The 42,693-nt window shown below is 64.1% G+C and carries 34 protein-coding genes; 22 read left to right on the top strand and 12 right to left on the bottom strand.

The features are described 5' to 3' along the window. Positions 1–190 precede the first annotated feature (190 nt). Positions 191–3,898 (bottom strand): methionine synthase, encoded by a 3,708-nt coding sequence (gene metH, locus ACI2KK_RS25275; protein WP_404671101.1) that lies wholly within the window; start codon positions 3,896–3,898, stop codon positions 191–193. Positions 3,899–4,074: 176 nt separating this feature from the next. On the opposite strand from metH, the gene ACI2KK_RS25280 reads away from it, so the two are divergent. From ACI2KK_RS25280 to ACI2KK_RS25300, 5 genes are all read left to right on the top strand, one after another. Next, positions 4,075–6,375 (top strand): fatty acid cis/trans isomerase, encoded by a 2,301-nt coding sequence (locus ACI2KK_RS25280; RefSeq protein ID WP_404671102.1) that lies wholly within the window; start codon positions 4,075–4,077, stop codon positions 6,373–6,375. Positions 6,376–6,547: 172 nt separating this feature from the next. Next, on the top strand, positions 6,548–7,582 hold the full coding sequence (locus tag ACI2KK_RS25285) for an acyltransferase (protein WP_217839030.1): 1,035 nt from the start codon (positions 6,548–6,550) through the stop codon (positions 7,580–7,582). A 57-nt stretch (positions 7,583–7,639) separates the two neighbouring features. Next, the gene (nfuA, locus tag ACI2KK_RS25290; RefSeq protein ID WP_110996563.1) at positions 7,640–8,224 is read left to right on the top strand and encodes a Fe-S biogenesis protein NfuA; all 585 of its coding nucleotides are present in this window, start codon (positions 7,640–7,642) and stop codon (positions 8,222–8,224) included. Between the two features lie 279 nt (positions 8,225–8,503). Further along, positions 8,504–9,112 (top strand): SCO family protein, encoded by a 609-nt coding sequence (locus ACI2KK_RS25295; protein WP_217839029.1) that lies wholly within the window; start codon positions 8,504–8,506, stop codon positions 9,110–9,112. Continuing rightward, positions 9,113–9,580: a copper chaperone PCu(A)C gene (locus ACI2KK_RS25300; RefSeq protein ID WP_404671103.1), complete on the top strand. Its 468-nt coding sequence runs from the start codon at positions 9,113–9,115 to the stop codon at positions 9,578–9,580. Between the two features lie 163 nt (positions 9,581–9,743). Here the strand turns inward: ACI2KK_RS25300 and ACI2KK_RS25305 are convergent, their stop codons facing one another. After that, positions 9,744–10,724, bottom strand: coding sequence for an AraC family transcriptional regulator (locus tag ACI2KK_RS25305; protein WP_404671104.1), 981 nt, complete (start codon positions 10,722–10,724; stop codon positions 9,744–9,746). Positions 10,725–10,934: 210 nt separating this feature from the next. Between ACI2KK_RS25305 and ACI2KK_RS25310 the strand changes: the two genes are divergently transcribed. Both ACI2KK_RS25310 and ACI2KK_RS25315 read left to right on the top strand, forming a co-directional pair. Next, positions 10,935–11,723, top strand: coding sequence for an EAL domain-containing protein (locus ACI2KK_RS25310; RefSeq protein ID WP_404671105.1), 789 nt, complete (start codon positions 10,935–10,937; stop codon positions 11,721–11,723). Between the two features lie 476 nt (positions 11,724–12,199). Then, positions 12,200–13,147: an IS110 family transposase gene (locus ACI2KK_RS25315; protein ID WP_404671106.1), complete on the top strand. Its 948-nt coding sequence runs from the start codon at positions 12,200–12,202 to the stop codon at positions 13,145–13,147. A 259-nt stretch (positions 13,148–13,406) separates the two neighbouring features. On the opposite strand, the gene ACI2KK_RS25320 is transcribed toward ACI2KK_RS25315, so the two are convergent. Further along, positions 13,407–13,631 (bottom strand): hypothetical protein, encoded by a 225-nt coding sequence (locus ACI2KK_RS25320; RefSeq protein ID WP_217884723.1) that lies wholly within the window; start codon positions 13,629–13,631, stop codon positions 13,407–13,409. Positions 13,632–14,096: 465 nt separating this feature from the next. Between ACI2KK_RS25320 and speD the strand changes: the two genes are divergently transcribed. Genes speD through dinB form a run of 5 tightly spaced genes read left to right on the top strand, consistent with a single transcriptional unit; the run spans position 14,097 to position 20,162 of the window. Then, complete coding sequence (gene speD / locus ACI2KK_RS25325) at positions 14,097–14,486, top strand: adenosylmethionine decarboxylase (RefSeq protein ID WP_404671107.1); 390 nt, start codon at positions 14,097–14,099, stop codon at positions 14,484–14,486. After that, complete coding sequence (locus tag ACI2KK_RS25330; protein ID WP_404671108.1) at positions 14,458–15,876, top strand: coproporphyrinogen-III oxidase family protein; 1,419 nt, start codon at positions 14,458–14,460, stop codon at positions 15,874–15,876. Before speD ends, ACI2KK_RS25330 begins: the two co-directional genes overlap by 29 nt. Before the next feature lie 15 nt (positions 15,877–15,891). Next, positions 15,892–17,109, top strand: coding sequence for an MFS transporter (locus tag ACI2KK_RS25335; protein WP_404671109.1), 1,218 nt, complete (start codon positions 15,892–15,894; stop codon positions 17,107–17,109). Continuing rightward, positions 17,087–19,081 (top strand): ornithine decarboxylase, encoded by a 1,995-nt coding sequence (locus ACI2KK_RS25340; protein WP_404671110.1) that lies wholly within the window; start codon positions 17,087–17,089, stop codon positions 19,079–19,081. Before ACI2KK_RS25335 ends, ACI2KK_RS25340 begins: the two co-directional genes overlap by 23 nt. Before the next feature lie 13 nt (positions 19,082–19,094). Next, positions 19,095–20,162: a DNA polymerase IV gene (dinB, locus tag ACI2KK_RS25345; RefSeq protein WP_404671128.1), complete on the top strand. Its 1,068-nt coding sequence runs from the start codon at positions 19,095–19,097 to the stop codon at positions 20,160–20,162. On the opposite strand, the gene ACI2KK_RS25350 is transcribed toward dinB, so the two are convergent. The 7 genes from ACI2KK_RS25350 to ACI2KK_RS25380 all read right to left on the bottom strand — a co-directional run bounded on the left by ACI2KK_RS25350 (position 20,116) and on the right by ACI2KK_RS25380 (position 25,434). Beyond that, positions 20,116–20,988: a helix-turn-helix domain-containing protein gene (locus ACI2KK_RS25350; RefSeq protein ID WP_404671111.1), complete on the bottom strand. Its 873-nt coding sequence runs from the start codon at positions 20,986–20,988 to the stop codon at positions 20,116–20,118. The genes dinB and ACI2KK_RS25350 overlap by 47 nt on opposite strands. Beyond that, a complete protein-coding gene (locus tag ACI2KK_RS25355) occupies positions 20,985–21,299 on the bottom strand; it encodes an AzlD domain-containing protein (protein WP_217839022.1) in 315 nt (104 codons plus the stop codon). Before ACI2KK_RS25355 ends, ACI2KK_RS25350 begins: the two co-directional genes overlap by 4 nt. Continuing rightward, positions 21,296–21,994: an AzlC family ABC transporter permease gene (locus ACI2KK_RS25360; RefSeq protein WP_369986923.1), complete on the bottom strand. Its 699-nt coding sequence runs from the start codon at positions 21,992–21,994 to the stop codon at positions 21,296–21,298. Before ACI2KK_RS25360 ends, ACI2KK_RS25355 begins: the two co-directional genes overlap by 4 nt. Positions 21,995–22,066: 72 nt before the next feature. Then, positions 22,067–22,783 (bottom strand): sel1 repeat family protein, encoded by a 717-nt coding sequence (locus tag ACI2KK_RS25365; RefSeq protein WP_404671112.1) that lies wholly within the window; start codon positions 22,781–22,783, stop codon positions 22,067–22,069. A gap of 106 nt (positions 22,784–22,889) precedes the next feature. Continuing rightward, entirely contained in the window at positions 22,890–23,987 is a 1,098-nt protein-coding gene (locus tag ACI2KK_RS25370; protein WP_404671113.1) for a hypothetical protein, read from the bottom strand. Positions 23,988–24,025: 38 nt separating this feature from the next. Then, on the bottom strand, positions 24,026–24,655 hold the full coding sequence (locus ACI2KK_RS25375) for a LysE family translocator (protein WP_404671114.1): 630 nt from the start codon (positions 24,653–24,655) through the stop codon (positions 24,026–24,028). Positions 24,656–24,657: 2 nt separating this feature from the next. Further along, positions 24,658–25,434: a YqcI/YcgG family protein gene (locus tag ACI2KK_RS25380; RefSeq protein WP_404671115.1), complete on the bottom strand. Its 777-nt coding sequence runs from the start codon at positions 25,432–25,434 to the stop codon at positions 24,658–24,660. 172 nt (positions 25,435–25,606) lie between these two features. Between ACI2KK_RS25380 and ACI2KK_RS25385 the strand changes: the two genes are divergently transcribed. Further along, a complete protein-coding gene (locus ACI2KK_RS25385; RefSeq protein ID WP_404671116.1) occupies positions 25,607–26,527 on the top strand; it encodes a LysR substrate-binding domain-containing protein in 921 nt (306 codons plus the stop codon). Here the strand turns inward: ACI2KK_RS25385 and ACI2KK_RS25390 are convergent. Beyond that, positions 26,508–27,419, bottom strand: a complete 912-nt coding sequence (locus tag ACI2KK_RS25390) for a LysR family transcriptional regulator (RefSeq protein ID WP_404671117.1) — start codon at positions 27,417–27,419, stop codon at positions 26,508–26,510. The two genes, ACI2KK_RS25385 and ACI2KK_RS25390, sit on opposite strands and share 20 nt — an antisense overlap. Before the next feature lie 116 nt (positions 27,420–27,535). Here ACI2KK_RS25390 and ACI2KK_RS25395 point away from each other — a divergent pair, with 116 nt between their 5' ends. The 7 genes from ACI2KK_RS25395 to ACI2KK_RS25425 all read left to right on the top strand — a co-directional run bounded on the left by ACI2KK_RS25395 (position 27,536) and on the right by ACI2KK_RS25425 (position 39,141). Further along, positions 27,536–28,732 carry an MFS transporter gene (locus tag ACI2KK_RS25395; protein ID WP_404671118.1) on the top strand — a complete coding sequence of 399 codons (1,197 nt, stop codon included), beginning with the start codon at positions 27,536–27,538 and terminating at the stop codon, positions 28,730–28,732. A 230-nt stretch (positions 28,733–28,962) separates the two neighbouring features. Next, positions 28,963–31,323 carry a DNA polymerase II gene (locus ACI2KK_RS25400; protein WP_404671119.1) on the top strand — a complete coding sequence of 787 codons (2,361 nt, stop codon included), beginning with the start codon at positions 28,963–28,965 and terminating at the stop codon, positions 31,321–31,323. Between the two features lie 76 nt (positions 31,324–31,399). Continuing rightward, on the top strand, positions 31,400–35,869 hold the full coding sequence (locus tag ACI2KK_RS25405; protein WP_404671120.1) for an NEL-type E3 ubiquitin ligase domain-containing protein: 4,470 nt from the start codon (positions 31,400–31,402) through the stop codon (positions 35,867–35,869). Positions 35,870–36,303: 434 nt separating this feature from the next. Then, entirely contained in the window at positions 36,304–36,858 is a 555-nt protein-coding gene (locus ACI2KK_RS25410; RefSeq protein WP_404671121.1) for a DUF4174 domain-containing protein, read from the top strand. 169 nt (positions 36,859–37,027) lie between these two features. Beyond that, on the top strand, positions 37,028–37,513 hold the full coding sequence (locus ACI2KK_RS25415) for an EF-hand domain-containing protein (protein WP_404671122.1): 486 nt from the start codon (positions 37,028–37,030) through the stop codon (positions 37,511–37,513). Positions 37,514–37,601: 88 nt separating this feature from the next. Continuing rightward, a complete protein-coding gene (locus tag ACI2KK_RS25420) occupies positions 37,602–38,435 on the top strand; it encodes a DUF692 domain-containing protein (protein ID WP_404671123.1) in 834 nt (277 codons plus the stop codon). Continuing rightward, entirely contained in the window at positions 38,428–39,141 is a 714-nt protein-coding gene (locus ACI2KK_RS25425) for a DUF2063 domain-containing protein (RefSeq protein WP_404671124.1), read from the top strand. Before ACI2KK_RS25420 ends, ACI2KK_RS25425 begins: the two co-directional genes overlap by 8 nt. A gap of 98 nt (positions 39,142–39,239) precedes the next feature. Here the strand turns inward: ACI2KK_RS25425 and ACI2KK_RS25430 are convergent, their stop codons facing one another. Then, on the bottom strand, positions 39,240–40,196 hold the full coding sequence (locus tag ACI2KK_RS25430) for a DMT family transporter (protein ID WP_404671125.1): 957 nt from the start codon (positions 40,194–40,196) through the stop codon (positions 39,240–39,242). Positions 40,197–40,301: 105 nt separating this feature from the next. On the opposite strand from ACI2KK_RS25430, the gene ACI2KK_RS25435 reads away from it, so the two are divergent. Beyond that, entirely contained in the window at positions 40,302–41,186 is an 885-nt protein-coding gene (locus tag ACI2KK_RS25435; protein WP_404671126.1) for a LysR substrate-binding domain-containing protein, read from the top strand. A gap of 171 nt (positions 41,187–41,357) precedes the next feature. Further along, the gene (locus tag ACI2KK_RS25440) at positions 41,358–42,518 is read left to right on the top strand and encodes a diguanylate cyclase domain-containing protein (RefSeq protein ID WP_404671127.1); all 1,161 of its coding nucleotides are present in this window, start codon (positions 41,358–41,360) and stop codon (positions 42,516–42,518) included. Positions 42,519–42,693 lie beyond the last annotated feature (175 nt).

A 42,693-nucleotide genomic window follows, 5' to 3' on the forward strand; every position in this document is an offset into this window, starting at 1 on the left:
GCTTTGGTTACTTTGGCCGCGACCAAAGTAACCCGCCGTAAGGGCGGAAAGGTGACGAAAAGCGCTTATCGTCAATGAATGCGCATACATCTCCACGCGCAGTCACCATAAGCCCCGAGCCCGAGCCCGAGCCCGAGCCCGAGCCCGAGCCCGAGCCCGAGCCCGAGCCCGAGCCCGCAAAGCAAACCAATCAGCTCTCATACCCAAGATTAGGCGCCAACCATCGCTCGCTAACCCCAACCTCCTGCCCCTTGCGCAAGCTGTACTGCTCGATCTGGTCCTTGTCCACCTTGCCCACCGCAAAGTACTGCGCCTGCGGGTGCGCAAAGTACCACCCACTGACCGCCGCCGCCGGGAACATGGCAAAGTGCTCGGTCAAGAACACCCCGCTAGGTCCCGTCTCGCCGATGGCACTGCCATCGAGCAGGCGGAACAGCGTTTCCTTCTCGGTGTGGTCCGGGCAGGCCGGGTAGCCCGGGGCAGGGCGGATACCGCTGTACTGCTCCTTGATCAGCGCCTCGTTGTCCAGGTGCTCGTCCTTGGCATAACCCCAGTGCTCCTTGCGCACCCGCTCGTGCAGCCACTCGGCGCAGGCCTCGGCCAGGCGGTCGGCCAGGGCCTTGACCATGATCGAGCTGTAGTCGTCGCCCTTGTCCTGGTAAGCCTTGGCCACTTCCTCGGCGCCGATACCGGCGGTGGTGATGAAACCACCCACGTAGTCGGTCACGCCGCTGTCCTTGGGCGCCACGAAGTCGGCCAGCGACCAGTTCGGTTTGCCGTCCGGCTTGATGGTCTGTTGGCGCAGGTGGTGCAGGGTGGCCAGGGTGTCACCGCTGCTGGCGTAGACTTCGATGTCGTCATGCTTGACCTGGTTGGCCGGCCAGAAGCCGAACACCGCACGGGCGCTGATCAGCTTCTCGTCGATCAGCTTGTCGAGCATCTCGCGGGCGTCCTTGTACAGCGCCGTGGCTGCCTCGCCGACCACTTCGTCGGTGAGGATGCGCGGGAACTTGCCGGCCAGGTCCCAGGAGATGAAGAACGGCGTCCAGTCGATGTACTCGGCCAGTTCGCGCAGGTCGATGTTGTCCAGCACCTTCACGCCAGTGAAGGAGGGCACTGCCGGCTGGTAACCGGCCCAATCGTACTTGGGCTTGGCGGCGATGGCCTGGCTGTAGCTCAGGCGCTCGGTACGGGCGCTGCGGTTGGCGGTGCGCTCGCGCACCTCGACGTATTCGCTGCGGGTGCGCTCGACAAAGCCTGCTTTGAGCTCCTTGGACAGCAACTGCGTGGCCACACCCACCGCGCGCGAGGCGTCGGTGACGTAGACCACGGCATCGTTGGAGTACTTGGGCTCGATCTTCACCGCCGTGTGGGCCTTGGAGGTGGTGGCGCCACCGATCATCAGCGGCAGGTTGAAGCCCTGGCGCTGCATCTCGCGGGCCACGTGGACCATTTCGTCCAGCGACGGGGTGATCAGGCCGGACAAGCCGATGATGTCGCACTTCTGCTCGCGGGCGGTCTGCAAGATCTTCTCGGCCGGCACCATCACGCCCAGGTCGACGATGTCGTAGCCGTTGCAGCCCAGCACTACGCCGACGATGTTCTTGCCGATGTCGTGCACGTCGCCCTTGACCGTGGCCATGAGGATCTTGCCCTTGGCCTCGGGCTTGTCGCCTTTTTCCAGCTCGATGAACGGGATCAGGTGGGCCACCGCCTGCTTCATCACCCGCGCCGACTTGACCACTTGCGGCAGGAACATCTTGCCGGCACCGAACAGGTCGCCGACCACGTTCATGCCGTTCATCAGCGGGCCTTCGATGACCTCGATCGGGCGCGCGCACTGTTGCCGGCACTCCTCGGTGTCTTCGACGATGAACGCGGTGATGCCCTTGACCAGGGCGTGCTCAAGGCGTTTTTCCACCGGCAGCGAGCGCCACTCTTCGTTCTCGACTTCCTTGGTGGCGCCGCCGCCCTTGTAGTCGTCGGCGATGGCCAGCAGGGCGTCGGTGCCGTGCGGGGTGCGGTTGAGCACTACGTCCTCGACCTTCTCGCGCAGCGCGGCCGGGATCTCGTCGTAGATCTCCAGCTGGCCGGCGTTGACGATACCCATGGTCAGGCCATTGCGGATGGCGTGGTAGAGGAACACCGAGTGGATCGCCTCGCGCACCGGGTTGTTGCCACGGAACGAGAACGACACGTTGGACACGCCGCCCGAGCTCAGGGCGTGGGGCAGGTGGTCGCGGATGAAGGCACAGGCCTCGATGAAGTCGACGGCGTAGTTGTTGTGCTCCTCGATACCGGTGGCCACGGCGAAGATGTTCGGGTCGAAGATGATGTCTTCCGGCGGGAAGCCCACTTCGTTGACCAGAATGTCGTAGCTGCGCTGGCAGATTTCTTTTTTACGCGCGGCGGTGTCGGCCTGGCCGACCTCGTCGAAGGCCATCACCACCACGGCGGCGCCATAGCGCTTGCACAGGCGGGCGTGGTGCTTGAACTGCTCGACGCCCTCTTTCATCGAGATCGAGTTGACGATGCCCTTGCCCTGGATGCACTTGAGGCCCGCCTCGATCACCTCCCACTTGGAGGAGTCGATCATGATCGGCACACGGGAGATGTCCGGCTCGCCGGCGATCAGGTTGAGGAAGCGCACCATGGCCGCCTGGGAGTCGAGCATCCCTTCGTCCATGTTGATGTCGATCACCTGGGCACCGGCCTCGACCTGCTGCAGGGCGACTTCCAGGGCCTCGGTGTAGTTCTCTTCACGGATCAGCCGGGCGAACTTGGCGGAACCTGTGATGTTGGTGCGCTCGCCGACGTTGACGAACAGCGACTGGCGATCGATGGTGAACGGCTCCAGGCCCGACAGGCGGCAGGCCTTGGGGATGTCCGGGATCGCCCGCGGCTGGTACTTGGCCACGGCCTCGGCGATGGCCTGGATGTGGCCCGGGGTGGTACCGCAGCAGCCGCCGATGATGTTGAGAAAGCCGCTGGCGGCGAATTCTTCGACCACCGCAGCCATTTCGGCCGGGGTCTCGTCATACTCGCCGAAGGCGTTGGGCAGGCCGGCGTTGGGGTGGGCGGACACATGGGTGTCGGCCTTGCCGGACAGCTCCTCGAGGTACGGGCGCAGGTCCTTGGCGCCCAAGGCGCAGTTCAGGCCGATGGAGATCGGCTTGGCGTGGCGCACCGAGTTCCAGAACGCCTCGGTGGTTTGCCCGGACAAGGTGCGCCCGGAGGCGTCGGTGATGGTGCCGGAGATCATGATCGGCAGCTCGACCGCGTCTTCCTCGAACACCTGCTGCACGGCGAAGATCGCCGCCTTGGCGTTGAGGGTGTCGAAGATGGTTTCGATCAGCAGCAGGTCGGCGCCGCCCTCGATCAACCCGCGGGTGGCCTCGACGTAGTTTTCCACCAGCTCGTCGAAGGTGACGTTGCGGTAGCCGGGGTCATTGACGTCGGGGGAAATCGAGCAGGTGCGGCTGGTCGGGCCGAGCACGCCGGCGACGAAGCGTGGGCGGTCCGGGGTTTCCAGGGTCTTGGCGTCGGCCACCTGGCGGGCAACCCGCGCGCCCTCGACGTTGAGCTCGTACACCAGCGCTTCCATGCCGTAGTCGGCCTGGGAAATCTGCGTGGCGTTGAAGGTGTTGGTTTCAAGAATATCGGCGCCCGCATCGAGGTAGGCCTTCTCGATGGCGGCGATCACATCGGGGCGGCTGAGCAGCAGCAGGTCGTTGTTGCCCTTCACATCGCTTGGCCAATCGGCAAAGCGCGTGCCACGATAGTCGTGTTCCTCGAGGCGGTAGCTCTGGATCATAGTACCCATGCCGCCGTCGAGGATCAGGATGCGCTCTTTGAGTGCTTTCTGGAGTGCTTTTAAACGAGCGCTGCGGTCGGACATAGGACTACCTGGTCGGGCGAATATCAGAAGGTGCCAAATAATAACAAACCTGCACGGTTTTTCGACGCATCGCCGGTTTGCATGAATTTCCTTCATGTTGGCGGCGCGCGTACTGCACAGCACCCATTACCCGGCCAGGCATCGTGATGGCTTTCAAGAACCAGGACATTCGGCACATGCTGCTTCGCATACTTGCCAGCGCCCTCGCACTGTTGATCAGTGGCGCGGCGCTCGCGCAGGCCCCCCAAGCCAGCCCGGCGGTTTCTTACACCCGGGATATCCAACCGATCTTCACCGAGAAGTGCGTGGCCTGCCACGCCTGCAACGACGCGGCCTGCCAGCTCAACCTGGGCAGCGCCGAAGGCGCCGAGCGCGGTGCTTCCAAGGTGCCGGTGTACCAGGGCGAGCGCAGCCAGGCGGTGCCCACCACGCGGCTGTTCTACGACGCCCGTGACGAAGCGGGCTGGCGCAAGCAGGGCTTCTATTCGGTGCTCGACAAGCAGGGCAGCCAGGCGGCGCTGATGGCGCGCATGCTCGAGCTGGGCCACAGCGCGCCGTTGACGCCCAACGCCAAGTTGCCAGACGAAATCGTGCTGGGCCTGAACCGCAACAACATGTGCCCCTTGCCCCATGAGTTCGACGCCTACGCCGGCGCGCACCCGAAAGAGGGCATGCCGCTGGCGGTCACCGGCCTGACCGACCAGGAATACCAGACCCTGCAGCGCTGGCTGGCAGCCGGGGCGCCGGTTGAGAAGAGCCCGATCAAGCCCAGCGCCAGCGAGGCGCAGCAGATCGCCGAATGGGAAGAGCTGCTCAACCGCCCTGGCTCCACCGAGGCGTTGGTAGCCCGTTGGTTGTACGAGCACCTGTTCCTGGCGCACATCCATTTTGTCGGCGGCGAGCAGGGCCACTTCTTCCAGTGGGTGCGCTCACGCACGCCCAGCGGGCAGCCGGCCGACCTGATCGCCACCCGTCGCCCCAACGACCCGCCCGGTACCGATTTTTACTACCGGTTGATCCCGGTGCAGGGTGTGATCGTGCACAAGACCCACATCACCTACCCGATGGGCCCGCAGAAGCTCAAGCGGGTCAAGCAGCTGTTCTACAGCGGCGACTGGCACGCCAGCGCCTTGCCCGGCTACGGCCCGCGCCACCGCGCCAACCCCTTCGAAACCTTCGAGGCAATCCCGGCGGTGGCCCGCTACCAGTTCATGCTGGATAACGCCGAGTACTTCGTGCGCACCTTCATTCGCGGCCCGGTGTGCCGTGGGCAGATCGCCACCGACGTGATCCGCGACAACTTCTGGGCGCTGTTCCAGGAGCCGGCCCACGACCTCTACATCACCGATGCCCAGTACCGGGGCGAAGCCACGCCGCTGCTGGCCATGCCCGGGCAGATCGACGATGTGGGCAGCGTGCTGAGCCTGTGGCATGCCTACCGCGACAAGCGCAACGAGTACGAGAAGCTGCGCCGCGACGCCTACGCCGAGCAACCCGCTCCCAGCTGGTCGACCCTGTGGGCGGGCAACGACAACGCGCTGCTGAGCATCTTCCGCCACTTTGACAGCGCCTCGGTGACCAAGGGCCTGATCGGTGACGTGCCGCTGACTATGTGGCTGTTCGACTACCCGCTGTTCGAGCGCACCTACTACCAACTGGCAGTGAACTTCGACGTGTTCGGCAACGTGTCGCACCAGTTGCAGACGCGCTTGTACTTCGACCTGATCCGCAACGGCGCCGAGGTCAACTTCCTGCGCCTGATGCCGGCCGGGCAGCGCGGGCACATTCTTAGCGACTGGTACCAGAACAGCGGCAAGGTGAAGATGTGGATGGACTACGAGGACATCGACACCGACACCCCCAGCGCGCTGAAGCTGGACCCGCGCGACCCCAAGCGTGACTTTGGCCTGAAGCTGATACAGCGCACCGGCAGCCTGAATGCAGCCCCCGACCCGATCAACCGCTGCCAGGGTGCGTACTGCTCACGGCCGCAGATGAGCGAGGAGTTCCGCGATGTCGAGCAGTCCCTCAGCCGCCTGGTATCGCGCCCGGCCGCAGGGCTGAAGGTGATCGGCCAGTTGCCCGAGGCGACCATGCTGCGCATCGAGGGCACGGGCGGCCAGCGCCAGGTGTACAGCCTGCTGCGCAACCGCGCCCACAGTAATGTGGCGTTTTTGCTGGGCGAGGCGTACCGCTACCAGCCGGGGCTGGACACCCTGACCCTGTACCCGGGCGTGCTCAGCAGCTACCCCAACTTCATCTTCAACATCCCGGCGGCCGATGTGCCGGAGTTCGTCGAGGACATGGAGGCGGCTCGGGACGATGCCGGCAAGTTCGAGCGCATTGTCATGCGCTGGGGTGTGCGCCGCAGCCACCCTGAGTTCTGGCGCTATTTCCATGACCTGAACCGGTACATTCAGGAGACCGATCCGGTGGAGGCCGGGGTGCTGGACATGAACCGCTACGAGAACCTCTGATCGGTTGGACTGATCTTTGCCGGCGAGCTGCGGTCGGAATCGGTGAATGGGCCTTTGGGGCTGCTTTGCAGCCCATCGCGGGCAAGCCCGCTCCTACAGGGATCGCGGTACCTGCGAACGAGTGCGAAGCGCTCGCCTGGGCCTCAATGCACCGGCAATCGCAGGGTATTTCATGCTGTATTCGCTCCAGGCTCTTCGGGCATTCGCCGCCTGGGTGGTGGTCTGCCACCACTTCATGCAGATCTTCTTCGACTTCAAAGCCAGCGGCCCCATCGGCCAACTGCTCGCCGACCGCGGTGCGGTAGGGGTGGACATCTTCTTCGTGATCAGCGGGATGGTGATTTACCTGTCCACCCGCGACAAGGCCATTGCCCCCGGCGCCTTCCTGCTCAACCGGGCATTGCGCATCGTCCCTGCCTACTGGTTCTACACCTTGCTGATGGCGGTGCTGATGCTGATCGCCAGCCGCTGGATGCCGCACCAGGTGTTCGAATGGCAGCACCTGCTGTTGTCGCTGTTGTTCATTCCGGCGGAAAACCCCGGCGGCTACGGGCTGTACCCAACGCTTAACGTGGGCTGGACGCTGAACTTCGAGATGTTCTTCTACCTGTTGTTCGGCCTGGCCTTCCTGGTGCGCCAGCGCCACCACCTGCTGCTGGTGACGGCGGCGTTGCTGCTGGTGAGCGAAGTGCTGGGGCGCCTGGGCGTGCTCAGCCGCTTCTACAACAACGACATCGTCTATGAGTTTTTGCTGGGTATTGGCCTGGGCGTGCTGTACCGCCGCGGGCTGATCCGCGAGGGGCTGTGGTTGCCGCTGGGCCTGCTGGGGCTGGCGGGCTTTGCCCTGTACCACCTGGACGCCTCGCTGCGCCTGCTGCACTGGGGCCTGCCCAGCGCGCTGGTGGTGCTGGCGTTCGTCGCCCTGGAGCCGTACTTCAAGGGCAACCGCGTGCTCAAGGCGCTGGGCGATTGCTCGTATTCGGTGTACCTGGTGCACGTGCTGGTGCTGTACGGCGGGTTGTTCGTCAGCGAGCGCCTGCGCCTGAACCCCTACCTGGTGTTCGCCCTGTGCGTGCCGTCAATCGGACTAATGTCGTGGCTCAGCTACCACTGGCTGGAGCGTGGCCTGTACTGGCGGCTCAAGGCGGTTTTCGCGGCCCGCGCGCCCGGCGAACCCGCGCTGGCGCTATCCCGAGTCAAATACTAGGACTTTGTTCGTGGCACGGGTTGGCGTACACTGCCGGCAAGTCTGTGAGGAACTTCCATGAGCGCTATAACCATTACCGACGCCGCCCATGATTACCTGGCCGATCTGCTCTCCAAGCAGAACACGCCTGGCATCGGCATCCGTATTTTCATCACCCAGCCGGGCACCCAGTACGCCGAGACCTGCATCGCCTACTGCAAGCCCGGCGAAGAGAAACCCGACGACGAGCCGGTGGGCCTGAAGAGCTTCACCGCCTACCTGGACGCCGTCAGCGTGCCGTTCCTCGAGGACGCACTGGTTGACTACGCCACCGACCGTATGGGCGGCCAGTTGACCATCAAGGCACCCAACGCGAAGGTGCCGATGGTCAACGAAGACAGCCCGATCAACGAGCGGATCAACTACTACCTGCAGACCGAGATCAACCCCGGCCTTGCCAGCCACGGCGGCGCCGTGAGCCTGGTGGACGTGGTCGATGACGGTATCGCGGTGCTGCAGTTCGGTGGCGGCTGCCAGGGCTGCGGCCAGGCAGACGTTACGCTGAAGGAAGGCATCGAGCGCACCCTGCTCGAGCGCATTCCCGAGCTCAAGGGCGTGCGTGACGTGACTGACCACAGCCAGAAAGAGAACGCCTACTACTAAGTACGGTGTTTCTCCAATCGCGGGGCAAGCAATCTCCCACGCCGTGATGTGGGAGCGGGCTTGCCCCGCGATGCTTTTGGACGATGCCTGCATTGATCCCTAGCAACAAACTGTTACGGATTCAACCCCTGCGACAACCGGTCGCGCCCCGTATTCAAAGGGTTGCAGCCCGATCCGACCTCAGTCGGGTAGCTGGTACCGGGGTGTCATGCCAGAATGCGCGCGTTTTCTGGCCGGCCCACCCCAAGGGCCGGCACCTTCCCTGTAAAGGATGGTTCCATGACTGATCTGTTGACCCGGCGCGCGGTAGTCGCCGGGATGGGCGTTCTGGGGCTGGGCCTGCTGGCCGGTTGCAACCCGGCGCGTGGCCTGGACTTCAAGTACGGCAAGAACATGAGCAACGAGATCCTCGGGCGCAAGTTCAAGCTCAAGGACACCCAAGGCAATGAACGCAGCCTGTCGAGCTTCTACGGCAGCATGCCGATGATCTTCTTCGGCTTCACCCAATGCCCGGCGGTGTGCCCGACCACCCTGGCGCGTGCGGCGCAGATCCGCGGCATGCTCAGGGGCCGCGACCGCGACCTGTTCCAGGTGGTGTTCATCACCCTGGACCCGGAGCGCGACACCCCTGAAGTGCTGGATGCCTACGTCAAGGCCTTCGACCCAAGCTTCGTCGCGCTGACCGGTACCCCGGAAGAAATCGCCGAGGTGGCCCGCGAGTTCAAGGTGTTCTACGAAAAGGTTCCGGCCGGCGACACCTACACCATCTCGCACTCGTCCACCAGCTACGTCTACGATACCCGTGGCACCCTGCGCCTGAGCCTGGGCCATTCCCTGAACGCCAAGGAATGCACCGAGGACCTGCTCACCCTGATGGAGATCTGCTGAATGTCGATGCAACCGATCAAACGCACCCTGGCCGCCCTGGGCCTGCTCGGCCTGGCCCTGCCAGCCTTCGCCCAGACCGTCGTGAGTGACGCCTGGGTGCGTGCCAGCGTGCCGCACCAGCAGTCCACCGGCGCCTTCATGACCATTACCTCCAGCAGCGACAGCAAGCTGGTGGGCGTAGCTTCGCCGGTGGCCAAGACCGTGCAGGTACACGAGATGACCATGAATGGCGACGTGATGGGCATGCGTGAGGTGAAGGCCGTCGAACTGCCGGCCGGCAAGCCGGTCAAGCTCGACCCGAACGGCTACCACGTGATGCTGATGGGCCTGCACCAGCAGGTGAAGGAAGGCGAGCAGGTGCCGCTGAGCCTGACCATCGAAGACGCCAAGGGCGGCAAAGAAACCCTTGAAGTGCAGGCTCAGGTCCGACCGCTGACCGAAGCAGTTGGCCACGATCACGCCCACTGATACACCTCTGCAGGAGCCGGCTTGCCGGCGATAGGGCCGTTTCCAATGGGGCTGCTGTGCAGCTCTTCGCGGGCAAGCCCGCTCCCACAGGTACAGCGCCAGCTTGAGGCTTTGCGCGGTCCTGTAGGAGCGGGCTTGCCCGCGAAGGGCCGCACAGCGGCCCCTACAACCGCGGCAACCTGCGGTACTCCCCCGGCGGCATTCCGAACCAGCGCAAACACGCCTTGTGAAAGCTGCTGGGGTCGCGAAAGCCCAGCGTGGCGCCGATGTACTTGATGCTGCGCACCGAATCGCACAGCAAGCTGTGGGCCTGGGTCAGCCGGGCTTCATCCAGCAGCGCACTGAAACTCACCCCCTCACGCTCCAGCGCGTTCTGCAGGCTGCGCCGGCTCAGGCGCAGATGCCCGGCCAGGTTTTCCAGGGCAATGGGCTGGCCCATGGTCAGCAACTCGGTGAGGGCGCGCCGTACCCGTGCAGCCGCCGAGCCTTCGATCCGTTCTTCCAGCCGGGCCGCGGCGTACTCGCCGTGCAGGCGGTCGAGGGTGGGGGAGGCGGTGGGCAGCGGCAGGCGGCACACCTCTGCCGACAAGCGCACGCTGTTGTAAGGCCTGCCAAACACCAACCGCTCACCGAACAGGCCGCGCAGTGCCGTGGTGTCCTGTGGCTGCGGATAGGCCAGCTCGACCTCCAGCGGCATGAACTGGCAGGCTGGGGTCAGCCAGCGCAACAGCCCCAGGGTCATGGCGGCGCCGGCATCGATGAACGAGCGTGGCGCGGGCGGCCCCACTTCGAAGCCGATCAGGCGCATGTCACCCTCGTGCTGCTCCAGGCGCAGGATCGAGCCATTGGTGGTGAGCGGGTGAAAGGCTGCCAAACGCTGCAAGGCGTCACCCAAGGTGGCGCAGGACATGACCGCGTAGCCCAGCTGGCCGAGCATTGCCGGGTGCGCATGGGCGTGCACCCGTACACCGATATCCACATCGCCCGTGCGTTCAACCACCCCCTCCAGCCAGTCGTACACCCGCACCAGGCGGATATGCCGGCCGCTCTCGGCCAGGATCGGGTCATGCGGGTCGACCTGCGCGCCAGCCCGAATCAGGGCCTGGGCGAGGGCGGTGAAATAGCTGCGGGAAACGGTATGCATGACGCTGTCCTGAAACGCGGGAGGGCGATGAAGTGTGAGTGCCGGTTCAGACGCCGGCCTGGCGCAGAGGGTCAGGCGCCTGGGCGAGGGGACAACCGAAGGGGGCCTGGGAACACTGTTCGCAGCCCTGCACGGGTGGGACCATGCGCGCCGCCATGGAGGGCGTGTTCGCCGGCAGGACGCTGGCTGATCGTTGGAGCGAACCGATTGATGAACGACCCCCTGGAGGCAGGCCCCGCACAAGACCGGGAAGACCTGCGCCATGCCCGCCTGGTATACCGACAACTTGCCCAGCGCCACTTCCTGCTGGCCTTCCAGCCTGTCATCGACGGGCATCAACCAAGCCGCGTGCTGTACCACGAAAGCCTGCTGCGCCACGATGGGCCGGACCTGGGGTTCAACCCCATCGCCGCACTGGAGCGGCGCAATGCCATGGGCCTGCTGGACCGCAGCGTGCTGACGAGTGTCATCACCACCCTTGAGCAGCACCCGCACCTGCACTTGGGTTGCAACCTGTCGGCACAAAGTGCCAGCGACGGCCCCGCCTGGCAGCCGCTGTGGGCGCGCTTGCGCCAGCGCCCGGAGCTGGCCGCGCGGCTGGTGCTGGAAATCACCGAGAGCGCAGCACCGGCGGACCCGGCGCGGACGCTGGCTTTCATCGCCCAGGCCCAGGCACTGGGTTGCCGCCTGGCGATCGATGACTTTGGCGCAGGCTTTGCCAGCCTGGCGTTCGTGCGCCAGGCGCGCCCGGACATTCTCAAGGTGGATCGTGGCTACCTGCACAGGGCGCGTGAATCGCGGTCCGAGGGCCAGGTGTTCCATCATCTGGTCAGGCTGTGTCAGGGATTGGCTCCGCAGGTGGTGGTGGAGGGGGTCGAGGACGAGCAGGACCACGAGCGCGCCTTGGCGAGCGGTGCTGTGTGGATGCAGGGTTTCTACTTTGCCCGCCCGTCGTTGCAATCACCTGTTGCAGGCTGCCGTGTGTTGCTTGAGGGCTGATGGCGGGGGGATACAAAATGATGGCGCAATGCCATTATCAGATGAATTGCGTTTTGTAACAATGGCTGTAATGGTGCCGAAGGCAATGCACGGTAAACGTGGCAGGGCGGCCAGGTGTTCGCCGGCAGCCTTGCTGCAGCCATGAGAGCCTGCTCAGCCCCGTGGCTGAGCTGTCGTGCAGAGAACTAATTTTTTTTGCGGACGCTCACGTCCCCTGTGGGAGCAACTGTCTTGTGCTGCCTGTACCGGCCTCATCGCCGGCAAGCCGGCTTGTATGGTAGGACTTGAAGGGAGGAGGAGGGACAAAGTCGGCTTCTGACTGTTAGCAGCAGTACAGACCGTAGGAGATTTCACCCCTCCTCCTTTCACCCAAGCGCCGATAAAGAATGCTTCTGGCTCGCAACCGACGATAGAAACAAGCCTGCGCCTCTGGGTGGCCCTTCAAGTCCTGAAACCTTATACGGGGAGGAAGCCCAATGGCAATGCCAGTTACTGTCTCGCTACCGATCATCGGCGTGGATGTCGCCAAGGATGAGCTGGTGATCTATCACGCTGATTCCGATCAGCTGGAGACCATCCCCAACAACAAAACAGCCATCAAGAAATGGCTCAGAGCGTTGCCGGGAAAAGTAGCTGTCGCCATCGAAGCCACGAATATCTATCACTTGGTGTTTGCAGACCTCGCCTACGAGTTCGACTGCATCATCTACATGGTGGGTGGCTACGAACTTAGCCACTACCGCAAGGGCGTCAAAATCCGAGCCAAGACCGACGCGCTAGATGCCAAGTTGCTCGCTCGATACCTCAAGAACGAGGGCCAAGAGTTACGCCCCTGGAGTCCTCCAAGCGGTCTCTACCGCCGTCTTATCAGCCTTTTTCGCCGCCGTGCTGCTGTGGTTCAAGCCCGAGTGAGTTTGAAGCAGAGCTGGGCTAACGAGCCGCTGCTCAAGTCAGCAATAACCAAGCATCTGAAGGCCATGGCGCGATTGGAAGCACTTGTCGAAAAGACCATTTGTGACCAGTTACAAGCAGCCGGGCTAAAAGATCAGCTGAAGCGATGCATGCAGGTGGAGGGCATCGGACTGTTGACTGGCGCTCGCCTGATTACTGCTTTTCAACGAGGGGACTTCCGAAACTCGGATGCCTTCATCGCGTTTCTGGGTTTGGATCTTTGGGTATCGAAATCAGGCCAGAAAGATAACCGCCGCAGTTTGTCCAAACGAGGGGACCCCGAAGCACGACGTTTACTGCACAACGCAGCGATGTCTGCTCGCCGTACCGCAATCTGGAAGGATGTCTACGAGGGCTACATAGACAAAGGGCTACGTACTACCCAGGTGCTGGTCATAATCGCTCGTAAGCTTGCCCGCGTAGTATTCGCCCTGCTGAAGGGGCAGGACGAATATCAACCCAAAGTCAGCTAATGGGCTTCCCTGAAACCATAGAATCTCCTACAGGTACGGCACTGGCCTGAAGCCTATGCAGTCCCTGTGGGAGCGGCTTTAGCCGCGAAGCAGGCGCCGCGCTTGATGGCACCGGCTTCGCCGGTGTTCGCGGCTAAAGCCGCTCCCACAGAATCTTCGTTAAATCAACGAAGGTGATCTGTTCCATAGGAGCGTTGGCTACGCGCACTGCGCACGATGTTAAAGGCGCTGCAAGGTACTCTGGGTGCAGATGCCAGTTTCAGCGAAACCGCGGCAGTGGCCGGTCGATGGTCAGCGAGGTGAGGGTCCTGCGCACCTTGGCTTCATCCGCTTCCAGCGCCTTGAGGCTTTCGCGGATCTTGCCGGCGGCGGGTATGTCGCCCTGACGGTCGATCCAGTCGGCGATCTCCTTGCAGGCGCTGCCCAGGCAGGCCTGGCGCTGGTTCATCAGCGACAGGAGGGTGGTGATTTCTCGTTCGGACATGATGGGGTCCTCCGTTCGACCACATCAGTGTAGCAGTGCCTGGCAAGGGCCATTGGCCACGGTTGCGCGTTTTTTTATAAAACAGCTAATCCATTCATTTGGGTGCAAAAAATAATTGTAAATACTCGAAAAATTTAAATTTATTTAGAAAGTTTCTATGGTGGTGGAGCTCCTTGAGTTAAAGTATTTGTGAAGTTGTTGCTAGGTTTGTATTTATTCAGGGAAATACTTGTTTACAGTTCGTGCGTTGGCTCACTTTGTGAGGTTGACTAGGATTCGTTCGTCCCGGAAAGAAAGGGGCTACAACTTAAAGTCAATAAGGGGATTTACTATGAGGTCTGCAATTGAGCTGTTTAAAACCGACGTTACCGGTATCAACACACAGGGCGTCTGCATGTGGTGATGCCTGGGGGTAGCCAGTAAGGCTACCCCTTTTCTTTTCTCCTGGAAGAGGGAGCCTTGCCCATGGATGATCGGGGATATCACACGATTTGGGACATTACCGGTGCCAGTGCCCAGTTGCTACGCAACGACAATGCTTTGCACCGTTTCTTTTTGACGACCTTGCGCGGCGCAGGCTTCACTGTGATCAGCGATATGGTGCATAAATTTTCGGCTGGCGGCGAAGGTGTGACAGGATTGTTTCTGCTGTCTGAGTCGCATCTTTCTTATCATACCTACCCGGAAAGCGGCTATATAAGCATCGATGTCTATACGTGCGGAAAACATAATAGCTCGATAAACGATGGTATTGCTGCGTTCTTTGGTGATGATGTCGAAATCAATCGCCGGACTCTGTTGCGCGGCAGCGCCCTGAACACCATGCGTGGGGTGGAATATGCAGCTTGTCAATAAGGGTGTCGTCAAGTTTGACTATCAATTCCCGCTCTATAACTTCTTCTTTCCGTCGCAGTCGTTCAATACCTTCGTACCCAATGAAACGGAGCTTTCGCAGATTCTCGCTGGCGCCAATGCCCAGGCGCGCTCGCGGGCCTTGTACTTCCATGTGCCGTTCTGTGAAGCCATCTGTACGTTCTGCCCGTTCACGCGTGGCTTGTACAAGGACGAACAGGACATCGACCGCTATACCCAGGCGCTGATCGGTGAGATCGAGTACAAGGCACGCCTGGTGGACCTCAAGGCCGTGCCCGTGCGCGCGGTGTTCTTCGGTGGGGGGACCCCCTCGTTGTTGTCGGCGCAAAACATCCGTGACATCGGCAAAACGCTGCACCGGTACTTCGATATGGCCACGGTCGAGGAGTTTTCTTTCGAGTTCAACATCACCAGCGTCACCGAGGACCGGGTCAAGGCGCTGGCCGAAATCGGCGTGACGCACGCGCGTTTCGGCCTGCAGACTGTCGATCCGCAATGGCGTGAACTGTTCAACCTCGACCCCGACATCGGTAGGATCGAGCGGGCTGCCGCGTTGTTGCGCGAGCATTTCGACCATGTGCTGTGCGACATCATGTACGGCATGAACGGTAGCAGTGAACGGCAAACGCTGGCCGATATCGACAAAGCCGTTGAACTGGGGCTGAGCAACATCGATATCTACCCGATCAACAATGCCGCCACCTCGGTCAAGTTGCACAAGCAGATCAGGGCGCGTTTTGCAGAGGTCATGCCGGCCATGCGCAAACTGAATATGAAATTCATGATCAATGCGCACCTGCGCCAGCAGGGTTACGTGCCTTACAACGGTCATGGCTATGTGCGCCGGCACGGGGCATCGGCGGCCTTGATTACCGACGACTATTCGTTCATCTACCATGAGCATGTCTATGGCTACGCCGACCATGACCTGCTGGGCTTTGGCGTCGGGGCGATTTCGTCGGTGGCCGGCCATGTGATCACCAATACGCCATTACGCGAGAAGTACATCAAGACGATGGGCGCCGGCCAGTGCCTGTGTCAGGTGAGCCAGCACGACCCGGTGTTAGATGCGGTCAAGCCGCTGGTGTTGCGCTTGGCCTACCACGGCAGTGTCGACAAGCGTCTGATCGACATGCAAAGCATGCCCAAGGGCCTGATGGCGCGGGTTCAGGCACTGATCGACGCTGACCTTGTGATAGAGCAGGGGCACCACTACCGGCTAACCCGGCTCGGCTGGCTGTGGTACAGCAACATCATGTTTTACCTGATACCCGAAAGTGAGCAGAACATCCTGAGGCAACTGGTCTTCGAACGGCTCGACACGCCGGGGCGGGACATCACCGAGGATGAACTGATCTATGCGGCCGGCTGAGGGTGACGGGCAGACATGCAAGCATTGACCATCAACCGCAGTACCCGGGCGCTTTCAGTGGGCTACAGCTTTTCCAAGTGCGGCGAGTTCGCTTTCGAAACGGCATTTGCGGTGGCCATCGTGTCGATGACCGAGGCCAACCTGCTGCTGATCGGGCTGGTGTACTTTTTGCGCTATCTGCCCAGCGCGGTGTTTTCCCCGATCGGTGGCTGGCTGGCGGACAACTGCCAGAAACGCCGTACGCTGTTGGCGGTCGAGTTAGGCAAGGGGCTGCTGGCGCTGGCGTTCTTCGCTCTGTTTGGCATGGCAACCCCGGCGCTGTGGCAGGTAACTCTGCTGGCCATGCTGATGACCGCACTGGATTGCCTTTACGTGCCGACATTTCGGGCGTACTTCCCAGGCATCGTGACACAGGAACAGCTGCCGTCGGTAAACAGTGGCGTGCAGGTGCTTGAGGACCTTGCATCGATACTCGGCCCGCTGGTGTTCTCGGCGTTCGCGCTGTCCCTGGGGGGCAACCTGACCTTCCTGTTTTTTTCCGCATGCCTGGTGTTGTCAGCGGCCAGCGTCAGTCTGCTGCCTGCGTTGGGGGCTGGTGCTTCGACGGCATTCGACGGGCGAGCAGTGATCCGCGATGCGGCTAGCAGCGTGAGGCAGTTGCGGGTGAGCAACGCACCACTGTTCGCGGTGATCTGTTGCACCACGCTGTGCGCGATGTTCGCAACTTCGGTGATTCGCTTCATCCTGCCGGCATCGGTGCTCGAGCACTTCGGTTCGGAGGCGGCGGTGGGCTACGTGTTCTCGCTCCTGGCCTGCGGGACTGTACTTGGTGGGCTGTTGTACACCCGCTTCAACCCGCGAACCAGCGCACGCCTGGTGTTGCGCTATTGGGCGCTGTACGGCGCGCTGTTCCTCGCCGCCGCGGTGGTGCTGCAGTTCAGTAACCCGGCTTTTCTGGTGCTGTTGTTCGTGGTCGGCTTCGTCGGCGCCTTCGTTGATATTGCCATCGTCACCAACATCCAATGCCTATCCGATGAGCGACAGGTCGGCAGGAACTTTTCCCTCTACTACTTCACGGCGGTCATCGGCGATGCGGTTTCTGGCCTGATCGCCAGCATGGTATTCGTGCTGGCCGGGCCCGCAACTTTCATCTGGATGACATTGCTGCTGTTTATCGCGCCTTTGCGCTGGAACATCAAAGGAAATACGGATGATGCCGACGATCGTGCTTAGTGCCGACCTGGCCAAGGATGACTGGGATGGTGTGGAAACGCTTGAATTCAGCTCTCTCGACAATTTCGCGCAGGCCTCGGCCTTGCTGCTGGCTCCAGATGACGCACAAGACCCGAGTGTGCAACTGGCAGTTGCGCGTTGGGGGCTGCCACTGTTCATAAGCGGCAAGAACACCCCAAGCAAGGCTGCGGTGATTGCCGCTGCAGTGGCTTATGAGCGCCGTGTTCTGCCGCCTTTTACCCGCGCTGTCAGCGCCTTCGTGGCACAGCAGCGGCCGACTTATGCCTGCCCGGGGCACCAAGGGGGAGGGTGCCTTGAGCGACACCCGGCAGGCTGGCGCTTTCGGCAGTTGTTGGGACCGGGAGTTTTTAAGGTGGACGTGCCCCATGCCGCGCCGGAACTGGGGGATGTACTCAGTCATGAGGGCCCTGTGCGCGAAGCCGAGCAACTGGCAGCCAAGGTGTTCGGTGCGGATGACACCTGGTTCGTGCTCAATGGCACCTCAACCGCCAACAAGGTCGTCGCCAGTGCCTTGCTGGCGGCCGGTGACCTGGTGCTGATGGATCGTAACAACCACAAGTCGGTGTTTCTGGGCGCGTTGGTACAGTGCGGTGCGCTTGCGGTGTACCTCGAGAGCGTACGTGACGGGCGCGGTATCCTGGGAGGCTATCGATCGGGTGCGCTCGATGAGGGGCGTCTGCGCGAGAGGGCCGCACGGCTTTGCCCGCAGCGGGCCAGGCAACCCAGACCGTTTCGTCTGGCGGTGGTGCAACAGGCTACCTGCGATGGTGTGCTGGTGGATGCGTCGGCATTGCTGGCGCGTATAGGGCACCTGTGCGATTACGTTCTGTTCGACGGTGCCTGGGCTGGGTATGAGCCTTTCGTGCCGGCATTGGCGTCCCTGTCGCCTCTGGCTGCGCCATTGACCGCGGAGTCCCCCGGGGTTTTGGTGACCCAATCGGTACATAAGCAGATGTCGGGGCTATCGCAGACTTCGCAAATTCACAAGAAAGACCGGCATATCCAGCAGCAAGCCCGGCATTGCTCAACAGCCGTGTTCAATGGCGCGTTCATGCAGCATGCCTCGACCAGTCCTTCTTATGCACTGTTCATGTCGCTGGAGATAAACGCCGCGATGCTAGCCGAAGGCGAAGGGCAACGGCATTGGCAACACGCCACTGATGCGGCCAGGCTGTTGGATGACGAGGTTCGTCGCCAGTGCCGGTTCATTTCGCCACTGAACGCGCCAATGCAGCAGGAGAGTGCCACGCCCTATCAGCCACAAGGTGGGCCGGGTATCGAGGCTGGTTTGCATTATGGCGACCCGTGCAAAGCCGTCTTCATGACCCGCGGCGAACTGGCGATTCCGGCCTGTATCGTTACGACCTTCTTGCGTGACCGTGGCTTCACCCCGGAAAAGACCGATTTTTACAATTTCACGCTGCTGCTGACGCCATCCAGTGACCTGGCCGGCCTACGCCGCTTGGTCGCTTGCCTGGGAGATTTCGAGCGCCTTTTGCTGGAGCAGGCGCCGGTGCTGGGGGCATTACCGTCACTACGCGCCGAGCCAGGTGCCTATGCGGGTATGACGCTGATCGAGCTGTGCGAGCAGCTCAATGCACTGTATGTCGAACATCAGGTTGATCAGCGCCAGAGCGATATTTTTAGTGCGATCAACCTGGCGATCAGTGACCGTTCTCCCCATGCAGCCAACCAACAGTTCGTACGCGGTCAGGCCTGGCTTGCACCAGTGGAGCAAGCCTTGGACAAGGTCGCCGCCGAAGGCGTGATCCCCTATCCGCCGGGGGTCATGTGCATCACCCCCGGCGAGCGCTGGTCGGCTGCGCTGGTTGGCTATGTGCGGGCCATCGAGGCCATTACCAGGCTGCATCCGGCGTTTGCGCCGCATGTACAGGGAGTGCATGAGCTGCCCGGCGCCCCAGGGGTGTTCGGTGTGTACCTGCTTGATTGACCGGGGAACAGGTGTGTTGGGCGAGGAGCGCAAGTTCATCCATGTCGACATGGACTCGTTCTTTGTGTCGGTGGAGCTGCTGCACGCGCCCTGGCTGCGTGAACGGCCGGTGGCTGTGGGCGGCAGCGCAGCGCAGCGGGGTGTGATCAGTACAGCCAGCTATCTGGCCAGGCAATTTGGCGTCAAGAGTGGCATGGCCACCGCCACCGCGCAGCGATTATGCCCGGAGCTAGTTTTGCTGCCGGTGCGTTTCGAGCGCTATGAAGACATTACCCGTCAGCTCGAGTGCATTTTTCGGCGTTACACCGCCAAGGTGGAATTCCTGTCGCTGGATGAAGCGACCCTGGATGTTACCGGGCAGTTGCATTGCAACGGGTCGGCCACCTATATGGCGACGCAGATTCGCGCGGCCATTGCCGACGAGCTTCAACTGACCGCGTCGGCGGGCGTGGCACCATTGCGCTACCTGGCCAAGATCGCCTCGGAAGTTAACAAGCCCAACGGCCAGTTCGTAATCGCCCCTGAACAAGTTCAAGCGTTTCTGGCAACCCTGGACATTCGCAAGATCCCCGGTGTTGGGCCCAAGACCTGGGGGGGGTTGGAGAGTCTGGGCTGTCGCCTGTGTGGAGATGTTACCCACGAGAAGATTCCTACACTGCTGCGCCACCTGGGAGTACATGGGTTCTATGTTTGGGAGCGTTGCCAAGGCAAGGAGGAGCATGAAGAAAAAATCGGTGAGTTGCGGTCGGTGGGGGTCGAATACACGCTGCCGGTCGATTGTTACGACCTGCAGTCCTGTACTGAACAATTGGAACTGCTAATGGCCGAGCTGCTTACGCGGTTGGCGGCGCTCGATGAGCCGCCGCACATTGTGCGCAATCAGGTTAAGTTGAAGTTCGGTGACTTTTCCATTGCCAGCACCGAGGCCGCCGCTTCGGGCCTGCAGCCGGAGGTGGTGCATGGCTTGTGCCGTCGGCTGTGGGAAAGCAAGCGAGAGGGGCGGGCGGTACGCTTGGTGGGTGTTGGCGTAAAGATCAGGCGAAAGGATGTGGATCAATTGCAGCTGGAGCTGCCGTGGTGAGCAGGCACGCCTGCCGGTAGGCCCCAGGCGTCACGCCATAGGCCTGCTTGAACTGCCGGCTCAGGTGGCTCTGGTCGGCAAAACCCAGGGCCAGCGCAACCTCCAGGGCCGGCAGCCCGCTGCGCAGCAGCTCCCGCGCGCGTGCCAGGCGGCGCTGCTTTAGCCAGGCGTGGGGCGGCAGGCCGGTGGCCTGACGGAATACCCGGGCGAAGTGGAACGGCGAGAGGTTCACGGCGGCGGCCAGGTCCTCCAGCGAGGGCGGCTCGGCCAGGCGGCTCTCCAGCAGCTCGCGCGCACGGGCCACTGCCAGCGGCTCCTTGCCGGGGGCGGCGGGCTCGCCGTAGTGGCCGTGGCGCTGCACCAGCGCCAACACTGCCTGGCGCCAGGCGGTTTGTTGCTCCAGCGCACTGGCGCCGGCCTCGCAGCGTTGGTTCAGTTGGCTGAAGGCGGCGGCCAGGGCTGGGTCGTGGATCACGCTGTCCTTGAAATACGGCATGCCATGGCGGCTCAGCTCCAGCTCGTCGAGCACTCCGGTGACCCGGGCGTGCTCGGGGTAGAAGCCCCGGTAGCGCCAGCCGGCCTCGTGGGCGGTGGCGCCGGTGTGCAGCTCGTCCGGGTTGATCAGCACCATGCTGCCGACCGGCGCCAGGTGCTCGCTGCCACGGTGCCAGAAACGCTGCGCGCCCGACTCGATCACGGTGAACACGTAACCTTCATGCACATGCGGGGCGAAGCGCTGCTGCAGGTAGCGCGCGTGCAGCATCTCGACGTCGCCGAGCGCCGGCGCCTGCCACAGGTGGGTCTGTTCGCGCAGGGGCGTGGTCATGCCAGCCAGCTGCGCAGGAGGAAGAAGATCAGCATGCTCACCAGCATGCTCAGCAACACGCTGCGGGTCAACAGCACCAGGGCGATGGCCACCAGCGCGCCGAGCAGGTAGGGGTTGAGCAGGCTCAACTGCAACTGATGCTCGGGCAGGAAGATGATCGGCCCGCAGATGGCAGTAAGCATGCCGGGCACGGCAAAGCCGAGGAATTGCCGGGCATTGGAGCTCAGCCGCAGCGGCAGGCGTGGTTCGAGGAAGGCGTAGCGGTTGAGGAACACCACCGCGCCCATGGCGAAGATCAGCAGCCAGATCATGGGCGGCCTCCGGAGAATTTCTGGCAGATGAAACCGGCGGCCATGCCCAGCAGGCCGGCTGCCACCAGCGCGGTTTCCCAGTGCCAGTAGCTGAACAGCACCGAGCAGAACAGCGACACGGCTACGCACACCACGGTTGGCAGGTTGCGCACCAGCGGCGCGATCAACGCGACGAAGGTGGCGACGATGGAAAAGTCCAGGCCCAACTGGTCCAAGTGCGGGATGTTCTGGCCGAGGACGATGCCGGCCAGGGTGAACAGGTTCCACGCCACGTAGAAGGTCAGGCCCACGCCCAGGGCATACCAGCGGTTGAACTGCTGCTGGTCGTGGTGGCTGGTCAGGGCGAAGAACTCATCGGTGAGCAGAAACCCCAGGCCCAGCCGCCAGCGGGTTGGCAGCCCCGACAGCACCGGGCGCATCGACAACCCGTAGAGCAAGTGCTGCGAGGTCAGCAGCAGGGTGGTCAGCAGGATCGAGAACAGATTGGCGCCGCCCTTGAGCATGCCGATGGCCACCAGTTGCGCGGCACCGGCAAAGACGATGGCCGACAGGCCCTGGCCTTGCCAGGGGCTGAGGTTGGCCTCGATGGCCATTGAGCCTGCCAGCAGCCCCCAGGGGGCGACGGCCAGGGACAGTGGCAGGATGGCGATGGCACCCTTGGTAAAGGCATGGCGAGCAACGGCGGGGCTGGGCATGGGTACTACAACGATTCGACAGGGCAGGCCAGCATGCCAGACGGCCGTTACCGCTGGCTTGAACGATCTTGCTCAGCGGCTGCTGGTCAGGCGCTGAGCGGCGGTGGCGCAGCCATTGATGTCCACGGCCTTTTGCAGCAGTGCCTGGCGCCGCGACGGGTCGAGGTCGCCGAGCAGGCGGTACACCTCGGCCTGGTAATCGCGCTGGCGGCCCCACTGCATCTCCAGCCCCTGCGGGCGGGCGCGGCTGCACGCCAGGCGGGCGGCTGGCTGCGGGTAGTAAGGGGCATACAGGGTGGCCATGCTTGGCACCGTCTCCAGCGCTTCACGGTACGCGGGGCTTGCGTTGTAGGGTTGGCACCAGTGGGCGATGGCCAGTGCCGGCGGGGCGAAGCCCTGCTTGAGGCTGGCCTCCAGCAGCGGGCAGGCGGCGTCGGCGATCTGCGCGGCGGGCAGGTAGGTGGTGTAGTACAGCGCCAGGCGGTACTGCGCCACCGGGTGCCCTAAAGCCACGGATTTTTCCAGCAGCGCCACGGCGGTGGGCAGGGTGCGCGCCATGGCCTGGCCCTGGCGGCTCAGTTCAGGGTCTGTGCTGGCGGTGCGCAACGGGCTGGGGCTGTCGTCCACTGCATCGGCCTGCTCCAGCAGCGGCAGGGCCTGGCGGTACAGCAGGTCGGCATGGGGGTCGATGCTTACCTCCAGGGCCTGCGCGGCGAATGCGTTCAACAGCAGCGGCAGGGCTGCGATGCGCAGCAGGCGCGAGCGTGGAAAAGCAGCTTTGAAGGTCATGGCGATTACGCGAGGGCCTCAGGCGGGTCAGGGCGACGACGGCGTATTCTAGCCAGCCATCGGCATTTGCCGAAACCCCGCTGTCGTGACTATCGGACGAAGCCCGTCATGCCAGCCTTGCAGGGGTGCCCCTGGCCGCTGCGTATTTGTCCTGTGCCAGGCCCAGCTTGGCGGTGATCACCTTGGCCAGGGCGTTGTTGCCCAGGTCATTGAAGTGCAGGCGGTCGACGAACAGGTGCTCGGCAAATACCGGCGAGCTGCTGAGCATGCCGTTCATGTCGTAGCAGGGGACCGGGTCGGCCTGGCTTTTCAGGCGACGGAAGAATGCCGGGTGCAACTGGCGCTCGAACGTGGCGTCCAGCAGCCGGTCGAAATTGCTCGGTTGTTGCTGCAAACCCTGCAGCATTTGCTGTTCACCGGCAGGCACAACGTCCCGGCACCATGGCAGCAGCGGTTGGAGGATGAAGGTGAGGCTGGTGTGGCTGTTGGCCAGCAGGCGTTCCCATTGGCACAGGGTGCGGCCGATGCAGTCGGCGGCGGCGGCCAGGCGTTTGTCGGGCGCAGGGAGTGTGTCCAGGGTTGGCCAGGCTTGCGGCTGGCGTGGCGCCATGGCGTCGGCCAGGCGCCGCCACAGCGAGTCCTGACGGGGTTCGGCGGCGGCCTGAACCCCTTCGTTGAAACGGTTGAGAAAAGCCTGGTAGGCCTGGGCGCGGTGGGGGTCCTGGCTGCCGGCCAGCAGGTCGGCCAGGGTGTCCTGGGCGAGGGTGTTGAGGCCGCTCAGGACCACCACGTGGCCTACCTGGCCGAGGCGGTGCTGGTGGGTCAGGAACATCAGCAGCTCTTGTGTGGCGCTGAGCCCGCAGCCCGCCAGGGTCAGCCACACCTCGCCGGTCAGCGCCGAAAGGCAGGAGGCCACCGTGTATTCGTCGCAGCTGGCACCGATGCCAAGGGCGCACGAGCCGCCTACCAGCAAGTTGACCCGCGCCGAACCGCCACGCTCGGCCAGCGAATGGCGCTTGCCGGCGAGGTAGCTGTAGCGCATGCCCAATGCGTCGGTATTGATGGTGCCCGAGCGGTAACCACGCTCATGCACATACAGCGTTTGTGGCGCACGGCGGCTGCCCAGTTGCAGAAAACGCTGGTAGTCCAGTTGCAGGGGGAAGGCGGTGCCCACGCTGTGCATCGAGGTATCGCGGCTGCGCATGGGCGCTCCTTCGTTATTGTGGTTGTCGAAGCCGGTTTTCAGGCCGCCAGTTCACGCAGGTTGTAAGCCAGGCCCACGGCGGCGATCAGCAGCAGCGCGACCCCCGATGCCAGGCTGATGATGCGGCTGCTGCGCTGCGAGGCGATGCGGCCGATGGCGAAGATGTAGAGGCTGAGCACGGCGAAGTCGATGGCGATCCACAGCAGTGACAGCACCACCATGCTCTTGCCGAACGACTCGGTGATCTGGATGAACTGCGGGAAGAACGAGATGAAGAAGATGATGTCCTTCGGATTGGAGATGCCCACCATGAACCCTTGCAGCAAACCGCCACGGCCGGGGGGCACGGCGGCCTGCTCGGCGACGGGGGCAACTGGCGCCTGCAGGGCCTCGCGCAGGGTGCCCAGGGCGATGTAGCCGATGAACAGACAGCCCACAAGGCTCATGCCGTTCAGCCAGGCCTTGTCGATGGCGGCGCTGGTCATGATGATCCAGGCTGCGGCGCCAATCAGCACCAGCGATGCCCAGTTGGTGCCGATGGCGGTGAACAGCGCCTTGCGCGAGCCGGAGGCGGCGGCGGTATTGACGATCAGCGCTACCACCGGGCCTGGCGTGGCGATCAGCAGCAGGACGGTGAGGGCATAGGTGGCGGTAAGTGCGGTATTCACGTTCAGTTCTCGATCAGTGAGTCGGTTGTTGCAGCGGCGTGGAACGGGCAACGCGCCGGGTTCAGCGAGCCGGGTTCCTGCAGCTGGTACTGCTGCCATTCGTAGTTGTCGTGATGGCCGAAAAAACCCAGGGTGTCGGGCATCACGCCGTCGTTGTAGTGGCCCACCCGCTCGCGAATACGGGCGCGGATGCGCTGGCCGCTGTCGGTTGCGGCGCTGGCCACTTCGTCGAAGCTCTCGCGCGGGTTGACCACCCAGGCGATGTGCTTGCCCAGGTTGCGGCTTTTCATCAACTGGTGGGCGGGGAAGTTCATGTTGATGAACAGCGGCATGCCGGCGAAGCAGAACGCCCATTGTGCGTCGTGCGGGTCGCGTGGCATGCCGGCGGGCCAGGGTTGCGGGTCGCGGGCGTGTACCTGGCCCAGCACGTCCCAGGCCAGCGCCTGTTGCTGCGCAAGTGTGGTGTCGGGGGCGGTTTCAAGAAACACCAGCAGCGGGTTGCCGACCCGCTGCTTGAGGGGTATCGGCGCGATGGTGCTGATGTAGTCGGCAAGGCCGCGGGCGATATCGGCGGCCAGGTTGCCGGCGCGGGCGAAGATGATGTGGCAGGTGCGTGCATTCACCGCCTTGCGCCCGAACAGGCAGGGGAAGTCGGGGTTGGCGAGGGTTTCCTTGAAGTGTTGCAAGGCTTTGTGTGTCCAGTGGTGCCTGTTTTGCACATGTTCATCGGCGAGCTCGAGCGCATCCAGGCGGTAGCAGTTTCCATAACCCGTAAACATGATTTCCCCAGGGGTGTTCGCATCTGAAATTTGAGAGGGTTTCCGGCTTTTTCATGCGGTTTACACTCTGTAATTATTGTTTTTGCAGCATTTTCCGATGCGTTCCCTGCATTGTAAAACGACTGGATCTATGACTTACTATTAGTCCTGCTCATGCTCTGGAATGCCCCTGATGTCGGAACGGATTCAAGCCTTGCATGCCCTGCGCGCCTTCGAAGTTGCCTCGCGCTATGGCTCCTTCACCCGCGCGGCCCAAGAGCTGGCGTTGACCCAGGGGGCGGTCAGCCACCACATCAAGACCCTCGAGGCGCTTTTCGGTTGCGACCTGTTCGAGCGCCGCGGCCCCAAGTTGCGTCTGACCGAGCACGGCAGCCTGCTGGCCCAGGAGCTCAAGGTCGGTTTCAAGATCATCGAGAACGCCTGCGCGCTGCTGCGCCAGGACCGCTACGGCCTGCGTCTGAAAGCCCCGTCCACGCTTACCGTGCGCTGGTTGCTGCGGGCCCTTGACGGCTTCAAGAAGCTCGACAGCAACTGCCCGGTGCAACTGTCGAGCGTGTGGATGGACATCGACTCGGTGGACTTGTACTCCGAGCCATACGACTGCGCCATCCTGCTGGGCAACGGGCACTTTGCAGCCGATGTGGAGAGCCTGAAGCTGTTCGATGAATGGCTGATCCCGGTGTGCCACCCTGACTATCTGGCCGAGCCTGCGCCTGACTTGGCAGTGCTGCGCGATTGCGAGTTCCTCCACCCCTCGGCGGACCGCCGCGACTGGCGGCGCTGGTTGGCACGGGTGGATGGCCTGGACATCAACATTGACCAGGGCCAGGTGTTCGACACCCTCGACCAGGGTATTTCAGCGGCCCAGCAAGGGCTGGGCATCTCGGTGGTCGACCTGGTGCTGGCCACCGCCGACCTGGCCGCAGGCAACCTGGTCACGCCGTTCCCCCAGGCCGTGTCCACCGGCGACGGCTATTACATGATCTGGCTCAAGTCCAGCCCCAAGGCCCGGCAGATGGAGCGCCTGCGCGACTATCTGTTGGCCCAGGTCCCGGCACTGACCCGGCGCGACATCAGCTACCTGTACGGCTGAGCGAGGCGTTGGGGAACACCCGCTCGAGCATGAAGTCGATGAACACCCGCAGCTTGGGCGGCATGTGCCGGCCTGACGGCCAGAGCAGGTAGAAGCTGCCGCGCCGCTCGATGAAGTCGTCGAGCACACTCACCAGGTTGCCGCTGGTCAGCTCCTTGCGCACGTTGAAGTCCGGCAGGCAGGTGATGCCGCGGTGGTTGAGGGCAAAGCACACGCGGGTCTCGACATGGTTGCAGACCATCGAGATGGGGATGTCGTAGTCCTGCTCGGGGTGTTCGCGGCGCAGCGGCCAGGTTTCCAGCTTGCCGCTGCTGGGGAAGCGGTAGTGCAGGCAACTGTGCCCGGCTAGTTCGCGCGGGTGCAGCGGCGTGCCGCGCTCGCGCAGGTACTCGGGGGACGCCACCAGGCAGTGCTGGAAGTGGCCGAGAAACTTCGCGTTGAGCCGCGAATCCACCGGGTGCCCGCCGCGCAGCACCACATCGAAGCCCTCGCCGACGATATCGACCATGCGGTCGCTGAAGTCCAGGTCCAGTTCCACATCCGGGTAGCGCGCCATGAACTCCGCCAGGGCCGGCATCACCAGCCCGGTCACCTGCGGCAGGCTCACCCGCAGGCGCCCGCGCGGGGTGCTGCTGGCCTCCAGCAGCGCCTGCTCGGTGGCCTCGATCTCGGCCAGGATGCGCCGGCTGCGTTCCAGGAACAGTTCGCCCTCGGCGGTGAGGGTGATGCTGCGCGTGCTGCGGTGGAACAGCCGCACGCCCAGCCGGCCCTCCAGGCGCGAGACCCGCTTGCCCACCGCCGAGGCGCTCAGGCCCAGCGATTGCCCGGCGGCGACGAAACTGCGGGTTTCGGCCACCCGGTTGAAAACCACGAAACCGCTGAGGCTGTCCATGTTGCCCTCCGATTGCGGACATTGGTGTCCGAGGTGATCGGAATTCTACCCGTCTTTTTCCGTAATGCCTGCCCGTAGCAGGATGCCGGCCTGAATCAGCATTCAAAGGAACCCCCATGTCCACCTCGATCACCGCCGCCCAGGCACCTGCCCAGAGTACACGGCTACCGCTAAGTGGCCTGCTGGCCCTGGCCTTGACCGGTTTCATCGCCATCCTCAGCGAAACCCTGCCTGCCGGCTTGCTCGACCAGATTGCCGGTGGCATGCACATCAGCCAGGCCATGGCCGGGCAGTGGGTCACCGCTTATGCCCTTGGCGCGCTGTTGACGGCGATCCCGCTGGTGACCTTCACCCAGGGCTGGCGCCGGCGCCGGGCCTTGTTGCTGGCGATCGGCAGTTTCGTGCTGTTCAACGGCCTGACGGTGCTGTCCAGCGACAATCACCTGACCCTGCTGCTGCGCTTTTGCACCGGCGCGGCCAGCGGGCTGGCCTGGGGCCTGATTGCCGGGCATGCGCGGCGCATGGTGGCCCCGGCGCAGCAGGGCAAGGCCATGGCAGTGGCCATGCTCGGCCAGCCCATTGCGTTGTCGTTGGGTTTGCCGATTGCCACTTGGCTGGGGGCGTGGCTTGGGTGGCGTGCGACCTTCGCGGTGGTGACCCTGGCCGCCTTGTTGCTGGCCGTCTGGGTGCTGCGCGCGGTGCCGGACTTCCCCGGCCAGCAGGCCGGTCGGCGCCCGGCAGCGCTGGCGGTGCTGCGTACCCCGGGGGTGGCGCGGGTGCTGCTGGTGATCCTGGCCTGGATCCTGGGCCACAACATTCTTTATACCTACATCGTGCCGCTGCTCGCAGCAGCAGGCATGGCCGCCGACACTGGCCTGGTGCTGATGACCTTTGGCCTGGCGTCGCTGGCCGGCATCGCCCTGGTGGGGCTGTGCGTCGACCGCCACCTGCGCACTCTGGTGCTGCTGTGCCTGGCCGGCTTTGCCCTGGCCACCCTGGCGCTGGGCCAGGTACAGGGTTCGGCCTGGCTGATGCACGCCAGTGTGGCGCTGTGGGGGCTGACCTATGGTGGCGCGCCGACCCTGCTGCAAACCGCCTGCGCCGATGCGGCGGGCGAGGGTGGCGATGTGGCGCAGTCGATGCTGGTGACGGTGTGGAACAGCGCCATTGCGCTGGGCGGGATTGTCGGCGGGCTGCTGCTGAGCGGCGCGGGTGTCGGGGCTTTCGGGCCGGTGGCGCTGGGGCTGATTGCCTTGGCGTGGCTGCTGACCTACGGCGGGCGCAAGGCCGGGTTCACGGCGGGCGCGCGGTAAGGGCGCATTACATGAACCTCAGCCCTGCGCTGTACCTGTAGGAGCCGGCTTGCCGGCGATGAGGCCGGGGCAGGCACAAGCGGGGCGTGATAGGGCACCGGCTGCGCCGGTGATCGCCGGCAAGCCGGCTCCTACAGGGAAAGCGGCAGGTGCGTGCACCGCAGGCTTGCCCGGCGATTGCGGTACACTGGCCGCCTCGCAATCGCCCGCTCCCCCCGAGGTCCTTCGCAGTGCAGCTCCAAAAGGGCTTCGTCCTGACCCGCCATTGGCACGACACCCCCGAAGGTACCTGCGTGGAGTTCTGGCTGGCCACCGACCAAGGCCCGCGCCGCCTGCGCCTTGCGCCGCAACCTTCGGTGGCGTTCATCCCTGCCGCCCAGGCCGAGCACGCCCGGCTGCTGCTCGCCGGTGAGCAGGGCGTCGAGCTCAGGCCTTTGCAACTGCGTGACTTCGAGCAACGCCCGGTCATGGGCCTGTACTGCAACCAGCACCGCCAGATGATCGCCCTCGACAAGCGTTTGCGCGCCGTTGGCGTAGAGGTTTACGAGGCCGATATCCGCCCGCCCGAGCGCTACCTGATGGAGCGCTTCATCACCGCGCCGGTGCTGTTCGATGGCCAGCCCGATGCCCAGGGCGTGCTGTGCGGCGCCCAACTCAAGCCCGACCCGGACTACCGGCCGGCACTGCGCCTGGTGTCGTTGGATATCGAGACCAGCGAGCGCGGCGAGCTGTACAGCATCGCCCTGGAAGGCTGCGGCCAGCGCACCGTGTACATGCTCGGTGCAGATGACGGCCTGGCTGCGGACGTGGATTTCGAACTGCACTTCTGCCAGAGCCGCAGCGAGCTGCTGCAGTGCCTCAACCAGTGGCTGGCCCGGCACGACCCGGACGCGATCATCGGCTGGAACCTGGTGCAGTTCGACCTGCGCCTGCTGCACGAACACGCCAAACAGCTGAACGTACCCCTGGCCCTGGGCCGCGATGGCGCGCCGCTGCACCTGCGCGAACACGGCAGCCGCAGCCACTTCTTTGCCGAGGCACCAGGCCGCCTGCTGATCGACGGCATCGAGGCGCTGCGCTCGGCCACCTGGAGCTTCCCCTCGTTCAGCCTGGAGAGCGTCGCCCAGCAGTTGCTGGGGGAGGGCAAGGCGATTGACACCCCGTACCAGCGCATGGACGAAATCAACCGCATGTTCGCCGAGGACAAGCCGGCCCTGGCCCGCTACAACCTCAAGGACTGCGAGCTGGTGACGCGGATCTTCGCCCATACCCGCCTGCTGGAGTTCTTGCTCGAGCGCGCCAGCGTCACCGGCCTGCCGGTGGACCGCAGCGGCGGCTCGGTGGCCGCGTTCTGCCATTTGTACATTCCGCCCATGCATCGCCTGGGTTTCGTGGCCCCCAACCTGGGCAGCCGCCCGGACGAGGCCAGCCCGGGCGGCTTCGTCATGGATTCGCGCCCAGGCCTGTACGACTCGGTGCTGGTGCTCGACTACAAGAGCCTGTACCCGTCGATCATCCGCACCTTCCTGATCGACCCGGTGGGCCTAGTCGAAGGCCTGCGCCAACCCGACGATACGCATTCGGTGGAAGGCTTTCGCGGCGGGCGTTTCTCGCGCAGCCAGCACTGCCTGCCGGCTATCGTCGAGCGCGTGTGGCAGGGCCGCGAGGCGGCCAAGCGCACCGGCAATGCGCCGTTGTCCCAGGCGCTGAAGATCATCATGAACGCCTTCTACGGGGTGCTTGGCTCCAGCGGCTGCCGCTTCTTCGACCCGCGCCTGGCCTCGTCCATCACCATGCGCGGCCACCAGATCATGCGCCAGACCCGCGAGTTGATCGAAGCCCGTGGCTATGACGTGATCTATGGCGACACCGATTCCACCTTCGTCTGGCTCAAGGGCGCCCACGACGAGGAGGCGGCAGCGCGCATCGGCCGTGAACTGGTGGCCGAGGTCAACCAGTGGTGGGCGCGCCACCTGCAACAAAGTCTGGGGCTTGCCAGTGCCCTGGAGCTGCAGTTCGAAACCCACTACCGGCGCTTTCTGATGCCGACCATCCGCGGCACCGACGAAGGCAGCAAGAAACGCTACGCCGGCCTGGTGCAGCGCGCCGATGGCAGTGAGGAGATGGTCTACAAAGGCCTGGAGTCGGTGCGTACCGACTGGTCGCCGTTGGCGCGGCAGTTCCAGCAGGAGCTGTACGGGCGGGTGTTCCGTGGCCAGCCCTACCGCGACTACCTGCGCGCGACCGTGCAGGCCCTGCTGGCCGGCGAGCATGACGCGTTGCTGGTGTACCGCAAGCGCCTGCGCCGGCCGCTGGCCGAATACCTGCGCAACGTGCCACCCCATGTGCGTGCTGCACGCCTGGCCGACGACTACAACCTGCGCGTGGGCCGCCCCAGGCAGTACCAGAATGGCGGCTGGATCAGCTACGTGATCACCACGGCCGGCCCCGAGCCGCTTGAAAACCATCAGGCCCCCATCGACCACCAGCACTACCTGACACGCCAACTGCAACCTGTGGCCGACGCGATATTGCCGTTCGTAGGCGATGACTTCGCCGCCCTGATCGACCGGCAGATACCGCTTTTCTAACGATACATAAGCACCGCATGCGGTCTACCGCCCACCACTAGCCTGCCGGCTTTGATTGAAACCCGGAGGGTGTGTGATGTCCGTGCAACGCAGTGAAGCACAGCGATACCAGGACCAGATGATCGCCGACCGGCTGCCAGCCTGGGCCGCCAGGGCATCGGTCACCCAGATGCAGCAGCTGCACCAGGCCATGCTGGCCAGCCTGCAGGCGCGCGAGCGTTGCGCCGAACTGCTGGTTGGTTTGCAAGGCGTGCAGGCCTTCACCCGGCCATTGCTGCAGCAGGCCATGCAGGCACAGCTGGGGCTGGACGAGGCGTTGGTGGGCGTTCGCCAGGGCCACAAGGAGCCGGTGATTACCTCCCAACCGATTGGCTGGCCAGTCACCCAGGCCGTGTACTCAGTGATCACGCCATTGGAGGCAGCGCTTCGCAACTTCACGGCCGATCAAGCCCAGGGCCAGCAACTGGCCGGCAATCAGCTGGTGCATTTGCAGGGCCAGTCGGGCCAGCTGCCCAGCGCTGCGCGATTTGCAGCGTTCTGCCGAACCCTGGACCTGGGTGGCCAGTACCAACGTCACCTGGAAGAGGTTCTGCAACCGCAGCGGGCGCGCAACCTGCTGGCCGAACTGCAGCGCAGCGCGCTGAGGGTGGACGCGCACATAGGCTGGATTACAGGGGCGCTGGACGCCGACGAGCAGCGCTTGATTACCGGGCTGTGTGATCTGCAAAACCCGCTCAAGCTGCGTGGCGACCCGGTGCGTGCCAGGCGTTTGAAGCTGCTGGGTTGTAGCCTGGAGCAGATCGTCGTGCTGGATGTGCGTGACGAGAGCTGGAGCCCGCTGTACACCGCGTCGCGCAAGGTCATCGTGCACATTCCCGGTGACCCGGTTACGCCGCTGCGCAGCTACGACACCCTGCGCCAGTTCGCCAACGACCTGGGCAAGCGCCTGCGCACTGCCAGCTACCAGCGCTTCTTCAGCCGCTTTGTGCGCCGGCGTGACAGCCAGGCGTTCTTTGCCCAGGTCATTGGTGGTTATGCCGGAGTATCGGAGCTTGCCAACATCGACCTGGAGGAACACATGGTCGATTGGGGTTCGCCACTGTTCGACACCTTGGCGACCGCGCGCATTGCCCAGATCAAGGACGACGCCGCGCAAATCGCCACGCCGGTGGCCATGCTCGACCGAGAAGTGCAGCAGGCACATGACCAGCGCCTGGCGGCCGAAGGTTGGACGCTGCTCAACCTGGCCGGCCTGTTCGTGCCCGGGTTGGGCCTGGTGTTGCTGGGGGTGGCAGCCTGGCAGGTGCTGGGCGAGGTCTATCACGGTTTTGAAGCCTGGGATGAAGGTGATCGCAGCGCGGCCCTGGACCACCTGTGCCATGTGGCGACCGACGTGGCGGTGCTGGCGGCCACCGCTGCCGGTGTGGCGGTGGTGCGTTCGGCGTGGAGCCGCGCCGCGCTGGTGGATGAGCTGGTTCCGGCACGCCTTGCCAGTGGCGATGTACGCCTTGCCCGAGGCGAGTTATCGGCTTTTACCGAGACGCAGATTCCCGCTCAGGCACGGCGCGATCAGGCAGGTATCAGTGTTCTGGGGGAGCAGGCCTGGGTGCAGATGGAGGCGCGCGCCTATGCCGTCAGGCAGCGCCCGGTGGATGGGCGTTGGCAACTGCAAGCCCGGAACGGGCGCGCACCGCTTCTGCTGGGTAATGGTGCGGGCGCCTGGCGCCTGTGGTCGGAGGAGCCTGGCCGATGGAGCCGGTTGCAGTTGTTCCGGCGCCTGGGGTTGACCCAATACCCGCTGGAGGATGAAGACATCGAGCAGGTACTGCTGGCCACCGATACCCGCGAGGAGCACCTGCGAGCGATGCACCTGCGCGGCGAAGTGCCGGATGCACTATTGCGCGACTGCACCCGCCGTGCTGCGCTGGACGGCCGCATCCGGCGCATGGTCGCGCGTTTGCGTAGCGGCCAGCAGGCCGGGGACAGCACCGTGCGCACCCATGCCGAGCATTTGCCGGGCGGGCATGACCTGAACGACCAGCAATTGGCGGAGCTGGCGTGGCAGCAACGGCGGGCCTTGTTCGAGCGCCTCTACCACGCCAGCCAGGACAGCCAGACGCCACTGGTGGCGGCGCTGCTGCGCGCATTCCCGGGGTTACCCGACGATGTCGCCCAAGAACTGCTCGGGCAGGTAAGCGCGCTACAGCGTCAGCGGCTGGCCGACACTGGGCGGGTGCCCTTGGCCCTGGCCGAGGCCGCGGCCCAGGCATTGCGACGGGTTCGGCTGGCAAGGGTGTACGAGGGCTTGTATTTCGATACCCCGCAAACCCTGGACCATGCCCGGGCTGCGCTGGGTTTGCTGGCGCATTTGCCCGGTGTGCCGAGCGACCTTGGGATACAGCTGTATGACGGCCTGCAGGCAGAAGCACCGTTGTTGCAGAGTGCATCGAGCGCTGCGCGGCAGTTCGAACTGGTATACGGGACCGATGGCTTTCGATTGTTCGATGATCAGGGGCAGGCGTTGAGTGCCCAGGCTGCAGAGCTGTTCGAAACCCTCGCGGCGGCGTTCTGCGATGAGGATCGCAATGCTTTGGGTGTCGGCGAGCCGTTCGCACACAACCTGCGGGTATTGCTGGGGCGGTTGGCGGCCAGCAACCGAAGCCGGCTTGAAGGCGTGCTCGGCATGGGCGCCCCGCAGGGCTGGTTCAGGCCGCCCCAGCGCCTGGCGGACGGGCGCCTGGGCTACCCATTGAGCGGGCGCGGCGCCGGTCGCGGCCGGCCACGGGCGCTTTACGCCATGGTTCGCGCGCTGTACCCGCTGTATGAAGACCTGGAGATCGAACACTGGGCGCGCCGTGCCCGAGAGGCGGGCCAGCATGTGGAGGTGCAGTTGGGGCGCCTGGCCGGTGAACTGTCGGCCTTGCACAGCACCCTGCGTGACTGGGCCGGTGTTGCCACCAGCGGCAGCGAACGCAATGAGCGGCGGCATTTTGGTGAAGCACTGGTGCGCGGCTGGCAACGCATGGGGCCGCGGATCATTGGGGGTGGTGTGGAAGTGGCGGGCTACCGGATGAGCTTGCTGGGCATCAGCCTGGAGTCGCTGCCGGACCTGCCCGAGGTGATCAGCTTCGCCCATGTACGTGAGCTGTCATTCCGCGGCATGGGCCTGCGCCGGGTATCGCGGGGCTTTCTGCGGGCGTTCCCCGGCGTGCGCGTACTGGAGCTCAGCGGCAACCGGCTGGTAACCCTGCCCGAGGGGCTCGAGCGGCTGGTCGAGTTGACCGAGCTGGACCTGTATGACAACCAGATCGTCCTCGACTCGGCCCAGGTGCGCATACTGGAAGGGTGCGTGAGCCTGCGCTATCTGAACCTCTCGTTCAACCCGCTGGGGCGCACGTTCTCGGTGCGCCGCTTGAACCGGTTGCGCAACCTCAACCTGCGGGCGGCGCAGTTGCCGAGCGTGCCGCCGGACTTGCTGGGGCGGCTGGAGCTTGCCATCGCCGACCTGCGCAACAACCACATCACCACCTTGCCCGAGCGCTTTTTCCAGACCCCGTTGTGGATCAGCAGCTCGATCCTGCTGGAGCAAAACCCGCTGGATGGCGAAACCATGCTGCGTTTCGAGATGCACATGCGCACCCACTGGAGTGGCGACCTCGGTGCAGGGGCCGCGCCGGCCTCGGTCCGCCAGGGCTGGCTGCAGGCGATGGGGGATGCCGCCCGGGCCGAGCAGGGCGGTGATTGGGATGCGCTGGAGGCTGAGGAAGGTTCTGGCGATTTCATCGGCCTGCTTGGCAGGTTGCAGGACACCAGCGACTTTCGCCGGCGGCCGGCGGCGCTGGCGGAACGGGTGTTCTGCATGCTCGACGCCATGCGCGCCCACACCTCGCTGCGCGAGGCGCTTTTCGAGCAGGCCCGCCAGGTGCTGACCTGCCAGGACAGCGTGGCCTTGAGTTTCAGCAACCTGGAGCTGCGCATGCTGGTGTGGCAGGCGCAGACCGATGCGGGTACGGGCGGCGAGCAAGCGGCACTGCTGCACCTGGGCCGGCAGTTGTGGCGGCTGGACCAGGTGCAGGCGATCGCCCTCGAGGATATTGCGGCGCGCCAGGCCCAGGGGCGTGATGCCGACCAGATCGAAGTGGTGCTGGCCTATCGCATCGGGCTGCGTGAGTCACTGGACCTGCCGGCACAACCGGGTGACATGACCTTTGCCGAGGTCGCCAATGTGGGCGCAGAGCAGCTCGAGCAGGCCAGGGCCCAGGTACTGGCTGCGCAAACGCCTGAGCGGCTGGCTGAGTCGCTGGTCGACCGGGATTTTTGGCAGACCTGGCTGGAGCGCAGCCAGGCCGAGCGCTTGGCCGGCCTCGACGAGCCGTATCAGCAGCGCCTGGCCAGTTTGCTGGAACAGGCACAGGACGGGCCGGGCGGCGAGGGGGAGGCTGTGGCGCAAATGAACGCCGTGCGCGATGAGCGCGAGGCGGCGCGGCGCGGTTTGATGCTGGAGATGACCTTGCGGGTGTTGGGGGAGGGGGTGGATAGGGGATAGCGCTTTCAAAATGTTCGCGTCAGGGCTGCCAGGTGTTCGCCACAACCTTTGCAGCGCCTACAAAATCGAGCGCCGCGCGGGCGGCGCTCGATCTCATAGGCGCTGCAATACTATCGGCGAGCACCTGTATGCCCTGACGCGTCCCCCCCCAAGGGAAAAATCCCCCTCACCCCAGGAACCGCCCCGGCATTGTGATGATCTCACCCCCCAACCGCGCAAATCCTTACTGGATGTGACAACAGCCAAAAGTGGCAATGTGCCGCAGGCCATTGCCAGCAAAGGCTTGGGCTATGCTCAAACCAGCCACGCCCGGCCTTGGTCTGGACACCGCAAGTTACCTTTGCGCGCAGTATCGGCCTGGCCCATTGGTTTAGGCTCGCGTGCCGGACTTTTCGCAAAAGTCCGTAGTCTTGAGAATCGACAAGGAGATGCCCATGCTCGTCAGGTCACTGACCCTCGCCACCCTGTTCGCCTTCGCCGGCCCCTTGCTTGCCGCCGACAGCGATGCGCCCCTGGCCAAGGAGCTGGGCAAGGCACGGCCGCTGGTGGTGATCGCGCCCAGCAGTGCCGACCCGACCCTGCGCGGCCTGGAAGACGCCTTCAAGGACCCGGCCACCCAGGCCGGCTTCAAGCAGCGCGGGCTGGTGCTGTACAGCGTGGCGCAGATGATGGGCAAGCGTGAAGACAAGAACCTCGAGCAGCAGACCACCATGGCCCTGATCCGCGAACTCAAGCTGGGCGCCAGCAAGGGCACCAAGGTGATCCTGGTGGGCAAGGATGGCGAACGCCACGTGCTCAAGGATGACGACAGCGGCAGCAAGCTCGACCCGCAGGTGATCTTCAAGGCGGTGGATGAACTGCCGGCCAGCGAGCAGGCGGTCAGTGCGCCTGAACCGGTGGCTGCGGCGCCTGCCGAACCCAAGGCCAAGGACAGCAAGCCGGCCAAGCCCGCAAAACCTGCCGCACCGCCCAAGCCGCTGGACGACTGAGCCTGCCTGTTGCGGCCTTTTGCCTCGGGTAACAGGCCGCTTCGTGTATCCCACTGTATCTGCCCGTCGCAACGACCAGCTTGCATACAAAACCCCACCCGCCGCGATACACCCACGACACACCGCCACGGCTCAATGGCTCCACTTTCAAACCAAGTGGAGCGACACCATGAAAACTTCCAACAAGACCCTCGGCCTGCTCGGCGCCACCCTGTTCGGCGGCATGCTGCTGGGCAACAGTGCTTTTGCGGTCGAACCTTTGAGCCAGGGCTACCAGTTGGCAGCTGCCAAGACCACCGGCGAGGGCAAGTGCGGCGAGGGCAAGTGTGGTGCCAGTGGCAAGGCCACCCAGGCCGAAGGCAAGTGTGGCGAGGGTAAATGTGGCGCCAGCGGCAAGGCCGGCGGCGAAGGCAAGTGCGGTGAGGGCAAGTGTGGCGATGCCTCGTTCTCGCGTACCGACACCAACCACGACGGCAAGGTCTCGCGGGCGGAGTTCCTGGCCGTGGCCAAGGACCGCGCTGGCGAATTCGACAAGATCGACAGCAACCACGACGGCTTCATTTCCGAGCAGGAGGCCCATGACCACCTGGCGGCGGTCTACAAGGCCAATGGCAAGCCAATGCCTGCCGGGCTGTTCAGCCACCTGAGCAACTGAGCCCGGTCGCCGGGCACGCTCGCAACCACTTTACCGTGGGCGCGAGCTTGCCCGGCGATGCGGCCTGTGCCCTGACGGAGCATTCCCCATGACCCCATCCCCCCTTAATACCGGGCTCGGCCTGCGCCGCGGCCTGTTGCCCGAACTGCTGGCCCTGGAGCCGGGCACCCTGGACTTTCTCGAATGCGCCCCGGAAAACTGGATCGGCGTCGGTGGTGCCTACGGCCAGGCGCTTGGGCAACTGGCCGAGCGCTTCGCCATCAGTTGCCATGGCCTGTCGCTGTCCCTTGGCGGTACCGCACCACTGGATCAGACACTGTTGGTCCGCACCCGGCAGTTTCTCGACCGTTACCAGGTGCGCCTGTACAGCGAGCACCTGAGCTACTGCAGCGACGATGGCCACCTCTACGACCTGATGCCGATCCCCTTCACCGATGAAGCCGTTCTACAGGTGGCAGCGCGCATTCGCCAGGCCCAGGATCTGCTTGGCCGGCGCATCGCGGTGGAGAACATCAGCTACTACGCCGCGCCTTACCAGGCCATGAGTGAGTTGGCGTTCATTCGCGCGGTACTCGACGAGGCCGATTGCGACCTGCTGCTGGACGTCAACAATGTGTTCGTCAACGCCTGCAACCACGGCTACGACGCCGACGCCTTCCTGCAGGCGCTGCCGCAAGCGCGTGTGGCGGGCATGCATGTGGCCGGGCACTACGACGAAGCGCCAGACCTGAAAGTCGACACCCATGGCGCCCCGGTCAAGGACGCCGTATGGGCGCTGTATGCCCAGGCATGCCAGCGTTTCGGCGTGCAGCCCACGGTGCTCGAACGTGATTTCAACTACCCGCCGCTGGCCGAACTGCTGGCAGAGACCGCGCATATCCGCGCCCTGCAAGCACACCATGGAGTGCCTTGCCATGCCTGAGACCCTGCGCGATCAGCAGTTCACCTTTGCCCGGCATTTGCGCGACCCGGCCGCCAACCCACCGCCCCCCGGCATCGAGGCGCGGCGCCTGAAGGTGTACCGCGAGCTGTTCTACGGCGCCATCGAAGGACTGCTGGCCGGCAGTTTTCCGGTGCTGCGCCGCACCCTGGGGGAACAACGCTGGCACGCGCGGGTACAGGATTTTTACGCCAGCTATCGCAGCCAGACCCCGCTGTTTACCGAGTTGGCCGAGGCGTTCATCGACTACCTGCAAGGCATCGAGCCAGACGCGCCGTGGCAACTGGAACTGGCGCATTACGAATGGATAGAAGCGCAGCTGTACCTGAGCGATGCCCAAGACCCGGCCCACGACCCGACGGGCGAGCTGCTGGATGGCGAGCCGTTGCTGTCGTGCGTGGCCAGGGTGCTGGCCTACCGTTGGCCGGTGGAGCGTATCGGGCCGGACTATCAACCTGAAGAGCCGCCCGAGGCACCGACCTTGCTGATGGTCTACCGCGATGCGGACTTGCAGGTGCGTTTTGCGCGCATCGCGCCGCTGGCCTGGCAGTTGCTGGTGGGCCTGCCCGGTACCGGGCGCGAGCGCTTGCGGGCGCTGGGCAAGGATGAAGTGCAGCGCCAGGGGCTGGCGCTGCTGGAGGATTTGCGCAGGCAGGGGATTATCGTCGGTACCCGGCCATGTCAGTGATCGGTGGGGGGGGGGCAGTTGTCTTGTGCTGGCTGTGCCGGCGATGAGGCCGGTACAGCCGGCACAAAGCCGATGCTCCCACGCTGCCAGGCTCAGGCTTACGCCGTTGTCCGCTCGCCTTCGAGCTGCACCTCGGCCTTTTTAGCCGGCTTCAAGCGCGACACGGCAACCAGCACCAGCACCAGCCCGACCACCTGGTACAGCGAAATCTCCTCGCTGAGAATCGCCCACGATGCCAGCACCGTCAGTACCGGCCCCAGGTTACCCACCGCCGCCGTATGGGTCGGCCCCATGCGCTGGATCGCCAGCGCCACCCAGTAAATCGGCAGTACCGTCGAGAACAGGGCCATCAGCCCGGCGTTCCACCACACTGCGCTGGGCAGTTGCAGCAGGGGTGCTACATCCGCCACCAGCAGGTAATGGGCCAGCACCATCAATGAAGACGCCGTGCCGCACAGCCCGGCCAGGCGCATCGAGCCCATGCGCTTGAGCATCATGCCGGTGCCCGAGTAGTACAGCGCGTAGGTGACCGCACTGGCGAACACCCACAACGAGCCTGCCAGCACCTGGCTGCCCGCGCTGGCCACGCTGATGTCATGCACAAAAGCGATGCCCAGCCCCAGGTAGCACAGGCCCATGGCCGCCAGCGTACGCAGGGTGGGGCGCTCGCGCTGCACCACGGCCTGGATGAGCAGCACCAGGGTCGGGTAGGTGAACAGGATCAGCCGCTCGAGCCCGGCACTGATGTACTGCAAGCCATAAAAGTCGAACAGGCTGGCCAGGTAGTAGCCGAACAAACCCAGCACCGCCACCCGTAGGCCATCGCCCAGGGTCAGTGGCGCGTCACCCTGGCGGCGGCTGGCCCAGACCAGCCACAGGAACAGCGGCAGCGACAACGCCATGCGCAGCGCCAGCAGGCTGATGGCGTCCACCGGGCCTGCGGCATAGGCGAGCTTGACGAAGATGGCCTTGAAGCTGAAACCCAGTGCCGCCAGCACGGCATACAAGCTGCCATTGGCGAGGGCGCGGTGGAGCGGGGCGGGCAGGGTGGTCATGGTCGATCCGTAACAAGATGAGTCGTGGCTTATTCTGCGCAGAACGCCAAGGCGCTAGAATCGCTTTTTATCGAATATGGCGTTCTGATTTGGAGAAGCCCTGTAATGCATTTCGACCTGCCCGACCTGCGCCTGCTGGCCGCCATCGCCGCTACCGGCAGCCTGAGCAAGGCCGCCGCCACCTTTCCGGTGGCGGTCTCGGCGGCCAGCACCCGGCTGCGTCTGTTCGAGCAGCGCAGTGGCCTGACCCTGTTCACCCGCAGGGCCGATGGCATGCAACTGACCCCGGCCGGGCGGCTGGTGCTGGAGTCGGCGCGCGGGGTACTGAGCGAGTCGCAGAAACTGCAGGACACGCTCAAGGAACTGGCCGGCCAGCGCCGCATTACCCTGCACCTGGCGGCGTCCACGGTGACCAACAGTACCCTGCTGCCAGCGGTGCTCGGGCCATTTTTGGCGGACTACCCCGAAGTCGACCTGCAACTGGTGGAGCACAAAAGCGTCGATGTGCTGCGGGTGGTGCTGGCCGGCGACTGTGAGATCGGCGTGTACGACGGCAACCTGATCGACAACGGCCTGGTGTCGTTACCGTTTCGCACCGAGCGCCTGGTGTTGCTGGTGCCGGGCGACCATGCCCTGGCCGGGCGCGGGCAAATGCGCCTGGCCGATGCCTTGGGCCATGCCTTCGTCTGCCTGCCCTACGAGCGGGCCATGCAGCGTTTCGTCGAGGAGCTGGCGATGAACCTGGCCATGCCGCTGAAGGTACGGGTGCGGGCGCCGAGCTTCGAAGCCATCGCGCAGTTGGTGGGGCAGCGCGCCGGCATCGCCATGCTGCCGGAAACCGCCGCGCTGCGTGCCGAGCAGGAACTGCCGGTACGCCGGGTCGCGCTGGATGAGCGCTGGGCCACGCTGGAGCTGCGCATCTGTTTTCGCGGCTGGGAGGCGTTGAGTTCCCACGGCCGGCAACTGGTGGGCTTCCTGTCCGGGCAGTGAGGCGGGCCGGTGGATTTGCCGGCATTCCCCGGTAGACTGTCGCCTCGGGCTATTCGTGTGGGGTGTCTGGCACTTAAAATGCCATCATATGGATATCATTGTGCCCGGCGCAAATTCCCCTCCAGCGCTTACACTCACTGTTCGCACCAAAAGATACAGGCAGCTTTTTCCATGGCGTTCGACGCGTCCACCCTCCTTACCCTCACCATCGCCCTGGCGGCCGCTTCCGCCCTGTACCTGGCCGTCGAATGGCGCAGCGTGCGCGAGTCTTCGCTGCTGTGCTGGAGCCTCGGTTTCGCCATTATCAGCATCGGCTCTTCGCTGGCGCTGCTGCGCAGCAGCGGCTACCTGTTCATTGGTATCTGGTTCGCCAACGGCGGCTTGATCACCGCCCACTGGCTGTTCCTGCTGGGTGTGGCGCGCTTTACCGAAACGCGTTTGTCACGGGCCTGGTTGCTGGCGGTCCCGATATGGCTCGGCATGCTGCTGTTGCCGGGCTGGCCGTTGTGGTCGAAAACCCTGCTGGTGGTGCAATCATTGTTGATCGCGCTGTTCACCCTGCAGGCCAGTTGGCTGTTGCGGCCCCATGGCAAGTCGCTGGGTGTCGGGGCTGCGCAGCTGCGTGTCATCTTGCTGCTGCATGGGCTGTTTTACCTGTGCAAGACCTTGCCGGCGCTGGTTTCTGGCACGCTGATCGACCTGACTGCGTTCCGCGGCCTGATCATCCAGGTGTCGCTGGTGGAGGGGGCCATGGCGATCATGTTGATCGCCCTGTCGATGACCGGCACGGTGCGCAACCGCCGCGAGGAACGCATCGAGCGCCTGGCGGCCCGTGACCCGCTGACGGCGTTGTATAACCGCCGGGCCCTGGAGGTGCGGGCGCCGCACGTGTTTGCCACGGTGGCAACGGGTAACCCGGGAGCTTTGCTGCTGATCGACATCGACCATTTCAAGCTGGTCAACGATTACCACGGCCATGCTGCGGGCGACCGGCTGCTGGTTGCCCTGAGCGAGATGATCCGTGCGCTGCTGCCGGAGCGGGCGATTGCTGCGCGCCTGGGGGGCGATGAGTTCGTGATTCTGTTGGGCGGTGCTTCGCGGGGGCAGATCGAGGCGTTGGCTGCGGCCTTGCGTCAGCAGTTTCAGCATGCGGCGGCGCAAACCTGCGCTACGCCCCAGGCGGTGACCTTGAGCATTGGCGGCAACCTGTTTGACCGGCCGCCGGCTAGCCTGGCGGCGCTGTTGGAGCAGGGGGATGTGCTGCTTTATGCGTCCAAGCGGAGTGGGCGTAATAGCCTGCAGTTGGTGGATGGGTCGCGGAGTACGGCTTGAGGTGTTTGGTTTTTTGGCTTGGGGGTGGTTGGTTTTTGTGAACTAAGATTGGTTGTTGGTTGGTTTTGAAAGTTGTAGGTGCATTCATTATTTGTAGTGACGCTTATTCACCTTTCCGCCCTTACGGCGGGTTACTTTTTTTCGTGGAAAAAAGTAACCAAAAACCGTGCGCTCC

Source organism: Pseudomonas sp. NPDC089406 (assembly GCF_044900265.1).
Taxonomy (GTDB): Bacteria; Pseudomonadota; Gammaproteobacteria; order Pseudomonadales; family Pseudomonadaceae; genus Aquipseudomonas; species Aquipseudomonas fakonensis.

Bases quoted from the DNA above. Each gene is read 5' to 3' on its own strand.
- metH (WP_404671101.1), bottom strand. From the start codon at position 3,898: ATGTCCGACCGCAGCGCTCGTTTAAAAGCACTCCAGAAAGCACTCAAA.
- ACI2KK_RS25280 (WP_404671102.1), top strand. From the start codon at position 4,075: ATGCTGCTTCGCATACTTGCCAGCGCCCTCGCACTGTTGATCAGTGGC.
- ACI2KK_RS25285 (WP_217839030.1), top strand. From the start codon at position 6,548: ATGCTGTATTCGCTCCAGGCTCTTCGGGCATTCGCCGCCTGGGTGGTG.
- nfuA (WP_110996563.1), top strand. From the start codon at position 7,640: ATGAGCGCTATAACCATTACCGACGCCGCCCATGATTACCTGGCCGAT.
- ACI2KK_RS25295 (WP_217839029.1), top strand. From the start codon at position 8,504: ATGACTGATCTGTTGACCCGGCGCGCGGTAGTCGCCGGGATGGGCGTT.
- ACI2KK_RS25300 (WP_404671103.1), top strand. From the start codon at position 9,113: ATGTCGATGCAACCGATCAAACGCACCCTGGCCGCCCTGGGCCTGCTC.
- ACI2KK_RS25305 (WP_404671104.1), bottom strand. From the start codon at position 10,724: ATGCATACCGTTTCCCGCAGCTATTTCACCGCCCTCGCCCAGGCCCTG.
- ACI2KK_RS25310 (WP_404671105.1), top strand. From the start codon at position 10,935: ATGAACGACCCCCTGGAGGCAGGCCCCGCACAAGACCGGGAAGACCTG.
- ACI2KK_RS25315 (WP_404671106.1), top strand. From the start codon at position 12,200: ATGGCAATGCCAGTTACTGTCTCGCTACCGATCATCGGCGTGGATGTC.
- ACI2KK_RS25320 (WP_217884723.1), bottom strand. From the start codon at position 13,631: ATGTCCGAACGAGAAATCACCACCCTCCTGTCGCTGATGAACCAGCGC.
- speD (WP_404671107.1), top strand. From the start codon at position 14,097: ATGGATGATCGGGGATATCACACGATTTGGGACATTACCGGTGCCAGT.
- ACI2KK_RS25335 (WP_404671109.1), top strand. From the start codon at position 15,892: ATGCAAGCATTGACCATCAACCGCAGTACCCGGGCGCTTTCAGTGGGC.
- ACI2KK_RS25340 (WP_404671110.1), top strand. From the start codon at position 17,087: ATGATGCCGACGATCGTGCTTAGTGCCGACCTGGCCAAGGATGACTGG.
- ACI2KK_RS25350 (WP_404671111.1), bottom strand. From the start codon at position 20,988: ATGACCACGCCCCTGCGCGAACAGACCCACCTGTGGCAGGCGCCGGCG.
- ACI2KK_RS25355 (WP_217839022.1), bottom strand. From the start codon at position 21,299: ATGATCTGGCTGCTGATCTTCGCCATGGGCGCGGTGGTGTTCCTCAAC.
- ACI2KK_RS25360 (WP_369986923.1), bottom strand. From the start codon at position 21,994: ATGCCCAGCCCCGCCGTTGCTCGCCATGCCTTTACCAAGGGTGCCATC.
- ACI2KK_RS25365 (WP_404671112.1), bottom strand. From the start codon at position 22,783: ATGACCTTCAAAGCTGCTTTTCCACGCTCGCGCCTGCTGCGCATCGCA.
- ACI2KK_RS25370 (WP_404671113.1), bottom strand. From the start codon at position 23,987: ATGCGCAGCCGCGATACCTCGATGCACAGCGTGGGCACCGCCTTCCCC.
- ACI2KK_RS25380 (WP_404671115.1), bottom strand. From the start codon at position 25,434: ATGTTTACGGGTTATGGAAACTGCTACCGCCTGGATGCGCTCGAGCTC.
- ACI2KK_RS25385 (WP_404671116.1), top strand. From the start codon at position 25,607: ATGTCGGAACGGATTCAAGCCTTGCATGCCCTGCGCGCCTTCGAAGTT.
- ACI2KK_RS25390 (WP_404671117.1), bottom strand. From the start codon at position 27,419: ATGGACAGCCTCAGCGGTTTCGTGGTTTTCAACCGGGTGGCCGAAACC.
- ACI2KK_RS25395 (WP_404671118.1), top strand. From the start codon at position 27,536: ATGTCCACCTCGATCACCGCCGCCCAGGCACCTGCCCAGAGTACACGG.
- ACI2KK_RS25405 (WP_404671120.1), top strand. From the start codon at position 31,400: ATGTCCGTGCAACGCAGTGAAGCACAGCGATACCAGGACCAGATGATC.
- ACI2KK_RS25410 (WP_404671121.1), top strand. From the start codon at position 36,304: ATGCTCGTCAGGTCACTGACCCTCGCCACCCTGTTCGCCTTCGCCGGC.
- ACI2KK_RS25415 (WP_404671122.1), top strand. From the start codon at position 37,028: ATGAAAACTTCCAACAAGACCCTCGGCCTGCTCGGCGCCACCCTGTTC.
- ACI2KK_RS25420 (WP_404671123.1), top strand. From the start codon at position 37,602: ATGACCCCATCCCCCCTTAATACCGGGCTCGGCCTGCGCCGCGGCCTG.
- ACI2KK_RS25425 (WP_404671124.1), top strand. From the start codon at position 38,428: ATGCCTGAGACCCTGCGCGATCAGCAGTTCACCTTTGCCCGGCATTTG.
- ACI2KK_RS25430 (WP_404671125.1), bottom strand. From the start codon at position 40,196: ATGACCACCCTGCCCGCCCCGCTCCACCGCGCCCTCGCCAATGGCAGC.
- ACI2KK_RS25435 (WP_404671126.1), top strand. From the start codon at position 40,302: ATGCATTTCGACCTGCCCGACCTGCGCCTGCTGGCCGCCATCGCCGCT.
- ACI2KK_RS25440 (WP_404671127.1), top strand. From the start codon at position 41,358: ATGGCGTTCGACGCGTCCACCCTCCTTACCCTCACCATCGCCCTGGCG.